58 protein-coding genes and 1 pseudogene (2 of these 59 running past the window's edge) are annotated in these 56,456 nt (G+C 54.4%); 38 read left to right on the top strand and 21 right to left on the bottom strand.

Features of this window, described 5'->3' with window-relative positions; all coding sequences use genetic code 11:
- On the bottom strand, window positions 1–748 hold the 5' portion of the coding sequence (mlc, locus tag C2U53_RS21845) for a sugar metabolism global transcriptional regulator Mlc (protein ID WP_043000757.1). The gene continues 473 nt to the left of window position 1, outside the view; only the first 748 of its 1,221 coding nucleotides appear in the window; it begins with the start codon at window positions 746–748; its stop codon lies off the left edge, out of view.
- 128 nt (window positions 749–876) lie between these two features.
- On the bottom strand, window positions 877–1,776 hold the full coding sequence (locus C2U53_RS21840) for a LysR family transcriptional regulator (RefSeq protein WP_044254605.1): 900 nt from the start codon (window positions 1,774–1,776) through the stop codon (window positions 877–879).
- A gap of 121 nt (window positions 1,777–1,897) precedes the next feature.
- On the opposite strand from C2U53_RS21840, the gene C2U53_RS21835 reads away from it, so the two are divergent.
- On the top strand, window positions 1,898–3,151 hold the full coding sequence (locus tag C2U53_RS21835) for an MFS transporter (RefSeq protein WP_043000759.1): 1,254 nt from the start codon (window positions 1,898–1,900) through the stop codon (window positions 3,149–3,151).
- 53 nt (window positions 3,152–3,204) lie between these two features.
- Here the strand turns inward: C2U53_RS21835 and C2U53_RS30780 are convergent, their stop codons facing one another.
- A complete protein-coding gene (locus tag C2U53_RS30780) occupies window positions 3,205–3,297 on the bottom strand; it encodes a KPN_01571 family protein (protein WP_224267594.1) in 93 nt (30 codons plus the stop codon).
- A 132-nt stretch (window positions 3,298–3,429) separates the two neighbouring features.
- Here C2U53_RS30780 and C2U53_RS21830 point away from each other — a divergent pair, with 132 nt between their 5' ends.
- From C2U53_RS21830 to C2U53_RS21815, 4 genes are all read left to right on the top strand, one after another.
- Window positions 3,430–4,914, top strand: coding sequence for a carboxypeptidase M32 (locus tag C2U53_RS21830; protein WP_104446434.1), 1,485 nt, complete (start codon window positions 3,430–3,432; stop codon window positions 4,912–4,914).
- Between the two features lie 149 nt (window positions 4,915–5,063).
- Window positions 5,064–5,390, top strand: a complete 327-nt coding sequence (gene asr / locus C2U53_RS21825) for an acid resistance repetitive basic protein Asr (RefSeq protein ID WP_172740615.1) — start codon at window positions 5,064–5,066, stop codon at window positions 5,388–5,390.
- A gap of 94 nt (window positions 5,391–5,484) precedes the next feature.
- Complete coding sequence (locus tag C2U53_RS21820; protein WP_099434124.1) at window positions 5,485–5,568, top strand: hypothetical protein; 84 nt, start codon at window positions 5,485–5,487, stop codon at window positions 5,566–5,568.
- A gap of 101 nt (window positions 5,569–5,669) precedes the next feature.
- Window positions 5,670–6,491, top strand: coding sequence for a serine protease (locus tag C2U53_RS21815; protein ID WP_044254610.1), 822 nt, complete (start codon window positions 5,670–5,672; stop codon window positions 6,489–6,491).
- A gap of 39 nt (window positions 6,492–6,530) precedes the next feature.
- Here the strand turns inward: C2U53_RS21815 and mdtI are convergent, their stop codons facing one another.
- A complete protein-coding gene (mdtI, locus tag C2U53_RS21810; protein ID WP_043000763.1) occupies window positions 6,531–6,860 on the bottom strand; it encodes a multidrug/spermidine efflux SMR transporter subunit MdtI in 330 nt (109 codons plus the stop codon).
- Window positions 6,847–7,209 carry a multidrug/spermidine efflux SMR transporter subunit MdtJ gene (mdtJ, locus tag C2U53_RS21805; RefSeq protein WP_044265333.1) on the bottom strand — a complete coding sequence of 121 codons (363 nt, stop codon included), beginning with the start codon at window positions 7,207–7,209 and terminating at the stop codon, window positions 6,847–6,849. The genes mdtI and mdtJ overlap by 14 nt, the downstream gene beginning before the upstream one ends.
- A 417-nt stretch (window positions 7,210–7,626) precedes the next feature.
- Here mdtJ and C2U53_RS21795 point away from each other — a divergent pair, with 417 nt between their 5' ends.
- The gene (locus C2U53_RS21795) at window positions 7,627–8,661 is read left to right on the top strand and encodes an AI-2E family transporter (protein WP_043000765.1); all 1,035 of its coding nucleotides are present in this window, start codon (window positions 7,627–7,629) and stop codon (window positions 8,659–8,661) included.
- 48 nt (window positions 8,662–8,709) lie between these two features.
- On the opposite strand, the gene pntB is transcribed toward C2U53_RS21795, so the two are convergent.
- Complete coding sequence (gene pntB / locus C2U53_RS21790; RefSeq protein ID WP_043000766.1) at window positions 8,710–10,098, bottom strand: Re/Si-specific NAD(P)(+) transhydrogenase subunit beta; 1,389 nt, start codon at window positions 10,096–10,098, stop codon at window positions 8,710–8,712.
- A 10-nt stretch (window positions 10,099–10,108) separates the two neighbouring features.
- Window positions 10,109–11,638, bottom strand: coding sequence for a Re/Si-specific NAD(P)(+) transhydrogenase subunit alpha (gene pntA, locus C2U53_RS21785; protein WP_090050073.1), 1,530 nt, complete (start codon window positions 11,636–11,638; stop codon window positions 10,109–10,111).
- A 526-nt stretch (window positions 11,639–12,164) separates the two neighbouring features.
- On the opposite strand from pntA, the gene ydgH reads away from it, so the two are divergent.
- The 3 genes from ydgH (at window position 12,165) to folM (ending at window position 15,459) form a co-directional block, all read left to right on the top strand.
- A complete protein-coding gene (gene ydgH, locus C2U53_RS21780; protein WP_043000768.1) occupies window positions 12,165–13,109 on the top strand; it encodes a DUF1471 family protein YdgH in 945 nt (314 codons plus the stop codon).
- Between the two features lie 186 nt (window positions 13,110–13,295).
- Window positions 13,296–14,678: an amino acid permease gene (locus tag C2U53_RS21775; protein ID WP_044265337.1), complete on the top strand. Its 1,383-nt coding sequence runs from the start codon at window positions 13,296–13,298 to the stop codon at window positions 14,676–14,678.
- Window positions 14,679–14,736: 58 nt separating this feature from the next.
- Window positions 14,737–15,459 (top strand): dihydromonapterin reductase, encoded by a 723-nt coding sequence (gene folM, locus C2U53_RS21770; protein WP_104446431.1) that lies wholly within the window; start codon window positions 14,737–14,739, stop codon window positions 15,457–15,459.
- Here the strand turns inward: folM and C2U53_RS21765 are convergent.
- Window positions 15,456–15,791 carry a GlpM family protein gene (locus C2U53_RS21765; protein WP_042319174.1) on the bottom strand — a complete coding sequence of 112 codons (336 nt, stop codon included), beginning with the start codon at window positions 15,789–15,791 and terminating at the stop codon, window positions 15,456–15,458. The genes folM and C2U53_RS21765 overlap by 4 nt on opposite strands.
- Before the next feature lie 126 nt (window positions 15,792–15,917).
- Here C2U53_RS21765 and rstA point away from each other — a divergent pair, with 126 nt between their 5' ends.
- The 3 genes from rstA to tus all read left to right on the top strand — a co-directional run bounded on the left by rstA (window position 15,918) and on the right by tus (window position 18,969).
- Window positions 15,918–16,664, top strand: a complete 747-nt coding sequence (rstA, locus tag C2U53_RS21760; RefSeq protein ID WP_044265342.1) for a two-component system response regulator RstA — start codon at window positions 15,918–15,920, stop codon at window positions 16,662–16,664.
- A complete protein-coding gene (rstB, locus tag C2U53_RS21755) occupies window positions 16,665–17,966 on the top strand; it encodes a two-component system sensor histidine kinase RstB (RefSeq protein WP_104010314.1) in 1,302 nt (433 codons plus the stop codon).
- A 73-nt stretch (window positions 17,967–18,039) separates the two neighbouring features.
- Entirely contained in the window at window positions 18,040–18,969 is a 930-nt protein-coding gene (gene tus / locus C2U53_RS21750) for a DNA replication terminus site-binding protein (RefSeq protein ID WP_090050070.1), read from the top strand.
- Here tus and fumC read toward each other — a convergent pair.
- Both fumC and fumB read right to left on the bottom strand, forming a co-directional pair.
- Complete coding sequence (gene fumC / locus C2U53_RS21745) at window positions 18,966–20,369, bottom strand: class II fumarate hydratase (protein ID WP_104446430.1); 1,404 nt, start codon at window positions 20,367–20,369, stop codon at window positions 18,966–18,968. The two genes, tus and fumC, sit on opposite strands and share 4 nt — an antisense overlap.
- Window positions 20,370–20,510: 141 nt before the next feature.
- The gene (fumB, locus tag C2U53_RS21740; protein ID WP_043000775.1) at window positions 20,511–22,157 is read right to left on the bottom strand and encodes a class I fumarate hydratase; all 1,647 of its coding nucleotides are present in this window, start codon (window positions 22,155–22,157) and stop codon (window positions 20,511–20,513) included.
- A gap of 217 nt (window positions 22,158–22,374) precedes the next feature.
- Between fumB and manA the strand changes: the two genes are divergently transcribed.
- Together manA and C2U53_RS21730 are read left to right on the top strand one after the other, a co-directional pair.
- Window positions 22,375–23,550 carry a mannose-6-phosphate isomerase gene (gene manA, locus C2U53_RS21735; protein WP_043000776.1) on the top strand — a complete coding sequence of 392 codons (1,176 nt, stop codon included), beginning with the start codon at window positions 22,375–22,377 and terminating at the stop codon, window positions 23,548–23,550.
- Between the two features lie 101 nt (window positions 23,551–23,651).
- Window positions 23,652–25,133, top strand: coding sequence for a YdgA family protein (locus C2U53_RS21730; RefSeq protein ID WP_044254638.1), 1,482 nt, complete (start codon window positions 23,652–23,654; stop codon window positions 25,131–25,133).
- Window positions 25,134–25,159: 26 nt separating this feature from the next.
- Here the strand turns inward: C2U53_RS21730 and C2U53_RS21725 are convergent, their stop codons facing one another.
- The gene (locus tag C2U53_RS21725) at window positions 25,160–26,188 is read right to left on the bottom strand and encodes a Mal regulon transcriptional regulator MalI (RefSeq protein ID WP_043000778.1); all 1,029 of its coding nucleotides are present in this window, start codon (window positions 26,186–26,188) and stop codon (window positions 25,160–25,162) included.
- Between the two features lie 176 nt (window positions 26,189–26,364).
- Here C2U53_RS21725 and malX point away from each other — a divergent pair, with 176 nt between their 5' ends.
- From malX to add, 3 genes are all read left to right on the top strand, one after another.
- Window positions 26,365–27,957: a PTS maltose transporter subunit IICB gene (gene malX, locus C2U53_RS21720; protein ID WP_044254641.1), complete on the top strand. Its 1,593-nt coding sequence runs from the start codon at window positions 26,365–26,367 to the stop codon at window positions 27,955–27,957.
- A gap of 10 nt (window positions 27,958–27,967) precedes the next feature.
- Window positions 27,968–29,140: a MalY/PatB family protein gene (locus C2U53_RS21715; protein WP_104446429.1), complete on the top strand. Its 1,173-nt coding sequence runs from the start codon at window positions 27,968–27,970 to the stop codon at window positions 29,138–29,140.
- Between the two features lie 102 nt (window positions 29,141–29,242).
- A complete protein-coding gene (gene add / locus C2U53_RS21710) occupies window positions 29,243–30,244 on the top strand; it encodes an adenosine deaminase (protein WP_043000781.1) in 1,002 nt (333 codons plus the stop codon).
- A gap of 40 nt (window positions 30,245–30,284) precedes the next feature.
- On the opposite strand, the gene C2U53_RS21705 is transcribed toward add, so the two are convergent.
- Window positions 30,285–31,325: an oxidoreductase gene (locus tag C2U53_RS21705; RefSeq protein WP_043000782.1), complete on the bottom strand. Its 1,041-nt coding sequence runs from the start codon at window positions 31,323–31,325 to the stop codon at window positions 30,285–30,287.
- A gap of 240 nt (window positions 31,326–31,565) precedes the next feature.
- On the opposite strand from C2U53_RS21705, the gene blr reads away from it, so the two are divergent.
- The 12 genes from blr to gstA all read left to right on the top strand — a co-directional run bounded on the left by blr (window position 31,566) and on the right by gstA (window position 42,022).
- On the top strand, window positions 31,566–31,691 hold the full coding sequence (blr, locus tag C2U53_RS21700; protein WP_043001937.1) for a division septum protein Blr: 126 nt from the start codon (window positions 31,566–31,568) through the stop codon (window positions 31,689–31,691).
- A 283-nt stretch (window positions 31,692–31,974) separates the two neighbouring features.
- Window positions 31,975–32,190: a transcription modulator YdgT gene (ydgT, locus tag C2U53_RS21695; RefSeq protein ID WP_043000783.1), complete on the top strand. Its 216-nt coding sequence runs from the start codon at window positions 31,975–31,977 to the stop codon at window positions 32,188–32,190.
- A gap of 78 nt (window positions 32,191–32,268) precedes the next feature.
- Window positions 32,269–32,709, top strand: a complete 441-nt coding sequence (locus C2U53_RS21690; protein WP_043000784.1) for a DUF2569 domain-containing protein — start codon at window positions 32,269–32,271, stop codon at window positions 32,707–32,709.
- Between the two features lie 76 nt (window positions 32,710–32,785).
- On the top strand, window positions 32,786–33,367 hold the full coding sequence (gene rsxA, locus C2U53_RS21685; protein ID WP_003029144.1) for an electron transport complex subunit RsxA: 582 nt from the start codon (window positions 32,786–32,788) through the stop codon (window positions 33,365–33,367).
- Window positions 33,367–33,945, top strand: a complete 579-nt coding sequence (gene rsxB, locus C2U53_RS21680; RefSeq protein WP_043000785.1) for an electron transport complex subunit RsxB — start codon at window positions 33,367–33,369, stop codon at window positions 33,943–33,945. Before rsxA ends, rsxB begins: the two co-directional genes overlap by 1 nt.
- On the top strand, window positions 33,938–36,181 hold the full coding sequence (gene rsxC, locus C2U53_RS21675; protein WP_104446428.1) for an electron transport complex subunit RsxC: 2,244 nt from the start codon (window positions 33,938–33,940) through the stop codon (window positions 36,179–36,181). Before rsxB ends, rsxC begins: the two co-directional genes overlap by 8 nt.
- The gene (rsxD, locus tag C2U53_RS21670) at window positions 36,182–37,240 is read left to right on the top strand and encodes an electron transport complex subunit RsxD (RefSeq protein ID WP_104446427.1); all 1,059 of its coding nucleotides are present in this window, start codon (window positions 36,182–36,184) and stop codon (window positions 37,238–37,240) included.
- Between the two features lie 3 nt (window positions 37,241–37,243).
- The gene (gene rsxG, locus C2U53_RS21665; protein WP_044254656.1) at window positions 37,244–37,864 is read left to right on the top strand and encodes an electron transport complex subunit RsxG; all 621 of its coding nucleotides are present in this window, start codon (window positions 37,244–37,246) and stop codon (window positions 37,862–37,864) included.
- Window positions 37,865–37,867: 3 nt separating this feature from the next.
- On the top strand, window positions 37,868–38,566 hold the full coding sequence (locus C2U53_RS21660) for an electron transport complex subunit E (protein WP_104446426.1): 699 nt from the start codon (window positions 37,868–37,870) through the stop codon (window positions 38,564–38,566).
- Window positions 38,563–39,198 carry an endonuclease III gene (gene nth / locus C2U53_RS21655; protein WP_044328194.1) on the top strand — a complete coding sequence of 212 codons (636 nt, stop codon included), beginning with the start codon at window positions 38,563–38,565 and terminating at the stop codon, window positions 39,196–39,198. Before C2U53_RS21660 ends, nth begins: the two co-directional genes overlap by 4 nt.
- Window positions 39,199–39,805: 607 nt before the next feature.
- On the top strand, window positions 39,806–41,311 hold the full coding sequence (gene dtpA / locus C2U53_RS21650; protein ID WP_043000792.1) for a dipeptide/tripeptide permease DtpA: 1,506 nt from the start codon (window positions 39,806–39,808) through the stop codon (window positions 41,309–41,311).
- Window positions 41,312–41,416: 105 nt separating this feature from the next.
- Window positions 41,417–42,022, top strand: a complete 606-nt coding sequence (gene gstA / locus C2U53_RS21645; protein ID WP_044254662.1) for a glutathione transferase GstA — start codon at window positions 41,417–41,419, stop codon at window positions 42,020–42,022.
- A 48-nt stretch (window positions 42,023–42,070) separates the two neighbouring features.
- On the opposite strand, the gene pdxY is transcribed toward gstA, so the two are convergent.
- The 5 genes from pdxY to anmK all read right to left on the bottom strand — a co-directional run bounded on the left by pdxY (window position 42,071) and on the right by anmK (window position 46,651).
- The gene (gene pdxY, locus C2U53_RS21640; RefSeq protein WP_043000794.1) at window positions 42,071–42,931 is read right to left on the bottom strand and encodes a pyridoxal kinase PdxY; all 861 of its coding nucleotides are present in this window, start codon (window positions 42,929–42,931) and stop codon (window positions 42,071–42,073) included.
- Between the two features lie 66 nt (window positions 42,932–42,997).
- Entirely contained in the window at window positions 42,998–44,272 is a 1,275-nt protein-coding gene (gene tyrS / locus C2U53_RS21635) for a tyrosine--tRNA ligase (protein WP_043000795.1), read from the bottom strand.
- A gap of 126 nt (window positions 44,273–44,398) precedes the next feature.
- Window positions 44,399–45,055, bottom strand: coding sequence for a pyridoxamine 5'-phosphate oxidase (pdxH, locus tag C2U53_RS21630; RefSeq protein ID WP_043000796.1), 657 nt, complete (start codon window positions 45,053–45,055; stop codon window positions 44,399–44,401).
- 58 nt (window positions 45,056–45,113) lie between these two features.
- Entirely contained in the window at window positions 45,114–45,437 is a 324-nt protein-coding gene (gene mliC / locus C2U53_RS21625) for a C-type lysozyme inhibitor (protein ID WP_044254665.1), read from the bottom strand.
- A 92-nt stretch (window positions 45,438–45,529) separates the two neighbouring features.
- A complete protein-coding gene (gene anmK, locus C2U53_RS21620) occupies window positions 45,530–46,651 on the bottom strand; it encodes an anhydro-N-acetylmuramic acid kinase (protein ID WP_090050050.1) in 1,122 nt (373 codons plus the stop codon).
- A 271-nt stretch (window positions 46,652–46,922) separates the two neighbouring features.
- Here anmK and slyB point away from each other — a divergent pair, with 271 nt between their 5' ends.
- On the top strand, window positions 46,923–47,390 hold the full coding sequence (gene slyB, locus C2U53_RS21615) for an outer membrane lipoprotein SlyB (RefSeq protein WP_043000799.1): 468 nt from the start codon (window positions 46,923–46,925) through the stop codon (window positions 47,388–47,390).
- 44 nt (window positions 47,391–47,434) lie between these two features.
- On the opposite strand, the gene slyA is transcribed toward slyB, so the two are convergent.
- The gene (slyA, locus tag C2U53_RS21610; protein ID WP_080343305.1) at window positions 47,435–47,875 is read right to left on the bottom strand and encodes a transcriptional regulator SlyA; all 441 of its coding nucleotides are present in this window, start codon (window positions 47,873–47,875) and stop codon (window positions 47,435–47,437) included.
- A 222-nt stretch (window positions 47,876–48,097) separates the two neighbouring features.
- Here slyA and C2U53_RS21605 point away from each other — a divergent pair, with 222 nt between their 5' ends.
- The 3 genes and pseudogenes from C2U53_RS21605 (at window position 48,098) to C2U53_RS21595 (ending at window position 51,241) form a co-directional block, all read left to right on the top strand.
- A complete protein-coding gene (locus tag C2U53_RS21605) occupies window positions 48,098–48,307 on the top strand; it encodes a DUF1656 domain-containing protein (RefSeq protein WP_043001939.1) in 210 nt (69 codons plus the stop codon).
- Between the two features lie 2 nt (window positions 48,308–48,309).
- On the top strand, window positions 48,310–49,167 hold the full coding sequence (locus tag C2U53_RS21600; protein WP_043000800.1) for an HlyD family secretion protein: 858 nt from the start codon (window positions 48,310–48,312) through the stop codon (window positions 49,165–49,167).
- A pseudogene (locus tag C2U53_RS21595) lies at window positions 49,168–51,241 on the top strand (FUSC family protein).
- Here the strand turns inward: C2U53_RS21595 and sodC are convergent.
- From sodC to C2U53_RS21580, 3 genes are all read right to left on the bottom strand, one after another.
- Window positions 51,184–51,705: a superoxide dismutase [Cu-Zn] SodC gene (gene sodC / locus C2U53_RS21590; protein WP_104446424.1), complete on the bottom strand. Its 522-nt coding sequence runs from the start codon at window positions 51,703–51,705 to the stop codon at window positions 51,184–51,186. The pseudogene C2U53_RS21595 and the gene sodC sit on opposite strands and share 58 nt — an antisense overlap.
- 78 nt (window positions 51,706–51,783) lie before the next feature.
- Window positions 51,784–52,680: an aldo/keto reductase family oxidoreductase gene (locus C2U53_RS21585; RefSeq protein ID WP_043000803.1), complete on the bottom strand. Its 897-nt coding sequence runs from the start codon at window positions 52,678–52,680 to the stop codon at window positions 51,784–51,786.
- A 49-nt stretch (window positions 52,681–52,729) separates the two neighbouring features.
- Entirely contained in the window at window positions 52,730–52,969 is a 240-nt protein-coding gene (locus tag C2U53_RS21580) for a DUF1289 domain-containing protein (RefSeq protein WP_043000804.1), read from the bottom strand.
- Window positions 52,970–53,070: 101 nt separating this feature from the next.
- Here C2U53_RS21580 and C2U53_RS21575 point away from each other — a divergent pair, with 101 nt between their 5' ends.
- From C2U53_RS21575 to C2U53_RS21555, 5 genes are all read left to right on the top strand, one after another.
- Entirely contained in the window at window positions 53,071–53,670 is a 600-nt protein-coding gene (locus C2U53_RS21575) for a TetR/AcrR family transcriptional regulator (protein ID WP_043000805.1), read from the top strand.
- 57 nt (window positions 53,671–53,727) lie between these two features.
- Entirely contained in the window at window positions 53,728–54,825 is a 1,098-nt protein-coding gene (locus tag C2U53_RS21570) for an alkene reductase (RefSeq protein ID WP_044265372.1), read from the top strand.
- 98 nt (window positions 54,826–54,923) lie between these two features.
- The gene (gene gloA / locus C2U53_RS21565) at window positions 54,924–55,331 is read left to right on the top strand and encodes a lactoylglutathione lyase (RefSeq protein ID WP_043000807.1); all 408 of its coding nucleotides are present in this window, start codon (window positions 54,924–54,926) and stop codon (window positions 55,329–55,331) included.
- Window positions 55,332–55,435: 104 nt separating this feature from the next.
- Window positions 55,436–56,083, top strand: a complete 648-nt coding sequence (rnt, locus tag C2U53_RS21560; RefSeq protein ID WP_104446423.1) for a ribonuclease T — start codon at window positions 55,436–55,438, stop codon at window positions 56,081–56,083.
- Between the two features lie 145 nt (window positions 56,084–56,228).
- On the top strand, window positions 56,229–56,456 hold the 5' end (the start) of the coding sequence (locus tag C2U53_RS21555) for an ATP-dependent helicase (protein ID WP_104446422.1). It continues 4,446 nt past the right edge of the window; the window shows 228 of its 4,674 coding nt (coding positions 1–228); it begins with the start codon at window positions 56,229–56,231; the stop codon falls past the right edge of the window.

Genomic DNA, 56,456 nt, shown 5'->3' with positions numbered 1-56,456 from the left:
CCTGGGTGTGGCCAATCTCCACCAGGCTGCTGCTACCCGCATGCAGTAAATGACCGTCGGTAATCACCCCGGCGCCAACGTTATGATCGATGACCACCTGAATGACATCGCGCGCACCGCGGGACGCGCCAAACAGCGCCTCTGCCATCGTCCAGGCGCTGATATCATGCTGAATGTAGACCGGCACGCCGGTGTGCTGTGCCAGCGTATCACCGAGCGGCATCTCTTTCACATCGGCATAAAACGGCATACGATGCACGATCCCATTCTCGGTATCGATAATGCCGGGTAAGGTAATGGCAATGGAAGTCAGACGTTCGAGCTTCTGCTGATGACGAATAAAAAACTGATCGACCAGCGTGACAATACGCGCCAGCAACGGCGTTTCATCGTTGAGCGGCAGTTCAAGACAGTCTTCTACGACCAGCTTGCTGCTGAGATCGCGCAGGGCGAGAAAGATTTCTCCACGACTGATGCGAAGGGACAGATAGTGCCAGGCTTCGGTTTCCACCACCAGCCCCACTGCCGGGCGTCCGCGACTCCCCGCTTCTTTAATTTCCAGTTCCTGGACCAGATGCGCTTCCAGCATTTCACGCACAATCTTCGTGATACTGGCGGGTGCCAGTTGCGCAAGACGCGAAAGATCAATACGCGATACCGGTCCCAGCTGATCAATCAGCCGATAAACGGCGCCCGCATTGGTCTGCTTTATTTGATCGATGTGCCCAGGCTGACTATCAGCAACCACCTCTGACTCCCTTTATTTTCGCGCTCCGAAATAATCTGTAGGCTATGGTGAAGCACTTCAATACACAACGTCAACTTTTTACTTAGCCGTGTGATTAACTGCACATTTTCAGCCGTTATTAAATGAATTTAAGCGTTCCTGACGGCCTGAATTAATTGCTGACGAAAGCGTAGCGCCGCCTGGCTTGGTTCATGATGCGCCGACCAGACCAGCCACATTTCCGAAACCGCATCGTCTTCCGCAATCGGTACCCAACACATCTCATTGAGCTGCACTTTTTTAAACGAGGCCGGAAGGATCGACACCCCTAATCCGGCAGCGACCAGCCCAATGATCGTCATCGCCTCACCGACCTCCTGGGTAATCACCGGCGTCAACTGGTAACGGCGCATCATGCCGAGAATATCGTCATAAAGACCCGTTCCGACGTGCGGGTCAAAGAAGACAAACGGCTCTTTCGCCAATTCGGCCAGCGTCACCACCGGCTTTTGCGAAAGCGGGAAAACCCTGGGGATCATCGCCATCAGCGGTTCATGCAAAATCACCTCATGATGCAAGCTCTCTGGCAACGGGGTATTGCGCATCAGCCCCAGATCCAACGCCCCTTCGCTCAACGGCGCCAGCTGTTCGCGGGTGTTCATCTCGCGGGTCTGCAAATGCATATCCGGGTATTTCTGGCGGAACAGCGACAGGGTATCCGACACCGCGCGGATAAACGGTGCCGACGAGGTAAAACCGATGCGCAACTCTCCGGCTTCCCCCTGATGCAGACGCTCCGCACGGGCGGCGGCATCATTGACCAACCCGAGGATCTGCCGACTGTCGGCGAGAAATTGCTTGCCAGCGGCGGTCAGGGCGACGCTACGGTTAGTTCGCGCGAGCAGGCGCGCGCCGACCTGCTGCTCAAGCATCTGTATTTGCTGGCTCAGCGGTGGCTGCGAAATGTTCAGTCGGGTTGCGGCGCGCCCAAAATGCAGTTCTTCCGCCACGGCAACAAAGTAACGAAGGTGACGCAGTTCAATATTCATATTTTAAACGTATTATTTGAGACTATTAATATATTAGACAGAATAATAAGATTTTCCTACTCTACTCAACAAGGTTATGCCCGTCCCCTCAAAACACGGGTTTGTTGCGCAAGGATTTCCAGTGAGTCGTACTACTACTGTCAATGACGCGACGGCGAGCGATATTGACGACCAACGCATTTCTCAGCCGGTTCAGTTTATTCAACGCGGTACTTCTGCCTTTATGCGCGTCACGCTGGCGCTCTTTTCTGCCGGACTGGCGACTTTCGCCCTGCTGTACTGCGTCCAGCCTATTCTGCCGGTGTTGTCCCATGAGTTTGGCGTATCTCCCGCCAGCAGCAGTATTTCACTGTCGATCTCCACCGGAATGTTAGCCGTTGGCCTGCTGTTTACCGGTCCGCTTTCGGATGCCATCGGGCGCAAGCCGGTGATGGTGACCGCGTTGCTGCTCGCCTCCTGCTGTACGTTGCTCTCGACAATGATGACCAGCTGGCATGGCATTCTGGTGATGCGCGCGCTGATCGGCCTTTCACTCAGCGGCGTGGCGGCGGTCGGGATGACCTATCTGAGTGAGGAGATTCACCCCAGTTTTGTCGCATTTTCAATGGGGTTGTACATCAGCGGCAACTCGATTGGCGGGATGAGCGGACGTCTGATTAGCGGCGTGTTTACCGATTTCTTTAGCTGGCGTATTGCGCTGGCTGCTATTGGCTGCTTTGCGCTGGCATCAGCCCTGATGTTCTGGAAAATACTGCCAGAATCACGCCACTTCCGGCCCACGTCGCTGCGCCCCAAAACGCTGTTTATTAATTTCCGGATCCACTGGCGCGACCAGGGACTGCCGCTGCTGTTTGCCGAAGGTTTTCTGTTGATGGGGTCGTTCGTCACCCTGTTTAACTACATCGGCTATCGTCTGATGCTTTCACCATGGGAACTCAGTCAGGCTGTGGTCGGTTTGCTTTCCGTCGCCTATCTGACCGGAACCTGGAGTTCACCGAAAGCTGGTTCGATGACGGTACGTTACGGGCGCGGTCCGGTGATGCTCTTTTCCACCGTCGTGATGCTGTTCGGTTTGTTAATGACGTTGTTCAGTTCGCTGTGGCTGATTTTCGCCGGAATGCTGCTCTTTTCAGCCGGATTCTTTGGCGCGCATTCGGTGGCCAGTAGCTGGATTGGGCCGCGTGCGCGTCGCGCCAAAGGCCAGGCCTCTTCGCTGTATCTGTTCAGCTATTATCTGGGGTCCAGTATCGCCGGTACGCTCGGCGGTGTGTTCTGGCATAACTATGGCTGGAACGGCGTTGGGGGATTTATCGCGATTATGCTGGTACTGGCTATTCTGGTCGGCACACGACTGCATCACCGTCTTCACGTCTAGTCTGAAAGAGAAGCCCGGGCTCACCGGGCTTCTCGCCTCTCAACCAACAGTGGTTACCACATTCCTAAGATTGATGAAAAGCCCATCAATTCTCTGACGGCATCCAGTGCCAGAAGAGCAAAGACAACCCAGTGGAGTGGATTCATTTTGCTGTGTGTGATTATTGTTATTGAACGGGTACGATGTTCCCGTTGGCTACTATAAAAAAGGCTATCGATAAACATAACTACCCATTATGGTGGGGGAACTCAACCCGCCTGTTACGTCGAAGAGGTTACATGGACAACAAAAACTATCAACAACTTACCCGCACCTTCCTGCGTCTCTCTCGCTTCTCGCACCTCTCCGCCATCGCCAGTTGGGATATGTTCGCCATGATGCCACCCGGCGGCAGTGCGGCGCGGGGTGAAGCGCTGGCGGAACTGAGCGTTCTGGAACATCAAATCCTGACCGAACCGAAAGTGGCGCAATGGCTTGCCACTGCCGCCCAAGAGGATCTCAATGATGTGGAACAGGCCAATCTGCGGGAAATGCCGCGTCTGCATACCCAGGCCGCGTTGTTACCGGAGTCGTTGGTGGAGGCCAAATCTCTCGCCGGCAGTCGCTGTGAACACGCCTGGCGCAGTCAGCGCCCCGCCAACGACTGGCAGGGATTCTCTGCGAATTTAAAAGAAGTCGTGAAACTGAGCCGCGAAGAGGCCAGACTGCGCGCCGACGTGAAAGGTTGTTCTCCCTATGACGCACTGCTGGACATTTACGAGCCGGACATGACCAGCGCACAGCTGGACGGCCTGTTTGCCGATCTCAAATCGTGGCTGCCGGATCTGCTCAACCGCGTGGTTGCCCGCCAGTCACAGCAGTCGCTGATTGCCCCTGTTGGCCCCTTCCCGACTGCCGTTCAGCGCGAACTGGGACTGGAGACAATGTCTGTACTCGGTTTCGATTTTAACGCCGGTCGCCTCGACATCAGCGCACATCCCTTCTGCGGCGGCGTGCCGGAAGATGTGCGCATCACGACGCGCTATGACGAAAACGAATTACTCAGCGCCCTGTTTGGCGTGATCCACGAAACCGGCCACGCCCGCTATGAGCAAAACCTGCCGCGTAACTGGCTGGGTCAGCCCGTCGCCCTTGCCCGCTCCACCGCGATCCACGAATCCCAGAGTCTGTTTTTTGAAATGCAGGTAGGACGCAGCAATGCATTTTTAAGGCGGCTGCTACCTGCCGTGAAGCGTCATTTTGGCGATCAGGCTGCCTTTGAAGAGCAAAATTTCATTGCCTGGAACCAGCGAGTGAAACCCGGTTTTATCCGCGTGGATGCGGATGAAGTCAGCTACCCGGCGCACGTCATCCTGCGCTATGAGATTGAGCGCGCATTGATCAATGGCGATATTGAGGTGGACGACATTCCGGCGCTATGGGACGAAAAAATGCAGACCTGGCTGGGCCTGTCAACAAAAGGGAACTATCGCGACGGCTGCATGCAGGACATTCACTGGACTGACGGCGGGTTTGGTTACTTCCCTTCTTACACGCTGGGCGCGATGTATGCCGCACAGTTGTTCAGCGCCGCAAATCGCGCGTTGCCGGGTCTCAGTCAGCAGATTGCGGGCGGCGATTTCAGCGCCTTGTTCGACTGGCTGCAACAGAACATCTGGCAGCACGGCAGTCGCTTTACCACGGCGCAGTTGATTACTCAGGCTACCGGAGAAGCATTGAGCAGCCGTCATTTCCGCGCCCATCTTGAATCTCGCTATCTGTAAATCCCCTCGCCGGGCCGCTGCGCCCGGCGTTGTACATATCGTTACACGCCGAAACCAATGACTCACGGAAGCGCACAGCATCCAGCGATATAGTGATTTCAACGGCCCCGCAGTGGGGTTGAATGAAAAACCAAATCGAGGGTATGAGAATGAAAAAAGTATTAGCTCTGGTTGTTGCCGCTGCTATGGGTCTGTCTTCTGCGGCGTTTGCGGCTGACACTACATCAACTGCACCGGCTGCAGCGCCTGCTGCAAAAGCGGCGCCGGCCAAAACCACACATCATAAAAAACATCACAAAGCGACTACCGAGAAAGCGCCAGAACAAAAAGCGCAGGCCGCGAAAAAACACGTGAAAAAAGCCAAAGCCACGACTGAGCAAAAGGCCCCTGAACAGAAAGCTCAAGCCGCTAAAAAGCACACCAAAAAACACAACCAGAAACCGGCCGCTAAGCCTGCCGCTCAACCGGCTGCTTAAATCCTGTCTGTGTAAACTGGCGCGAACCCTTGCGCCATTCTTCAACGGCGCTGAACGCTTTCCCGGTTTAGCGCCGTCCTTTTCGGAGGGTAACATGGTGCGCCGTTATCGCTTTGAGTTCATCCTTATCACGCTTATTTTATGTGCGCTCATAGCCGCCCGCTTTTATCTTTCCTGATCGTAGTACTCTGATTTTTCTCTCACTTTTACGCCGTTACGTCTATAGTAATTACTGAGGGTTCTCTTTTAATAATCATAATTACCCACACAGAGTGTGATATGCGTAAAACCGTTACTGTATTACTGGGTTCGTTGTGCTTTTCATCGGGTATTGCGCATGCGGATAAGCCTGACGCGGATACCGGGACCAGTGAAATCAAAACGTTATTTTTTGGTCAGGACGATCGCGCGCCGGTAAGCGATCCTACTCAATCGCCGTGGGATGCCATCGGACAACTGGAAACCGCCAGCGGTAACCTCTGCACCGCAACGCTCATCTCCCCACATCTGGCGCTCACTGCCGGACATTGCTTGTTAACGCCGCCAAAAGGGAAACCGGATAAAGCCGTCGTCCTGCGTTTTGTCTCGAAAAAAGGTCTCTGGCGTTATGAAATTCACGGTATTGAAGGCCGGGTGGATCCCGGTCTGGGAAAACGTCTGAAGCCCGATGGCGACGGCTGGATTGTGCCACCGGCAGCCGCGTCTTGGGACTTTGGCCTGATCGTTCTGCGCTATCCCCCTTCCGGCATCACGCCGTTACCGTTGTTTGAGGGCGATAAAGCGGCACTAACCGCCGCACTCAAAGAGGCCGGACGCAAGGTCACGCAGTCGGGGTATCCGGAAGATCATCTGGATACGCTCTATTCTCATCAGGATTGTATCGTCACCGGTTGGGCGCAAAGTTCGGTGTTATCTCACCAGTGCGACACGCTGCCGGGCGACAGCGGTTCACCGCTGATGCTGAAAACCGAGGCGGGCTGGCAGTTAATCGGCGTTCAGAGTTCCGCCCCGGCGGCGAAAGATCGCTGGCGCGCAGATAACCGGGCGATCTCGGTGACGGGATTTCGGGAAAAACTGGATGCGCTGGCCGGGGAACAATAAGGCGCATTGTACTGCCCGCGAATCGCGGGCAGCGATACATCAGGCCAGTTTAATCATCACCATGCCAGCCAGCAGCAACACAACGCCGATCCAGCCTTTATGATTCAGACGTTGCCCGAACAGTATCCATCCGGCAGCCAGCGTCGCGGCGATACCAAATCCCCCCCACAGCGCGTAGGCAACGGACAGGTCAATGCCCTTTACCGCCTGTGAAAGCGCACTGAAGGCGGCGAGTACCGCGACCAGCGAGAGAATGCCGTACAATTTCCGACGAAAGCCGTCAGAGAATTTTAAAAAGACGTTGGCGATAATTTCCAGCACGATCGCCATCCCTAACCAGGCGGCGTGAACCCATTCAAACTGTTGCATGGGTCACCTCTTTCGTTGACTGACGCGCCTTGCGGGTACCGGATTTGATCAACACGATCCCCACTACCAGCGTCGCCAGACCGGCAATTTTCATGATCGACAGCGGCTCATCAAATAACAACACGCTAAACAGCGTAATAAATAAAATACCGATCCCTTCCCACAATGCGTAAGCCACACCGAGGGCGATTTTTTTAACGGCAAAAGAGAGGAAAATATACGAGGCAGCGATCATCACCAGCATTAAAATAAACCCGCTGTTGTCATCGCTTACGCTTGCCCATTTCATCGACAATGTGCCGGTAATTTCAGCGGCAATCGCCAGACCTAATAAAATCCAGTAAAACATGGTGCTTCTCCTGCTTGAGAATATAATCCTGTGGGCTTGCACAACGCTGCAAACCAGAAAATAAAATCAGTTAGCCAGACGCGTAGCGTCAGCTCGAACAGAAGAAGGGACTAAAGCGCGTTGCGCCAGTGCTGCTCACCTGCAAGCAGGAAAGAGGAGGAAGTGCGAAGAAGAATTTGTGCAGAAAAAAACGTCCTGAACATATTGTCCATAATATTACAATTATCCGCAGTGTTGCTTCTCGTCATCGCGGATGATAATTGTCCTCGGTAGTTGAACACGCCTGATTTGTATCATAGGCCAGGAATTAACTCAAAACCTTTTCACTTCTTTACCCGAATCGTTTGATTTTTCACAGGACGATTCGATCACAATCACATTATTATACGCGGCAAGCAAAAAAATACAGGACGCTCCATGGCAAAACCAATCATCACGCTGAACGGTCTTAAGATCGTCATTATGCTGGGAATGCTGGTGATCATTCTTACCGGTATCCGCTTTGCGGCAGATATTATTGTGCCATTTATTCTGGCGTTATTTATTGCCGTCGTCCTTAGCCCGCTGGTACAGCGGATGGTGAAACTGCGCGTTCCGCGCGTGCTGGCGATATCCTTGCTGGTGATCATCATCGTCATGGCGATGGTGTTACTGCTGGCTTACCTCGGAACGTCCCTCAACGAACTGGCGCGCACCCTGCCCCAGTATCGTTCCTCACTGGTCATTCCGCTGAAAAACCTCGAGCCCTGGCTGGTCCGCTTAGGCATCGGCGTCTCCGTGGATGAGATGGTGAAGTATATTGACCCCAACGCGGCGATGACCCTGATCACCAATTTGCTGGCGCAATTAACCAATGCCATGTCATCGATATTTTTACTCCTGCTGACAGTGGTCTTTATGCTGCTGGAAGTGCCGCAACTCCCCACTAAATTCCAGCAGATTATGGTCCGTCCGGTCGAGGGGATGGCCGCCATTCAGCGCGCCATTGATAGCGTATCGCACTATCTGGTGCTGAAAACGGCAATCAGTCTGGTCACCGGGCTGGTGGTCTGGGGCATGTTGTCGGCACTGGACGTTCGATTCGCCTTTATCTGGGGGCTGTTGGCCTTTGCACTCAACTACATCCCAAACATTGGTTCAGTGCTGGCGGCGATCCCGCCCATCATTCAGGTGTTGGCGTTTGGCGGCCTGTACGATGCGCTGGTGGTGCTGGCGGGCTATCTGATCATCAACCTGGTGTTCGGCAACATCCTTGAACCACGCATCATGGGACGCGGTCTGGGGCTCTCTACGCTGGTGGTGTTTCTGTCGTTGATCTTCTGGGGTTGGCTGCTGGGTCCGGTGGGGATGCTGCTTTCGGTACCGCTGACCATTATCGTCAAGATTGCGCTGGAACAATCCGTTGGTGGGCAAAGTATTGCCATTCTGTTAGGCGATGCAAATAAAAAGTGACCGACGTAAAAACGGCCTCCGCAGAGGCCGTTTCAACAGAACAACGGATTACAGCGCTTTCAGAATCGCATCCACGCTGGCTTTGGCATCGCCAAACAGCATATGGGTGTTCTCTTTGAAGAACAGCGGGTTCTGCACACCGGCGTAGCCGGTATTCATCGAACGTTTGAAGACAATTACGTTCTGCGCTTTCCACACTTCCAGCACCGGCATCCCAGCGATAGGACTGTTTGGATCGTCCTGCGCCGCCGGGTTCACGGTATCATTCGCGCCAATAACCAACACGGTGTCGGTATCGGCGAAATCATCGTTGATCTCGTCCATTTCCAGCACGATGTCGTAAGGCACTTTCGCTTCCGCCAACAGTACGTTCATGTGACCAGGCAGACGACCTGCCACCGGATGGATGCCGAAACGTACCTTGATACCGCGCGCGCGCAGCTTCTCGGTAATTTCCGCGACCGGATACTGTGCCTGCGCCACCGCCATGCCGTAGCCCGGGGTGATGATCACCGTATGCGAGTTTTTCAGCATATCCGCAGTCTCTTCTGCGCTGATCTCACGGTGTTCGCCCACTTCTTCATCACCACTGGACGCCGTACCATCGGTACCAAAGCCCCCTGCAATCACGCTGATGAACGAGCGGTTCATCGCCTTACACATGATGTAAGACAGAATCGCACCGGAAGAACCCACCAGCGCACCGGTCACGATCAGCAGGTCGTTGCTCAGCATGAAGCCCGCCGCCGCTGCCGCCCAACCCGAATAGGAGTTCAGCATGGAGACCACGACCGGCATATCCGCCCCGCCAATGGACGCCACCAGGTGCCAGCCAAACGCCAGCGCAATAATGGTCATCACCAGCAGTGCCAGGACCTGCAAGCCAACGCTTTCGGTACGGACAAAAACCACCAGCAGCAGGAAAGAGACCACCAGCGCCGCGAGGTTCATTTTGTGACGGTTCGGCAGCATCAGCGGTTTAGAAGAGATCTTGCCGCGCAGCTTACCAAATGCCACCACTGAACCGGTAAAGGTCACCGCACCGATAAAGATGCCAAGGAACACTTCGGTCAGGTGAATATTAACCAGAATCGGCTCAAGGCCCGCTTCGTGATACAGATAGCTGTTGAAGCCGACCAGTACCGCAGCCAGGCCGACGAAGCTGTGCAGAATCGCCACCAGTTCCGGCATTTCGGTCATTTCAACTTTCTTCGCCAGACGAATACCAATCGCGCCGCCGATGATCATTGCCACCAGGATCCAGGCAACGTTGCCGGTGTCCGGGCCAAAAATCGTGGCAATCAGCGCAATCGCCATCCCGGCGATACCGAAGTTGTTACCCTGCTGAGACGTTTCATGTTTTGAAAGTCCCGCCAGACTGAAAATAAACAGGATCGCGGCAACAATGTATGCAGCTGTAACTAATCCTCCAGACATGTGTTACCCCTTAGTTTTTCCGGAACATTTTCAGCATGCGCTGAGTCACGGTGAAGCCACCGAAAATATTGATGCTGGCAATCAGGACCGCGATGAAGCTCAGGAAGCTAACCCAGCCGCCCTGGCCAATCTGCAATAGCGCGCCAACCACGATGATCCCCGAGATGGCGTTGGTCACGGACATCAGCGGCGTATGCAGAGCATGAGAGACGTTCCAGACCACGTAGTAGCCCACCACGCAAGACAGTGCGAACACCGTAAAGTGACCGAGGAACTCTTTCGGCGCGACGTCTGCCAGCCAGCCGAACAGAATGATCACCAGCGCCATCAGCGCGTATTTACGCCACGGCGATGCCGGTTTTTCCGGCTCTTTTGCAACCGGTGCGGCTTTCGCAGCGGCCTGCGGTTGAGCAGATACCTGAATCGGCGGTGCCGGCCAGGTAATTTCGCCGTCACGCACGACCGTGACGCCACGCACGACCACGTCGTCGAAATCAACGGTGATATTGCCGTCTTTCTCTTTGCACAGCAGTTTAAGCAGATTAACAAGGTTGGTGCCGTATAGCTGTGAAGACTGTGTCGGCAGACGCCCTGGCAAGTCGGTATAACCGATCACCTTAACGCCGTTGGCCGTGGTTGTGACCTGATTGGCGACGGTGTATTCGCAGTTCCCGCCGTTTTGCGCCGCCAGATCGACAATCACGCTGCCCGCTTTCATGGAATCAACCATTTCGCGGGTGATCAGTTTCGGTGCTGGTTTACCCGGAATCAGCGCGGTGGTGACAATAATGTCGACCTCTTTTGCCTGCGCAGCAAACAGCGCCATTTCCGCTTTGATAAACGCTTCAGACATCACTTTGGCGTAACCGTCACCGCTTCCCGCTTCCTCTTTGAAATCCAGTTCGAGGAATTCAGCGCCCATACTCTGGACCTGTTCTTTCACTTCCGGACGGGTGTCAAAGGCACGCACAATCGCGCCCAGGCTGTTCGCAGCGCCTATGGCGGCCAGACCAGCAACACCGGCCCCGATCACCATCACTTTGGCTGGAGGGACTTTACCCGCAGCGGTGATCTGCCCGGTAAAGAAGCGGCCAAACTCGTGCGCGGCTTCCACAATCGCCCGATAACCGGCAATGTTTGCCATCGAGCTTAATGCATCCAGCGACTGCGCACGTGAAATACGCGGTACAGAATCCATTGCCATCACCGTCACATTACGCTCGGCGAGCTTTTGCATTAACTCTGGATTCTGCGCAGGCCAGATAAAGCTGACCAGCGTGGTGCCCGGATTGAGTAACGGAATTTCTGCATCTTCCGGTGCGTTAACCTTCAGAATGATCTCTGATTGCCAGACAGCGCTGCTATCGACAATTTCCGCGCCCGCTTCTACAAAAGCTTTATCGTCAAAACTCGCCAGTCCACCCGCGCCGCTCTCAACCGCGACGGTGAAACCCAACTTCAGCAGTTGCTCAACCGTTTTCGGCGTCGCTGCTACGCGGGTTTCATTGGTAAACCGTTCTTTTGGTATGCCAATTCGCATAATGTTCCCTTCCATCGGTATTTTTGATGATGGTTTGTCAGTTAACGTGGAATTGCGCAGGCAATTTCACGCAGGAGGTATAGGTTACCCCGGAAAAATAAAACAGTAACAAACTCTCTATAACGTACTGAAAATAGCGCTTGTGATCTAGCGCCAAAAAACAGTATTTGTCGGGTTATCAGCAAAACAGGAACGATTCAGCCTTCTGACCGGGATAATGACCTTCAATTCGTGGTGAAAGGCCCATAAATCGCTCATACGATGCGGCAAAACATGATTAAGCGCCACGGCAGATCAACTAATTAACATTAAATTAACTTATAAAATTCAGTACGTTCATCAGTTTTTACTGTGAAATGACCATTTTTTCGACATATCATAATTTGTTATCGACCTTGTGACCTCATCTGCTGTGTCGATTGAAAAATCACGCAGACAGTCACCGGGTTTAAATGCAATAATCAGCCACGTTTCTAGTCAATAACAATACCAGTACCTGGTTTGCGCAAGGCGAAGGATTATTTTTATGAAGCTTAAGAACACACTCCTGGCGTCCGCACTTCTTTCTGCGACGGCTTTTTCCGTAAACGCAGCAACAGAATTGACGCCGGAGCAAGCGGCAGCACTGAAACCTTACGACCGTGTCACGGTCACAGGCCGTTTTAATGCGATTGGCGATGCGGTGAAGGCCGTTAACCGCCGCGCAGATAAAGAAGGCGCCGCCTCATTTTATGTTGTCGATACATCTGATTTTGGTAACAGCGGTAACTGGCGTGTTGTTGCAGACTTCTACAAAGCCGACGCCGAGAAAGCGGAAGCCAGCAAGAACCGCGTGATCAATGGCGTGGTTGAATTGCCAAAATCAGAAGCCGTCATGCTGGAACCGTATGATACCGTTACGGTACAGGGTTTCTACCGCAGCCAGCCGGAAGTGAATGATGCCATCACCAAAGCGGCAAAAGAAAAAGACGCTTACGCCTTCTACATCGTGCGTCAAATCGATGCGAACCAGGGCGGTAACCAGCGCATTACAGCTTTTATCTATAAAAAAGATGCGAAGAAACGCGTGGTGCAGAGCCCTGACGCGATCCCGGCGGATTCCGATGCCGGTCGCGCAGCGTTAGCTGCCGGTGGCGAAGCGGCGAAAAACGTCGAAATTCCTGGTGTTGCAACTACCGCGTCGCCGAGTTCTGAAGTTGGACGTTTCTTCGAAACGCAATCCACGAAAGGTGGGCGTTACACTGTCACTCTTCCGGATGGCACCAAAGTTGAAGAGCTGAACAAAGCCACGGCGGCCATGATGGTGCCGTTCGACAGCATCAAGTTCACCGGCAACTACAGCAGCATGACTGAAGTCTCTTACCAGGTTGCCAAGCGTGCAGCGAAGCAAGGGGCTAAGTATTACCACATTACCCGCCAGTGGCAGGAACGTGGTAACAACATGACCATCAGCGCCGATCTGTATAAATAAGGCTCTCCGGTCATAAAATAAGGCGGCTTTATGCCGCCTTTCGCTTTATCAGGCACAAATTTTCCTCTGATCATTGCATGCAGTCTCTTCTCTCCGTAAAATCCCGCGCCTTAGTGGCTTTCACCATTTTTATGCGCTTTGCCACAATAATTATTCTCCATCGATCGTTTGTACCACGGGATAACCATGGAAAAGAAACTGGGACTGAGCGCTCTCACCGCGCTGGTTTTAAGCTCAATGCTTGGCGCAGGTGTTTTCAGTCTGCCGCAGAATATGGCCGCTGTCGCCAGCCCGTCGGCGTTACTTATTGGCTGGGCGATTACCGGGGCCGGGATATTGCTGCTGGCGTTTGCCATGCTAATCCTGACCCGTATCCGTCCCGAACTGGATGGCGGCATCTTCACCTATGCCCGCGAAGGTTTCGGTGAGCTGATCGGGTTCTGCTCGGCCTGGGGCTACTGGCTGTGCGCGGTGATTGCCAACGTCTCCTATCTGGTCATTGTCTTCTCTGCTCTCAGTTTCTTCACCGATACGCCGGAGTGGCGTCTGTTTGGCGACGGCAATACCTGGCAGGCGATCGTCGGTGCGTCGATTCTGCTGTGGGTGGTGCATTTTCTGGTGCTGCGCGGCGTACAAACGGCGGCCAGCATCAACCTGGTGGCAACGCTGGCGAAATTGCTGCCGCTCGGTCTGTTTATCCTGCTGGCCTTTATGGCGTTTAAGCTTGAGGTTTTCAGCCTCGACTTTACCGGCCTCGCGCTGGGTGTCCCGGTCTGGGAACAGGTTAAGAACACGATGCTCATCACGCTGTGGGTATTCATCGGTGTGGAAGGCGCGGTCGTCGTCTCGGCGCGGGCGCGTAACAAACATGATGTCGGTCGCGCCACGCTGTTAGCGGTGCTCTCTGCGCTTGCCGTTTATCTGCTGGTCACTCTGCTCTCGCTTGGCGTAGTTGCCCGCCCGGAACTGGCGGAGATCCGTAACCCGTCAATGGCAGGTCTGATGGTCAAAATGATGGGGCCGTGGGGTGAGATTATCATTGCGGCGGGTCTGATTGTCTCCGTTTGTGGAGCCTATCTGAGCTGGACGATTATGGCGGCGGAAGTCCCGTTCCTTGCCTCAACGCATAAAGCCTTCCCGCGGATTTTCGCCCGTCAAAATGCGCAAGGCGCGCCATCGGCTTCACTGTGGCTCACCAACCTCTGCGTTCAGGTCTGTCTGGTGCTGATCTGGCTAACCGGTTCGGATTACAACACGCTGCTGACCATCGCCTCAGAGATGATTCTGGTCCCCTATTTCCTCGTCGGCGCCTTCCTGCTGAAAATCGCCACCCGTCCGCTTCATCAGGCGGTAGGTGTCGGTGCATGCATTTATGGCTTATGGTTATTGTATGCTTCCGGGCCGATGCACCTGCTGCTCTCCGTGGTGCTTTATGCTCCGGGTCTGCTGGTGTTCCTGTATGCTCGTAAGACGCATACGCATGATAACGTTTTGAACCGACAGGAAATGGTTCTGATTGGTCTGTTGCTGGTTGCCGCCGTACCGGCGACCTGGCTGCTGGTGGGGTAAACGCATCCCATCGTTTGACGCTAATAGCCTGATTCGCAGGCGCATAAGGAGTTTTTCGATGAGAACCCAACACCCTCTGCCCATTTTAGTGACCGGTGGTGGCCGCCGTATCGGCCTCGCCATTGCCTGGCACTTTATCAACCAGAAACAGCCGGTGATCGTCAGTTACCGTACGCATTATCCGGCGATTGACGGGCTGACCAAAGCGGGCGCCCTGTGCATTCAGGCTGATTTCTCCACCAATGAAGGCATTCTTACCTTCGCCGATACGGTAAAAGAACGCGCCAGCGGTCTGCGCGCCATCGTCCACAATGCCAGCGCATGGATGGCAGAGAAGCCGGGAATACCGCTCTCTGATGTCCTGGCCTGTATGATGCAAATCCACGTCAATGCCCCCTATCTGCTTAACCATGCGCTCGAAGGCATGCTACGCGGGCATGGTCACGCCGCCGCTGACATCATTCACTTTACCGACTACGTTGTGGAGAAAGGCAGTGACAAGCATATCGCTTATGCCGCCAGTAAAGCGGCGCTGGATAATATGACCCGTTCATTTGCCCGCAAGCTCGCGCCAGAGGTGAAGGTCAACGCCATTGCCCCTTCGCTGATCCTGTTTAACGAGGGGGATGACGCCGAGTACCGCCAGCAGGCGCTAAACAAATCGCTGATGAAAACGGCTCCGGGGGAAAAGGAGGTGATCGATTTAATCGATTATCTTCTAACCAGTTGTTTTGTGACGGGTCGTAGCTTCGCCGTAGACGGTGGCCGTCATCTGCGTTAGTGCAGTTTGACCCAGCAAAAGATCAGCAGCCAGGCGCTCAGGCACCAGCAGATCACTGCCCCGCCCAGCGCCACTGGCAGCTTCAGAAAACCGGTGAAATACCACAGCGAAACGAGATAGACAAAATAGGGAATAATCGACCACATGCTGAAGACAATGGTCGTTCTTAGCGCGTCAATGCCCCGCTCGCTGGCCACGATATAATGGGCAATCAGCGCGAATGTCGGGAACAGCGGGATGAGTCCTGCGATGTAGTAATTCTTCGTTTTTGCCAGCAACCCAATCAACACCACAACCAGCGCACCCAGCGCGGCTTTAATCACGAGTCCCATTACCTTGCCTTTACACATCAATAACATCAGCAACCAGCATAACGGAAGCATCACCGTTTAGGAAAGATTAATGGAAGGTAACGCCCCGGCGGTGTATGTTGACGTTTTTGATCGGCAATCAAGACGATGAACACGATTGTATTTGTTGAAGACGATCCTGAGGTCGGCTCGCTCATTGCGGCCTATCTGGCTAAACACGATTTCGATGTGATTGTCGAGCCGCGTGGCGATCTGGCTGAAGCGCGGATCCTCCAGGTTCAGCCGGACCTGGTATTGCTGGATATTATGCTCCCCGGTAAAGACGGCATGACCCTCTGTCGTGACCTGCAAGGGCAATGGCAGGGCCCGATCGTCCTCCTCACTTCGCTGGACAGCGACATGAACCACATCCTGGCGCTGGAAATGGGCGCCTGCGATTACATCCTGAAGACCACGCCACCAGCGGTCTTGCTGGCCCGTCTGCGGCTGCATCTGCGACAGAGCGATCAGTCAGGCCATAGCAAAGGGATTCAGCCTGCCGCCGTCACGCCGCATAAAACGCTGCGCTTTGGTTCCCTGACTATCGACCCCATCAACCGTGTCGTTTTGCTCAGTGGTGAACAGGTTATACTTTCCACCGCGGATTTCGAGCTGCTATGGGAACTCGCCACGCACGCCGGTCAGATTATGGACCGCGATGCGCTGCTGAAAAATCTGCGCGGTGTAAGCTACGACGGCATGGATCGCAGCGTCGATGTCGCCATTTCGCGTCTGCGTAAGAAACTGCTCGATAATGCGGCTGAACCCTATCGTATTAAAACGGTACGCAATAAAGGCTATCTGTTTGCCCCGCACGCCTGGGATGATGTGCCATCACGGCATTCGGGGATGTAAATGAAGAAACTGTTCGTGCAGTTTTATCTCCTGCTGTTTGTCTGCTTTCTGGTGATGACCCTGCTGGTCGGGCTGGTGTATAAATTCACCGCAGAGCGGGCTGGCAGGCAGTCGCTCGATGACCTGATGAAAAGCTCGCTGTATCTGATGCGCAGCGAGTTACGCGAGATCCCGCCGCGCGACTGGGGTAAAACGCTCAAAGAGATGGACCTCAATCTCTCTTTTGACCTGCGCGTTGAGCCACTGACAAAATTCACGCTGGATGATCAGAGTATGCAGCGTCTGCGTGAAGGCGACATCATTGCACTCGACGATCAGTACACCTTCATTCAGCGCATTCCGCGCAGTCATTACGTGCTGGCCGTGGGTCCCGTACCCTATCTCTATTTTCTCCATCAGATGCGCCTGCTGGATATCGCGCTGATGGCGTTTATCGCCATCTCACTGGCCTTTCCGGTGTTTATCTGGATGCGTCCACACTGGCAGGAAATGCTGCGACTGGAAGCCGCCGCCCAGCGGTTCGGTAAAGGTCATCTCAGTGAACGACTGCATTTTGACAGCGGCTCCAGTTTTGAACGGCTGGGCATTGCTTTTAATCAGATGGCGGACAATATCAATGCGTTGATTGCCAGTAAAAAACAGCTGATCGACGGGATTGCCCATGAATTGCGCACCCCGCTGGTTCGCCTGCGCTACCGACTGGAGATGAGTGAAAATCTCACGGAACAAGAATCTCTGGCGCTCAATCGCGATATCGGACAGCTCGAAGCCTTAATTGAGGAGCTGTTAACTTACGCCCGCCTCGACAGGCCGCAGAATGAACTGCATCTTAGCGAGCCGGACCTCCCGGCCTGGCTCACAGCGCATATTGATGATGTGCAAAGCGTGAATCCTGATCGGACATTGCAGGTTCCGCATCTCGCCCGGGGCAACTACGGTGCGCTGGATATGCGACTGATGGAGCGCGTGCTGGATAATCTGCTGAACAACGCGCTGCGCTACTGCCAGTCCACGGTGCAGATAAGCCTGCAGCTCAGCGATCGTTTCGCCACGCTGACCGTCGACGATGACGGGCCGGGCATTGCCCCGGAAGCCAGGGAGACTGTTTTTGAGCCTTTTGTCCGTCTGGATCCGAGTCGGGACCGCGCCACCGGCGGGTGCGGTCTGGGTCTGGCGATTGTCTATTCCATCGCCCAGGCGATGGGTGGCACGGTGAGCTGCGGGGAAAGTGAACTGGGTGGCGCTCGCTTCAGCTTTTGTTGGCCGATCTGGCACACAATTCCTGAATTAACCGCTGGCTGACGCTATTCGCACGGTAGTCGCAGGCGATATAACGTGCTATACATTGAGTATGTTGTAACTAATGAGGTGCGCAATGGCCCGTTACGATCTTGTCGACAGACTGAACACCACATTTCGCCAGATGGAGCAGACGCTGGCTGAACTAACGCAAGCGCTCGGAGAACATCATCTGATGATTGCCCGTGTCTTTTCGCTGCCGGAGGTAACCAAAGAGGCCGAGCACGCCCCGCTGGATACCATTGCGGTGAAGCAGCATCTGGGTAAAGAGGCCGAAGCGTTGGCGCTGGCGCACTATCGCCACCTGTTTATTCAGCAGCAGTCCGAAACCCGTAGCAGTAAAGCGGCGGTGCGTCTGCCGGGCGTGCTGTGCTATCAGGTGGGCAGTGCCAGCCAGGCGGCGCTGGAAAATCAGGTACAGCGCATCAATCAGTTGAAAACCACTTTTGAGCATATTGTCACCGTGGAGTCCGGTTTGCCGTCTGCGGCGCGCTTTGAATGGGTCCATCGCCATCTGCCGGGGCTGATTACGCTCAATGCCTATCGGACGCTGACGGTGATAAACGATCCGGCGACGTTGCGTTTTGGCTGGGCGAATAAACATATCATCAAGAATTTGCAACGTGATGAGGTACTGGCGCAACTGGAAAAGAGTCTGAATACGCCGCGCAGCGTACATCCCTGGACCCGCGAGGAGTGGCAGGCAAAACTGGAGCGTGAATATCAGGATATCGCCGCCCTGCCACAACAGGCAAAACTCAAAATTAAGCGTCCGGTCAAAGTCCAGCCCATCGCCAGGGTCTGGTACAAAGGCGAGCAAAAGCAGGTACAGCATGCCTGCCCGACGCCGCTTATCGCGTTGATCAATACGGAAAACGGCGCAGGTATGCCGGATATTGGCGAGCTACTGAACTACGATGCCGAAAACATACAGCATCGCTTTAAACCGCAGGCACAGCCGCTGCGTCTGATAATTCCGCGGCTGCACCTGTATGTGGCGGATTAACGACCTGGTTTCATACTGCCGACCATCTGCTCTGGCCGCACCCAGCTGTCAAACTCCACTTCGGTGAGATAGCCCAGCGCCAGAGCCGCAGCTTTCAGCGTCAGCCCCTCTTTATGTGCTTTCTTGGCGATTTCCGCCGCGTTGTCGTAGCCGATATGGGTATTCAACGCGGTGACAAGCATCAGTGATTCATTGAGCAACTGATTAATCCGCTCACGATTGGGTTCGATACCGACCGCACAATGCTCGTTGAAACTTTCCATACCGTCCGCCAGCAGACGCACCGATTGCAGGAAGTTGTGGATCACCATCGGACGGAAGACGTTCAGTTCGAAGTTACCTGATGCGCCGCCGATGTTAATCGCCACATCGTTCCCCATCACCTGACAACACAGCATCGTCAGCGCCTCACTCTGGGTCGGGTTAACCTTGCCCGGCATGATCGAGCTGCCCGGTTCATTTTCCGGGATGGCGATTTCGCCAATGCCACAGCGTGGCCCCGACGCCAGCCAACGAACATCGTTGGCGATTTTCATTAGCGACGCCGCCAGCCCTTTCAGCGCGCCGTGAGCATGAACCAGCGCATCACAGGTCGCCAGCGCTTCGAACTTGTTCGGCGCGGTGACAAAGGGAGCCTGGGTGATGGCCGCCAGTTCATCGGCGACGCGACGGGCATATTCCGGATGCGTATTCAGCCCGGTGCCGACCGCTGTTCCGCCTAACGCCAGTTCCGCCACGTGCGGCAGACTGTTTTCAATGTGCCGCAGGTTATGTTCTAACATCGCCACCCAGCCAGAAATCTCCTGTCCCAGCGTCAGCGGCGTGGCGTCCTGGAGATGAGTACGGCCAATTTTGACAATATCGGCGAAAGCGTCTGATTTCTCGTTCAGCGTCTTCAACAACACCTGCAACTGCGGAATCAAATGATTGCGCAACGCCAGCAGCGCAGCCACATGCATTGCCGTCGGGAAGACGTCGTTCGAACTCTGGCTCTTGTTGACGTCATCATTTGGATGGACTTTGCGCTCCATGCCGCGAACGCCGCCCAACAACTCACTGGCCCGGTTTGCCAGCACTTCGTTCATATTCATGTTGCTTTGCGTACCCGACCCGGTTTGCCAGATAGCCAGAGGGAATTCTTCCGCGTGTTTATCTGCCAGCACCTCATCCGCGGCCTGCATAATGGCGGCAGCTTTGTCGGCGGCCAGCAACCCTAAATCGTCGTTAACCTTTGCCGCTGCGCGCTTGGTGAGCGCCAGCGCGTGGATCAGCGAGACGGGCATTTTCTCGGTGGAGATCCGAAAATGCTCAAGTGAACGTTGGGTTTGTGCCCCCCACAGTTTATCTGCCGGGACATCAATCGCGCCCATCGAATCTTTCTCGCTGCGTACCGTTACCATGACCTGCTCCTTAGATAATGAATTGATTAGGTTATGTTCGACATTGCCCACATGCTTGCGGTCTTATGAGTATCAACGATGACAGCACCACCGTTTGGTGGTTTGTGCGATAAAAAAAACCGCCCCGAAGGGCGGCTGACGTTACTTAACGCAGCGTGCGCACTGCGACGTCTGAATCTGCTGGAAGAAGTCGTTTCCTTTATCGTCAACGAGAATAAAGGCCGGGAAATCTTCGACTTCGATTTTCCAGATCGCTTCCATTCCCAGTTCCGGATACTCCACACACTCCAGGCTCTTGATGCTGCCCTGCGCCAGTACGGCCGCCGGACCACCAATGCTGCCGAGGTAGAATCCGCCGTGTTTTTGACAGGCGTCAGTCACCTGCTGACTGCGGTTACCCTTCGCCAGCATGATCATACTCCCGCCCTGCGACTGAAGCTGATCAACATACGAATCCATACGCCCGGCGGTGGTCGGACCGAGTGAACCGGAGGCATAGCCTTCTGGCGTCTTCGCCGGACCGGCGTAGTAAATCGGGTGATCTTTTACATACTGCGGCAGCCCTTCGCCATTATCCATCCGCTCTTTTAATTTAGCGTGCGCGATATCACGAGCAACAATGATCGTGCCGTTCAGGGAAAGACGGGTCGACACCGGGTATTGCGACAGCTGTTCGAGGATCGCTTTCATTGGACGATTCAGGTCAACGCGAACCGCTTCCCCTTCGCCCGCTTTACGCAGTTCTTCAGGAATGTATTTACCCGGATTGTGCTCCAGCTTCTCGATCCAGATGCCTTTACGGTTGATCTTCGCTTTGATGTTACGATCTGCCGAGCAGGAGACGCCCATCCCGACCGGACAGGATGCGCCGTGGCGCGGCAGACGGATCACGCGAATATCGTGGGCAAAGTATTTGCCGCCAAACTGCGCGCCTAAACCAAGGTTTTGCGCCTCCGTCAGCAGTTCATTTTCCAGCTCGACGTCACGGAACGCCTGACCATGTTCATTCCCTTCGGTCGGCAGTTCGTCATAGTATTTCGCCGACGCCAGCTTCACGGTTTTCAGGTTCGCCTCTGCCGACGTCCCACCGATCACAAAGGCGATGTGGTATGGCGGACATGCTGCAGTTCCCAGCGTCCGCATCTTCTCAACCAGGTAGTCTTTCAGTTTGCCCGGCGTGAGCAACGCTTTGGTTTCCTGATAGAGATAAGTCTTGTTCGCGGAGCCGCCGCCCTTCGCGATGCAAAGGAATTTGTATTCATCGCCATCGACGCTGTAGAGGTCAATCTGCGCTGGCAGGTTGGTGCCGGTGTTCACCTCTTTATACATATCCAGCGCGGCGTTTTGCGAGTAGCGCAGGTTATCTTCGATGTAGGTGTTGTATACCCCACGCGCCAGCGCCGCCTCATCACCACCACCGGTCCAGACGCGCTGGCCTTTTTTGCCGACAATAATCGCCGTGCCGGTATCCTGGCAGGTTGGCAAAATACCCTTCGCTGCGATGTCAGAGTTGCGCAGGAACTGCAGCGCCACATATTTGTCGTTTTCGCTGGCGTCCGGGTCGCGCAGAATATCAGCAACCTGTTGTTGGTGTGCGGGGCGCAGCATAAATGAGGCGTCATGGAAGGCCTGGCGCGCGAGCAGTGTTAACGCTTCCGGATCGACTTTAAGGATCTCTTGTCCTTCAAATTCGGCGACGGAGACGTATTCACTGGTCAGCAGGGTGTATTCGGTATCATCCTTTTTAAGGGGAAAAGGATCCTGATAATGAAAGGGTTTGTTTGACATTGTTCTCTCACTTACTGCTCGGTCTGATTTTCTTAGGCTTCAGGGCAGATGATCCATTGCCCTCGTTAAAAGCGAGTTACACTATCCTACACATTTTTTTAACAAAAACTGAGACAAGTACGACTTTTTGCGCCCACAGGTTACTTCCCACAGGTTTCTTGCTTTAATAGTCGAATTAAGTTCCCACTGATTTCCAACTTGCAACAGGGCATTGAACATGCAAAAACTCATCAACTCCGTGCAGAACTACGCCTGGGGAAGTAAAACGGCGCTGACGGAACTCTATGGTCTGGCGAATCCGCAGCAGTTACCTATGGCAGAGCTGTGGATGGGCGCCCACCCTAAAAGCAGTTCGAAAATTGAAGATGCCAGCGGTCAGGTCGTCTCGCTGCGCGATGTGATTGACGGCAATCAATCCGCGCTGCTGGGTGATGCCGTGGCAAAGCGATTCGGCGAATTGCCGTTCCTGTTCAAAGTGCTGTGCGCCGCGCAGCCGCTGTCCATCCAGGTGCATCCGAACAAGCGCAATTCTGAAATTGGCTTCGCTAAAGAGAACGGCGCCGGTATCCCGATGGATGCCGCAGAGCGCAACTACAAAGATCCCAATCACAAGCCGGAGCTGGTCTTCGCGCTGACCCCGTTCCTTGCCATGAACGCGTTTCGCGAGTTCTCTGAAATCGTTTCGCTGCTGCAACCGGTGGCTGGTGCACACACTGCCATCGCTCATTTTCTCGAACAGCCCAACGCCGAGCGGCTGAGCCAGTTGTTTGCCGCTCTGTTAAGTATGCAGGGTGAGGAGAAATCCCGTGCGCTGGCGATTCTGAAAGCGGCGCTGGAAACCCAGCAAGGCGAGCCGTGGCAGACCATCCGTCTTATCGCGGAGTTTTACCCGGACGACAGCGGCCTCTTCTCACCTCTGCTACTGAACGTGGTGAAGCTCAATCCAGGTGAAGCGATGTTCCTGTTCGCCGAAACGCCACATGCCTATCTGCAAGGTGTGGCGCTGGAAGTGATGGCCAACTCCGATAACGTGCTGCGTGCGGGTCTGACGCCGAAATACATCGACATTCCGGAACTGGTTGCCAATGTGAAGTTTGAAGCAAAACCGGCGAACCAGTTGTTGACCACGCCGGTGAAACATGGCGCGGAACTTGATTTCCCGATCCCGGTTGATGATTTCGCGTTCTCCCTGCACGACCTGTCTGCGCAAGAAACCGCGATTGACCAGCAAAGCGCCGCGATACTCTTCTGCGTTGAGGGTGAAGCTCTCCTGCGCAAAGGCGAGCAGCGCCTGGTGCTGAAACCGGGAGAATCGGCATTTATCAGCGCCGAAGAGTCGCCGGTGAGCGTCAGCGGCGTGGGCCGTGTGGCGCGGGTTTACAACAAACTCTAGCAACTTACTGAATTTTGTAGTTACTCTTGCTAAGCTTGTAATCGGCTTATGACTTTGCCAGGCGGTCTCTACCGCCTGGTTTCATTTTATGGATAAACAATATGAAAAAATCGCTGGTAGCTGCAGGTGTGATTGTCGCACTCGGCGTCGTCTGGACGGGCGGTGCGTGGTACACAGGTAAAAAGCTGGAAACCCATCTTGCTGAGATGGTCGACCAGGCCAATGCTCAGATTAAACTCACCGCGCCGGAAGCAAACGTGGAACTCGCTTATCAGAACTATCAGCGTGGCATCTTCAGCAGCCAGTTACAGTTGGTGCTCAAGCCGGTGGCCGGAAAAGAAAATCCCTGGCTGAAAGCTGGCCAAAGCGTGGTGCTTGACGAATCCGTCGATCACGGCCCCTTCCCGTTCGCGCAACTGAAAACCTTTAATCTTCTGCCGTCGATGGCCTCGGTGAAGACGACCCTGGTCAACAATGACGTCAGCAAACCGCTCTTTGAGATGGCGAAAGGTGAAACGCCTTTTGAGATCAATTCGCGAATCAGCTACAGCGGCGATACCCGTTCCGCAATGTCGCTGAAACCGCTGAACTACGAAAAAGGGGCGGAGAAAGTCGCCTTCAGCGGCGGCGAATTTATTTTCAATGCCGATAAAGAAGGCAACGTGGTTTCCCTTTCCGGTGAAGCGAAGAGCGGTCTGGTCGATGCGGTGAACGAGTACGATCAAAAGGTCCAGCTCTCCTTTAACGACCTGAAAACAGAAGGTTCCAGCACGCTTGCCAGCTTTGGTGAGCGCGTCGGCGATCAGAAAGTCACGATTGGGAAAATGGCCCTCGCCGTTGAAGGCAAAGAGATGGCGCTGCTGGAAGGCATGGAGATCAGTGGGAAGACCGATCTCGTGGATGACGGTAAAACCATCAACAGCCAACTGGATTACACCCTGAACAGCCTCAAGGTTCAGAATCAGGATCTGGGAAGCGGCAAGCTGACGCTGAAAGTCGGTCAGATTGACGGCGCGGCATGGCATCAGTTTAGCCAGCAGTATAATGCCCAGACCCAGGCGCTGTTATCGCAGCCGGACGTGGCGGACAACCCGGAACTGTATCAGCAGAAAGTGACCGAAGCTTTCTTTGGCGCCCTGCCGCTGTTGATGAAAGGCGAACCGGTCATTACCATTGCGCCGTTGAGCTGGAAAAATGCCAAAGGCGAAACGGCGCTGAATTTGTCCCTGTTCCTGAAGGATCCGGCCACCGCGCAAGGTGAACCGCAAACGCTGGCCGACGAAGTCGACCGCTCGGTGAAATCGCTCGACGGTAAGCTGTCGATTCCGGTGGATATGGCCGTTGAGTTTATGACTCAGGTCGCCCGTCTGGAAGGTTATCAGCAGGATGAAGCCGCTAAACTTGCCAACCAGCAGGTGAAAGGCCTGGCCGCGATGGGACAGATGTTCCGCATTACCACCCTTGAAGACAACACCATTGGCACCAGCCTGCAGTACGCGAATGGTCAGGTGACCTTAAACGGGAAGAAGATGCCGCTGGAGGAGTTTGTCGGAATGTTCGGCATGGTGCTGCCCCAGCCGTAATCACCAGAACCCCTCTGCGGAGGGGTTTATTCTTGCACCACCAGTCGCGCAGATAGCGTCTGACTGCGGGTGTGACTTTCCTCACGCGCAATGCGTTGCAGGATGCGTTCCGCCAGACTGTAGCCCATTTCCCGCGCCGGCATTGTCGCCCAGACAATTGGCAGATCGTCCAGCGCGTTTTCCGCCACATCGGCAAAGGCGCCTAATGAAACCTGCTGCTCAAAGTAGCGATCAACCCCCACTTCACCGCTCTGCCGTCCCGCCCGCATCAGGCCAAACCATGCGCCCATCGCAATCGTTTCGTTGTAGCACACCACGGCGCTGATGGTCGGATTGCGTCGTAGTAACGCGCCGATGGCCTCGGCGGCCTGCTTCTGGCTGGATGCGCATTCCATGACCCAGTCGCTGTGAAACGGTAAACCGTATTTCAGCAGTGTCGCACAGTAGCCGCCGACGCGTTCCGCACGCGTTAATGATGAACTCTGCCCACCCAACCATGCGATGCGCTGATGACCGTGACGAATCAGATGCTCCGTCAACAGTTGCGCGGCCTGCATATTGTCCGGACGCACGGTATCTACGTCGTCCAGATAACTGGCTCGCGAGGCGAAAACCACCGGAATGCCCTTTTCTTCCGCCATCAGGCGCAGGTCATCGCTGCTGCCCGCCGCCCCGGCGATCACCACGCCGTCAACGCCCTGATTCAGGAGCATGGCAAAACGCTGCGCCAGTTGTTCACCATCCTGACCACCATGCAACAAAAACGCCATCCGGCCCTGTGCTTCCAGTGCTTCCGTTAATCCCGCCGTCAGTTCAGCATAAAACGGAGCCGACAGATCGCGGACAATCAATCCAATCACTCCGCTCTGGCCCCCCCGTAACACCGAAGCCTGACGGTTACGCACAAAACCGAGTTGTTCTATCGCCGCATTCACCCGTTCGCCGGTGGCGGTTGAAATACGACCTTTGCCGCTGAGTACCAGTGAAACCGTGCTGACGGAGACGCCCGCCGCCAGTGCAACATCGTGGATAGTGATTTTTTTGGCTATGGCCATAAAAACGCCAGACTCCCTGATAATGTGACAGATAAAACGTTTTATCTATTACCTCTATTTATACGCGTTAATATCGTCTGATAATGTGATTTTCACCGCACTAAAAAGTGATAAAACGTTTTATCTTCTTGATCAAATTTTCTCATTACCGATGGATTTGCACAAGGAGTCGTTAGATGACGGCGAAAACAACACCAAAAATTACGCTGTGGGAATTTTTCCAGCAGTTAGGGAAAACGTTTATGCTGCCCGTGGCGCTGCTTTCGTTTTGCGGGATTATGCTGGGGATTGGCAGTTCGCTAAGCAGCCACGATGTGATCACCCTGCTTCCGGCACTGGGTAATCCGGTGCTACAGGCCATCTTTACCTGGATGAGCAAAGTTGGCTCCTTTGCCTTCAGTTTCCTGCCGGTGATGTTCTGTATTGCGATTCCGCTCGGGCTGGCGCGCGAAAACAAAGGCGTGGCGGCGTTTGCCGGTTTTGTCGGTTACGCGGTAATGAACCTCGCCGTTAACTTCTGGCTGACAGCAAAGGGTATTCTGCCGACCACCGATGCGGCGGTCCTGAAAGCCAACAACATCCAGAATATCCTCGGCATTCAGTCAATTGACACCGGGATCCTCGGTGCGGTAATCGCCGGTATTATCGTGTGGATGCTGCACGAGCGTTTTCATAACATCCGTTTGCCGGATGCGCTGGCCTTCTTCGGCGGCACCCGCTTTGTCCCAATCGTCTCCTCAGTGGTGATGGGACTGGTTGGTCTGGTGATCCCGTTAGTGTGGCCGGTTTTCGCGATGGGGATCAGCGGTCTGGGTCATATGATTAACAGTGCGGGCGACTTTGGTCCGATGCTGTTTGGTACGGGCGAACGCCTGCTGTTGCCGTTTGGTTTGCATCACATTCTGGTGGCGTTAATTCGTTTTACCGACGCCGGGGGCACCCAGGAAGTGTGCGGTCATACGGTGAGCGGCGCGCTGACCATTTTCCAGGCGCAACTGAGTTGCCCGACCACGCAGGGCTTCTCAGAAAGCGCCACCCGCTTCCTGTCACAGGGTAAAATGCCGGCATTTCTCGGCGGCTTGCCAGGTGCGGCGTTAGCGATGTACCACTGCGCGCGTCCGGAGAATCGTCACAAGATCAAAGGGCTGCTGATCTCGGGTCTGATTGCCTGCGTCGTTGGCGGCACCACGGAACCACTGGAATTCCTGTTCCTGTTTGTCGCTCCGGTACTGTATGTTATTCACGCATTGCTGACCGGTCTGGGCTTTACCATGATGTCGGTTCTGGGTGTGACTATCGGTAATACTGACGGCAATATCATTGACTTTGTGGTGTTTGGGATCCTCCACGGACTGTCCACCAAATGGTATCTGGTACCGGTCGTCGCGGCAGTCTGGTTCGTGGTGTACTATGCTATCTTCCGCTTCGCGATCACTCGCTTTAACCTCAAAACACCGGGTCGTGACAGTGAGATTGCCAGCTCGATCGAAAAAGCCGTTGCCGGTACGCCGGGAAAATCAGGTTATAACGTACCTGCTATTCTGGCTGCGCTGGGCGGTGCGGATAACATCGTTAGTCTGGATAACTGCATTACCCGACTGCGTCTTTCTGTTAAGGATATGTCGCAGGTTGATGTGCAGGCGCTGAAGGACAATCGTGCCATTGGTGTCGTGCAGTTGAATCAACATAACCTGCAGGTGGTGATTGGCCCGCAGGTCCAGTCGGTTAAAGATGAAATGGCCGGTCTGATGAACACCGTTCAGGCATAAGGACACGCACATGTTTGATTTTTCACAGGTTGTTGACCGTCACGGTACATGGTGCACGCAATGGGATTACGTAGCCGATCGCTTCGGCACTGCCGACCTGCTGCCGTTTACTATCTCTGATATGGATTTCGCGACGGCTCCCTGCATCCTGGAGGCGCTGAATCAGCGCCTCGCTCACGGTGTGCTGGGCTACAGTCGCTGGAAGAATGAGGCGTTTCTCGGCGCGATTGCCCACTGGTTTGCCCGGCGCCACAATACGCGTATCGATACCGGATCGCTGGTGTATGGCCCTTCCGTGATCTATATGGTGTCACAGCTCATCCGCCAGTGGTCTTCTGTCGGTGACGGCGTGGTGCTCCATACCCCAGCCTATGACGCGTTCTATAAGGCTATCGAAGGCAATCAGCGCCATGTTGTTCCGGTGGCACTGGAACAGCGCAATGGCCACTGGCATTGCGATATAGAGAAACTGGATGCGGCGCTGGCGCGTCCGGAAAGTAAAATTTTGCTGCTGTGCAGTCCGCATAACCCGACCGGTAAAGTCTGGACGCGCGAGGAACTGGAAGCGATGGCGGAACGCTGCCAGCGTCACGGCGTGCGGGTCATATCTGATGAAATTCATATGGATATGGTCTGGGGCGAACAGCCGCACATCCCCTGGAGCAATGTGGCGCGTGACAATTGGGCGCTGTTTACCTCTGGCTCCAAAAGCTTCAATATTCCGGCGTTGACCGGCGCTTACGGGATGATTGAAGACGCTGACAGTCGTGATACGTATCTCAACGCGTTGAAAGGTCGCGACGGTCTGTCCTCTCCCGCCGTGCTGGCACTGACTGCTCATATCGCGGCCTATGAACAGGGTGAGCCGTGGCTGGACGCGCTACGGGCGTATCTCCGGGACAATCTACACTACATTGCAGATACGCTGAACGACGCTTTTCCTGAACTTAACTGGCCGGTGCCGCAGTCGACCTATCTCGCGTGGATCGATCTGCGGATATTAAACGTTGATGATAATGCATTGCAGAATGCGCTGATTCAGAAGGAAAAAATCGCCATCATGCCCGGCTTTACTTACGGTGATGAAGGACGCGGTTTTGTACGACTGAATGCCGGTTGTCCACGTTCAAAACTCGAAAAAGGCGTGAACGGATTAATTAACGCGATCCGATCGGTACGCTGACCCCGGTTGCGCAATGGAATTAATCATTGCGCAACATAGCTTTTCTCCTGCTTTTGTTTTTATAATAGCGCGCACTTTTATATACGAATAATGAGTGCGACCATGATTGATAATTCCCTGCCGTTAACTGACATTCATCGCCACCTTGATGGTAACATCCGGGCACAAACCATTCTGGATCTTGGCCGCCAGTTCAATTTGCCCCTCCCCGCGCAAACCCTTGAAACGCTGATCCCTCATGTACAGGTCACGGCCACTGAACCGGATCTGGTTAGCTTTCTGTCGAAACTGGACTGGGGCGTGAAAGTCTTAGCGTCCCTCGACGCCTGTCGCCGCGTCGCGTTTGAAAATATCGAAGACGCCGCCCGCAATGGCCTGCACTATGTAGAACTGCGTTTTTCTCCGGGCTACATGGCAATGACACATCAGCTGCCGGTTGCTGGCGTGGTGGAAGCGGTCATCGCTGGCGTACATGAAGGCTGTAAAACCTTTGGCGTGCAGGCGCAACTGATCGGCATCATGAGCCGGACCTTCGGCGAGGCCGCGTGTCTACAGGAGCTGGAAGCACTGCTGGCGCACCGCGATCGGATCACCGCGCTTGACCTTGCCGGTGATGAACTGGGCTTCCCCGGCAGCCTGTTCCTGTCCCATTTCAACCGCGCGCGTGACGCAGGCTGGCACATTACGGTGCACGCCGGAGAAGCTGCCGGTCCGGAAAGCATCTGGCAGGCCATTCGCGAACTGGGTGCGGAACGCATCGGCCACGGCGTGAAAGCGGTTGAGGATCCGGCGCTGATGGATTTCCTCGCGGAACAACGGATTGGCATCGAATCCTGTCTGACGTCGAATATTCAGACCAGCACCGTGGCATCATTGTCCGCGCATCCGCTGAAAACGTTCCTCGAGCATGGCGTCCTCGCCAGCCTGAATACTGACGATCCGGCGGTTCAGGGAGTGGATATCATTCACGAATATACCGTTGCGGCACCGGCAGCAGGACTGAGCCGTGAGCAGATTCGTCAGGCACAGATTAACGGACTGGAAATCGCCTTCCTGAACGCGGCGGAAAAACAGGCGCTGCGAGAAAAAGTGGCGGCGGCATAGCGAAAAGAGGCCCGATGTGATTCATCGGGCCTTTCAGACATCAGGCAAGGCATAACGTCGAACGATGTTTCGCCGACTCAATTCCCAGCTCAATCAGTTCCATAATCTGGATAGCCTGGCTCGCCGGTACCGGGTTCTCTCCGTGACCATTCAACGCATCGCGGATCCCGGCATAGTACGCCGGATAATTCCCCGGCACGGTCAGCCAGGTCTCTTCCACCCGTGTTTCGCCTTCAACGCGTGTGACGATGCCATCACGCATATCGTAGCCCCAGTCTTCTTGCGGCAGGCGCTCGCCATTTTTCAGACGCTCTTCCTGCGGATCCAGACCGTACTTCACATAGCTGCCTCGCGAACCATGCACGATGTAACGCGCCGATTCCGCTGCCGCCAGCATCGTACCGTGTAAGATCACCCGACGCTGCGGGTAGGAAAGCGTGGCATGGAAGTAGTCCGTTGACTGTGCCCCCGGGCGCAACTGGGCCAAATCTACCGTCATGCTGACAGGCAGACCGAACAGATTGATCGCCTGATCAAGCAGATGCGGTGCCAGATCGTACCAGATACCGCTTCCCGGTCCCCCTTGCTCACGCCAGCGATCCCGTACCTGCGGACGAAAGCGGTCGAAATGCGATTCAAAATAGGCGACCTCACCCAAAACGCCTTCCGCCAGCATCGCTTTCAGGGTCAAAAAGTCACTGTCCCAACGACGGTTGTGGAAAACAGAGAGCACCCGTCCCAGACTGCGTGCCAGCGCATCCAGTTCGCGCGCTTGTGACAGTGTCACGGTGAAAGGTTTATCAACCACCACATGTTTACCCGCTTCCAGCGCCGCTTTGGCCAGCGGGAAATGGGTATCGTTTGGTGTGGGTATGACGATCAGATCAATATTAGGGTCGTTAAACAGATGCTTCGGCTCAGAGACAACGGCCACGGAAGGCCAGTCCGCCTTCACTTTCGCTGCATCGCTACTGGAAACGACGGCCAGTTCCAGTCCCGGCGTGCCATCAATCAGGGGGGCATGGAACGTTTTACTGGCGTATCCGTAGCCAATCAGTCCTACACGGATGTTGTCACTCATATATATGCCTCTCGTTTCAGTCTGTGACTATTTCACACTATCCATGAACCACTCACAATAGTTTAATAACCCTGAGGCTATAAAGGTCGTTATTTAACTTAAGTCAAATTAATGTCACTTTCGGGCAGTTTGTCGGTATAAAGTCGCTGAAATCGTTCCCGAAACACTTGCCGGGATAATTATTGCTAAGTAACATCTGCTGCCGGTATTTAAGGATAAATCAAGCAAATGTCGTCAGTCATCAATCGTCTTATTGAATTAACAGGTTGGGTGGTTCTTGCGGTGTCCGTGGTCCTCCTTGGCGTTGCCAATCATATCGATAATTATCAGCCTCCCGAACCGACTGCCGCTGTTCAGCAGAAATAGCGCACCAGGCGGCGTATGTCGCCTGGAAAGTCGGTTTTCCCGAATTATTTGCAGAAAAAGCCGAAAAATTATCTGAAAAAGCGAATTGTGCGGCCTCCCATGCCGGCGCTTATTGCCAGTGATGGCGAAGCGCGTTACCCTTCGCTCTGGTGTCGTCTGGCACTGCAAACACCATTTAAGAAAATACTTTTTCGGCCTTTACCTGCCGGTTCCTTTCACCGGGACAGGTTTATTTTACCTTCACCACTCGTGGCTTTATTTTTATATATAGGGATCCCTGTTTATGACTGTTCAGGATTATTTATTAAAATTTCGCAAAATTAGCTCGCTCGAAAGCCTGGAAAAGCTGTTTGACCACCTGCACTACACCCTGACCGACGATCATGACATTATCAATATGTATCGCGCGGCCGATCATCGCCGCGCAGAACTGGTCTCCGGCGGTCGCCTTTTTGATGTTGGTCAGGTACCGAAATCCGTCTGGCACTACGTGCAATAAGAAAGTAGCGCTTGCCGGTAAAAGCTTTATAATAATTGCCCCAAAAACAACGGTACGTCTGGCAATTCCGGAGATTTTATGACCACAACACCGGCACAGCGCATTGGCGGTTGGTTACTGGGCCCGCTGGCCTGGCTTTTAGTCGCCTTGCTGAGTGCGTCGCTGGCCTTGTTCCTGTATGCTACGGCGCTCGCCTCGCCTAAAACGTTGGCGATGCTGGCGGAGCAAAGTACCGGCAACCTGCTGTTGTGGGGCGTCTCTTTTCTCACCGCGATTGCCATGTGGTATTACACCCTGTGGTTGACGATTGCGTTCTTTAAGCGCAGACGCAGTGTGCCGAAGCACTATATTATCTGGCTGCTGGTCTCCGTCTTACTGGCGGTCAAGGCTTTTGCCTTTTCACCGGTGCCCGACGCCTTAGCTGTGCGTCAGTTACTCTTCCCGTTGCTGGCGGCAGCACTGTTAGTGCCCTATTTCAAGCGTTCCTCGCGTGTGAAAACGACCTTTGTGAACCCGTAATAACCTTACAGTTAACCTGTTGTCGCCTGCTGTAGATTGTCAGATAATAGGCGGCTTTTTTATTTCAGGCCGAAAAATGACTGATTACCTGCTGCTGTTTGTCGGAACTGTACTGGTCAATAACTTTGTACTGGTTAAGTTTCTGGGGCTTTGTCCTTTTATGGGCGTTTCCAAAAAGCTGGAAACCGCGATGGGGATGGGGCTTGCGACCACGTTTGTGATGACGCTGGCCTCAATCTGCGCCTGGCTGATTGACACCTGGATCCTGATCCCGCTCAATCTCATTTATCTGCGCACGCTGGCCTTTATTCTGGTTATCGCGGTCGTGGTGCAATTTACTGAAATGGTGGTGCGCAAAACCAGCCCGGCGCTCTATCGCCTGCTGGGGATTTTCTTACCGCTGATCACCACCAACTGCGCGGTTCTCGGTGTCGCGCTGCTGAATATCAATCTCGGCCATAACTTTTTACAGTCGGCGCTGTACGGTTTTTCCGCCGCCGTCGGCTTCTCGCTGGTGATGGTGCTGTTTGCGGCGATTCGCGAGCGTCTCGCCGTTGCAGATGTCCCGGCACCGTTTCGCGGTAACGCCATTGCGCTGATTACTGCCGGGTTAATGTCTCTGGCCTTTATGGGCTTTAGTGGTTTGGTGAAGTTGTAATGAATGCTATCTGGATTGCCGTTGCCGCCGTGAGCCTGCTGGGCCTGGTGTTCGGCGCTATCCTGGGTTACGCCTCCCGTCGTTATGCGGTGGAGGATGATCCTGTCGTTGAAAAAATCGATGAGATTCTGCCGCAGAGCCAGTGTGGGCAATGCGGCTATCCCGGCTGTCGCCCCTATGCGGAAGCGATTGGCAGTCAGGGTGAAAAAATTAACCGCTGTGCGCCTGGCGGCGAAGCGGTGATGTTAAAAATCGCTGAACTGCTGAACGTGGATCCCCAGCCGATTGATGGCGATGAACAGGATGTGGCGCCGGTCCGCATGCTGGCGATGATTGATGAAGCCAACTGTATCGGCTGCACCAAGTGTATTCAGGCCTGCCCGGTGGACGCCATTATTGGCGCAACGCGTGCCATGCACACGGTGATGAGTGATTTGTGCACGGGCTGCAATCTGTGCGTGGATCCCTGCCCGACTCACTGCATTGAACTGCGTCCGGTCGCCGAAACACCTGACAGCTGGAAGTGGGATTTAAACACGATCCCCGTGCGTAATATCCCCGTGGAACAACATGCTTAAGTTATTCTCTGCTTTCAGAAAAGATAAGATCTGGGATTTCAACGGCGGTATCCATCCGCCGGAAATGAAAACCCAGTCAAACGGCACGCCGCTGCGTCAGGTTCCCCTCGCGCAGCGCTTTGTTATGCCGCTCAAACAACATATCGGTGCCGAAGGTGAACTGTGCGTCGCCGAAGGGCAACACGTATTGCGCGGACAAGCGCTGACCCGTGGATGGGGAAGAATGCTCCCGGTTCATGCGCCCACTTCCGGGACGGTGGTCGCCATTGCGCCCCACTCAACGGCGCATCCTTCGGCATTAGCTGAACTTAGCGTGATCATCGACGCCGACGGCGAAGACCGCTGGATTGAACGCGAAGGTTGGCAGGATTACCGTTCGCAGAGCCGCGAAGCCCTAATCGAACGTATTCACCAGTTCGGCGTCGCTGGACTGGGCGGTGCCGGCTTTCCAACCGGCAATAAATTAAAGGGTGGCGGCGACAAAATTGAAACGCTGATCATCAACGCGGCGGAATGTGAACCCTATATCACTGCCGACGATCGGCTGATGCAGGATTGTGCGGCGCAGGTTGTCGAGGGTATCCGCATCCTGGCGCATATTCTGCAACCTCGTGAAGTCCTCATCGGTATCGAAGATAACAAACCGCAGGCCATCTCAATGCTGCGTGCGGTGCTGGCCGACGCGCGGGATATCTCACTGCGTGTCATCCCGACGAAATATCCGTCGGGCGGCGCAAAACAGCTGACCCAAATCCTGACCGGGAAGCAGGTTCCGCACGGCGGTCGTTCTTCCGACATCGGCGTACTGATGCAAAACGTCGGTACGGCGTATGCGGTAAAACGCGCGATCGTCGATGGAGAACCGATTACTGAACGGGTTGTGACCCTCACCGGTGAAGCGGTCAGTCGTCCAGGCAACATCTGGGCGAGGCTGGGCACACCAGTGAAACATCTGTTAAATGATGCCGGTTTCTGCCCTTCTGCCGATCAGATGGTGATTATGGGCGGCCCGCTGATGGGCTTCACCCTACCGTGGCTCGATGTGCCGGTCGTAAAGATCACCAACTGTTTGCTGGCACCGTCAGCGACAGAGATGGGTGAACCACAGGAAGAGAAAGGCTGCATTCGCTGTAGCGCCTGCGCCGACGCCTGCCCGGCAGATCTTCTGCCCCAGCAGCTTTACTGGTTCAGTAAAGGGCAACAGCATGACAAAGCCACGGCGCATAACATTGCCGACTGCATTGAATGCGGTGCCTGTGCCTGGGTTTGCCCGAGCAATATTCCGTTGGTGCAATATTTCCGTCAGGAGAAAGCCGAGCTTTACGCAATAAGCCAGGAAGAGAAACGCGCGGCAGAGGCTAAAGCGCGCTTTGAAGCGCGTCAGGCTCGCCTGGAGCGAGAGAAAGCGGCGCGTCTGGAACGTCACAAGAAAGCCGCCGTGCAGCCTGCGGCAAAAGATCAGGATGCCATTGCCGCCGCCCTGGCTCGCGTCAAAGAGAAACAGGCGCAAGCGACTCAACCGGTGATGATCAAAGCCGGTGAAAAACCGGACAATAGTGCGGTGATAGCCGCTCGCGAAGCGCGCAAAGCGCTGGCACGAGCAAAACAGGCCGGGAACGTCACCGCAGTGGATGCCGATCCGCGCAAAGCCGCCGTCGAGGCCGCTATCGCCCGTGCGAAGGCGCGCAAGCAGGAACAGCAGACCAACGGCGAATCTGCTGCACCAACTGAACCGATGGATCCGCGCAAAGCCGCCGTTGAGGCCGCTATTGCCCGCGCGAAAGCGCGCAAGCAAGAACAACAGGCCAGCGGCGAACCTGCTGCGCCAACTGAACCGGTGGATCCGCGCAAAGCCGCCGTTGAGGCTGCTATCGCCCGTGCGAAGGCACGCAAACAAGAACAACAGGCCAGCAGCGAACCTGCCGCACCGGCTGAACCGGTGGATCCGCGCAAAGCCGCCGTTGAGGCTGCTATCGCCCGTGCGAAGGCGCGTAAACAAGAACAACAGGCCAGCAGCGAACCTGCCGCACCGGCTGAACCGGTGGATCCGCGCAAAGCCGCCGTCGAGGCCGCTATTGCCCGTGCGAAGGCGCGTAAACAGGAACAGCAGGCCAGCGACGAACCAGTTGCCCCTTCCCTGGAACCGGTCGACCCACGCAAAGTGGCCATTGCCGCTGCAATAGCGCGCGCAAAAGCTAAAAAAGACGCTCAGCAGCAGGTTGTTAACGAGGAATAAATGGTATTCAGAATCGCAAGTTCTCCCTACACGCATAATCAGCGTCAAACCTCGCGCATTATGCTGCTGGTCTTACTGGCTGCGGTGCCAGGCATCGCCGTGCAATGGTGGTTTTTCGGCTGGGGGACGCTGTTCCAGATCGTACTCGCCTGCGCCAGTGCGCTGCTGGCGGAGGCCGCCGTACTCAGATTGCGTAAACAGCCGGTAGTGGCGATTTTAAAAGATAACTCCGCGCTGCTGACCGGTCTGCTGCTGGCCATCAGTATTCCTCCCCTCGCCCCCTGGTGGATGGTGATCCTCGGTACGGTATTCGCGGTGATCATTGCCAAGCAATTGTATGGTGGTCTGGGACAAAACCCGTTCAACCCGGCGATGATTGGTTATGTGGTGCTGCTAATCTCCTTCCCGGTGCAGATGACCAGTTGGTTGCCCCCGCAGGATATTGCCGCCAGCGCGCCGGGACTGGTCGATGCGCTGCAGGTCATCTTTACCGGGCATACCGCCAGCGGCGGTGATATGAATACGTTGCGTATGGGGATTGACGGGGTAAGCCAGGCCACGCCGCTGGATACGTTCAAAACCTCTCTGCATGCAGGTCATTCTGTTGAGCAGATCATGCAGTACCCCATTTACAACGGTATGTTTGCCGGTGCGGGCTGGCAGTGGGTCAACCTGGCCTGGCTGGCTGGCGGTGTTTTTCTGCTACAGCAAAAAGCTATTCGCTGGCATATTCCGGTAAGCTTCCTGCTCTCATTGGGCGTCTGTGCGACGCTGGGCTGGCTGTTTGCCCCCGAGTCGCTGGCTTCCCCGCAAATTCATCTGCTCAGTGGGGCAACGATGCTTGGCGCATTCTTCATTCTGACGGACCCGGTGACGGCCTCGACGACCAATCGCGGTCGTCTGGTGTTTGGCGCACTGGCGGGCCTGCTGGTGTGGTTAATCCGTAGCTTCGGCGGCTATCCGGATGGCGTGGCCTTTGCCGTACTGTTAGCCAATATTACGGTGCCGCTGATTGACTACTACACGCGCCCGCGCGTGTACGGACACCGCAAAGGATAATCCATGCTGAAAACGATTCGTAAACATGGCATCACCCTGGCGCTGTTTGCCGCTGGCTCGACCGGACTCACCGCCGCCATCAACCAGTTGACCAAAACCACCATTGATGAACAGGCAGCCATTCAGCAAAAGGCGCTGTTTGATCAGGTCTTGCCTGCCGATCGCTATAATAACCGTTTGCAGGATCGCTGCGTCGTGGTCAGCGCCCCTGAGCTGGGCAAAGGCGAGCATCGCGTTTATATCGCTGAGCAGGACGGGACTCCCGTGGCGGCGGTACTTGAGGCGACGGCACCGGATGGTTATTCCGGTGCCATCCAGTTGTTGGTCGGCGCCGATTTCAGCGGTACGATTTTAGGCACTCGCGTGACGGAACACCATGAAACGCCGGGTCTGGGCGATAAAATAGAACGGCGTCTGTCTGACTGGATCACCGGTTTCAGCGGAAAAAAAATCCAGAGTGATAACGACAGCCACTGGGCCGTGAAAAAAGACGGCGGGGATTTTGACCAGTTTACCGGGGCGACGATTACGCCACGTGCGGTGGTCAATGCCGTCAAGCGTGCCGGACTGTATGCCCGGACACTGCCGGCACAACTTCCTCAACTTCCGGCCTGCGGAGAATAAATCATGAGCGAAATTAAAGACGTCATCGTTCAGGGATTGTGGAAAAACAACTCGGCGCTAGTACAACTGTTGGGACTGTGCCCTCTGCTGGCGGTAACCTCTACGGCGACCAATGCGTTGGGGCTGGGCCTTGCCACTACGCTGGTATTGACCCTGACTAATCTGGCGGTCTCGACATTACGTCGCTGGACGCCGGCAGAAATTCGTATCCCAGTTTATGTGATGATTATCGCGTCGGTCGTCAGTGTGGTACAGATGCTGATCAACGCCTATGCCTTTGGCCTCTACCAGTCGCTGGGGATTTTTATCCCGCTGATCGTGACCAACTGTATTGTGGTGGGACGTGCTGAAGCCTTCGCCGCCAAAAAGGGTCCGGCGCTCTCTGCGCTCGACGGGTTTTCCATCGGGATGGGCGCAACCGGCGCTATGTTTGTGCTGGGCTCTCTGCGTGAGATTATCGGCAACGGAACCTTGTTTGATGGTGCGGATGGGCTGCTCGGTAGCTGGGCAAAGGTACTGCGCGTGGAAATTTTCCACACCGACTCTCCTTTCCTGCTGGCAATGCTGCCCCCCGGCGCCTTTATTGGCCTGGGACTCATGCTGGCGGTGAAATATCTCATTGATGAGAAGATGAAAAAACGTCGCGCCAGTGCGTCTGTCGCAACGGAGTTGCCTTCCGGTGAACCAGGGAATGTCTCATGAATAAAGCAAAGCGGTTAGAAATTTTAACCCGATTACGCGCGAATAATCCGCATCCGACGACCGAACTGAATTTCAACTCGCCCTTTGAACTGTTGATCGCCGTGCTGTTATCGGCCCAGGCGACAGATGTCAGCGTGAACAAGGCCACGGCGAAACTCTATCCGGTTGCTAATACCCCCGCCGCCATGCTGGAACTCGGCGTTGAGGGCGTGAAGTCCTATATCAAAACGATCGGCCTGTTTAACAGCAAAGCCGAAAACGTGATTAAGACCTGCCGCATCCTGCTTGAGCAACATCATGGCGAGGTGCCTGAGGATCGTGCGGCGCTTGAAGCCCTGCCGGGCGTGGGTCGCAAGACGGCAAACGTCGTGCTGAACACCGCCTTCGGCTGGCCCACCATCGCCGTCGACACGCATATCTTTCGCGTCTGTAACCGTACCCACTTTGCGCCCGGCAAGAACGTTGAGCAGGTGGAAGAGAAATTGCTGAAAGTGGTTCCCGCAGAGTTTAAGGTCGACTGCCACCACTGGCTGATCCTGCACGGTCGTTACACCTGTATTGCCCGCAAGCCGCGCTGTGGCTCCTGCATCATCGAAGATCTTTGTGAATACAAAGAGAAGGTCGATATCTGACTCGTCGGGGCAACCCCATCCGCCCCGCCATAACTTTTTGTTATCCTCTACTTCTTCCTCTTCATTCCGTCAATGATTCCACGTCATCAGGTTTAGACAAATGAATAATCCTGGTGATTAGTGCTTATTCAGGTTAATCCTTTTTTTAATAACGAAAATTTCTATCCAACTGTGATCCCGATCATAGTGATAACCCTATGTAAATTATTTTGTTGAATTTGGTTAATTATACAATCAGATGACAAGGAGTCAGTTTTTATACACAAAACATTACACTGGCTATTTTTTAGATACTGGCCTTTATCACTACGTTAAACGGCATATAGCAGAACATATCGCCATACAGCGATTTTCAGGGCCCGTTGACAGCGTAAAAAACTGCCATTACGCAATTAAAAAAATTTAACGCTAGATAACATTTATCTACCCCGATGAATTCACCAGATGAGATATATGTAACAGGTTATTACAAAAGACTTGTCTGAAAGTGCAAGATAGTGAACATTACTTGCCGTTTCCCCTCCCACTATAACAATTTCACGGCTACCCAGTGGTATCACGTGACAGAACACCCCCGTTAATATGGGATGTAAAAAAAGAGGCTAAAGTGTCTACTGCAAACAAGAAACCAACGGAAAGCGTCAGTCTTAACGCTTTCAAACAACCGAAGGCGTTCTATCTCATCTTCTCGATTGAGCTCTGGGAGCGTTTCGGTTATTACGGCTTACAAGGAATTATGGCCGTTTACCTGGTTAAACAACTGGGTATGTCTGAAGCGGATTCAATCACTCTTTTCTCGTCTTTTAGCGCCCTGGTTTACGGTCTGGTCGCGATTGGTGGCTGGTTAGGCGATAAAATTCTGGGTACCAAGCGCGTCATTATGCTTGGTGCGGTAGTCCTGGCTATTGGTTATGCCCTGGTGGCATGGTCCGGACACGACGCTGGCATCGTTTATATGGGGATGGCCGCCATTGCCGTGGGTAATGGTCTGTTTAAAGCTAACCCGTCCTCGCTGCTCTCAACCTGCTATGCAAAAGATGACCCGCGTCTTGATGGTGCATTTACGATGTACTACATGTCCGTCAATATCGGTTCATTCTTCTCAATGCTGGCAACGCCGTGGCTGGCCGCGCATTACGGCTGGAGCACCGCGTTCGCGTTGAGCGTTGTCGGTATGCTGATCACCGTGGTGAACTTCGCGTTCTGCCAGCGTTGGGTGAAGAACTACGGTTCTAAACCTGACTTTGAGCCGATTAACTTCCGCAACCTGCTGCTGACCATCGTCGGTGTTATCGCGCTCATCGCGATCGCCACCTGGCTGCTGCATAACCAGCAAATCGCCCGCATGGTTCTGGGTGTGATCGCGCTTGGTATCGTGATTATCTTCGGTAAAGAAGCCTTCTCTATGCAGGGTGCGGCTCGTCGTAAAATGATTGTGGCGTTCATTCTGATGCTGGAAGCGATCATCTTCTTCGTGCTGTACAGCCAGATGCCGACATCGCTGAACTTCTTCGCTATCCGTAACGTTGAGCACTCCATTCTTGGCATCGCGTTCGAACCTGAACAGTATCAGGCGCTGAACCCGTTCTGGATCATCATTGGTAGTCCTATCCTCGCGGCTATCTATAACAAGATGGGCGACACTCTGCCGATGCCGACGAAGTTTGCCATTGGTATGGTGCTGTGTTCAGGCGCGTTCCTGATCCTGCCGCTGGGTGCCAAATTCGCCTCCGATGCGGGCATCGTTTCCGTTAACTGGCTGATCATCTGCTACGGCCTGCAAAGTATCGGTGAGCTGATGATTTCCGGTCTGGGCCTGGCCATGGTGGCACAGCTGGTTCCACAGCGTCTGATGGGCTTCATCATGGGTAGCTGGTTCCTCACCACTGCCGGCGCCAACATCATTGGCGGTTATGTCGCCAGCATGATGGCGGTTCCGGAAAACGTAACGGACCCGCTGATGTCTCTGGAAGTGTATGGTCGCGTGTTCCTGCAGATTGGCGTGGCGACCGCAGTGATCGCTGTTCTGATGTTGCTGACGGCACCGAAACTGAACCGCATGACTCAGGACGACGAACCTCGCGAGAAAGCGTCTAAAACCGCTACCGCGTAAATTTCTGGGAAACGCATAATGAAGCTGCTAACGTTGCGTTAGCGGCTTTTTTTTTGCCTGAACCCGAACCAGGATACGTTAAACCTCAGTTGAAAGGAGTTATCGATGAAACTGTTCTACAAGCCAGGCGCCTGCTCTCTTGCCTCCCATATTACCCTTCGCGAGAGTGGGAAAGATTTCACGCTGGATGGCGTGGATTTGATGAAAAAGCGTCTGGAAAACGGCGATGATTTTTTCGCGGTCAACCCGAAAGGACAGGTTCCCGCTTTGCTGCTCGATGATGGTACGCTGCTGACCGAAGGCGTGGCGATAATGCAATATCTCGCCGACAGCGTTCCTGATCGCCAGTTGCTGGCTCCCGTAAGCAGCATTTCACGCTACAAGACGCTGGAATGGCTTAACTACATTGCGACTGAACTGCATAAAGGCTTCACGCCGCTGTTTCGCCCTGACACTCCAGAAGAGTATAAACCGACCGTTCGCGCGCTTCTTGAGAAGAAAATGCAGTACGTTGATGCCGCTCTCAAAGAGGGACAATGGATTTGTGGCTCGCGTTTCACTATCGCGGATGCCTACCTTTTCACCGTACTGCGCTGGGCGTATGCGGTAAAACTCAATATGGACGGGTTAGAGAATATTGCGGCATATATGAAACGAATGGCTGAGCGTCCGGGCGTTGCGGCAGCGCTGAAGGCGGAAGGAATACAGTAAGCGAATCAGGCCGGATGGCGGCGGTCAACGCCGCATCCGGCAGGCAAGTCAAAGCTGTGTGGCGCTAAAGTAGTGGTCTGGTTGAGCGATACGATCCTGCGCCGCCACCACCTGCAGTTCATATTCCTGCATTGCTTTGGTAGCAATCATAATCTCATACACCGCCGCCGTCACATGTTCCAGCGCCTGCTGGATTGTCGCCCCCTGCAGCAATTTCACTAACAGTAAACCACTGGTCACATCGCCCACGCCGACCGGCTGACGGACACCGAAATCCACCAGCGGACGACTGATGTGCCAGGCGTCATCGGCAGTAACCAGCAGCATTTCAAAACGATCCTGACTGTAACCCGCACGCGCCAGGTGTTTGACCAGCACAATCTCCGGCCCCTGTGCAATGAGCTCGCGGGCGGCGGTAACCGCTTCGTCCACGGTGTTCACCGCGTGTTCACAGAGAATTTCCAGCTCAATCAGATTCGGGGCGATGATGTCGCTGGCAGGTAACGCGTGGCGAACATGAAATTCGGCGACGCCAGGCGCGACAATACACCCCTTTTCCGGATGTCCCATCACCGGGTCACAAAAATATTTCGCCGCCGGATTCGCCGCTTTCACCTGACGCACAATCCCCAGAATATGCTCGCCCTGCTCGGCAGAACCCAGATAACCGCTCAGCACCGCATCACAGCGCTTCAGCTGATCGATATCGGCAATGCCCTGCACAATCTCCGTCAGATGCGAGGGCGGCATGACGCAGCCAGTCCATTTGCCGTATTGCGTGTGATTAGAGAATTGAACCGTATTGAGGGGCCAGACGTTGGCACCGAGGCGGCGCATCGGAAACTCCGCGGCGCTATTGCCAGCATGTCCAAAAACAACGTGGGACTGAATGGCGAGGATATTCTTCATTTTTTGCTTACCACAACCCTGAAAAAATAAAGGGGCGTGGTTTCCCACGCCCCTGCTAACTTTCGATTACTTCCAGCACACCAGACAGTAATTCTTCTTACCGCGACGCAGCAGCGTGTAGCGGCCGTACAGACGATCGCCTTCGGTGAAGGTGTACTCCGGATCCGACTGCTTCTCGCCGTTAATGGTGATCGCGTTTGACGCAATGGTCTTACGCGCCTGACCACGAGACGGCTGCAGTTCGGAATCCACCAGCGCCTGCATCAGATCTGCGCCTTTTTCCATCTCGACCATTGGCACACCGTCCTGCGCCAGTTGTTCGAAGTCCGCTTCGCTCAAATCGCTCAGCGTACCGTTGAACAGGCTCTCGGTGATGCGTTTCGCCGCGATAAGGCCCTCTTCGCCATGCACCAGACGCGTGACCTGCTCGGCCAGCACGTACTGCGCACGCGGCGCTTTCCCGCTGTTCTTGTCTTCTTCTTCCAGCGCATTGATCTCTTCAATGTCCATGAAGGTAAAGAACTTCAGGAAGCGATACACGTCGGCGTCCGCCGTGTTGATCCAGAACTGATAGAATTTGTACGGACTGGTTTTCTTCGGATCCAGCCATACTGCGCCGCCTTCGGTTTTGCCGAACTTGGTACCGTCCGCTTTGGTGATCAGCGGAACGGTCAGACCGAAGACCTGATTCTGATGCAGACGACGCGTCAGGTCTATCCCGGAGGTGATGTTACCCCACTGATCGGAACCACCGATTTGCAGCGCCACACCATGCAGTTTATTCAGACAGGCAAAGTCATAACCCTGTAACAGGTTGTAGGAGAACTCAGTGAAGGAGATCCCTTGATCGTCACGGTTCAGACGCTGCTTCACCGCTTCTTTGTTGATCATCTGGTTGACAGAGAAATGCTTACCGATATCGCGCAGGAAGGTCAGCACGTTCATGTTGCCGAACCAGTCATAGTTATTCGCCGCGATAGCGGAGTTGTCGCCGCAGTCGAAATCCAGGAACGGAGCAACCTGTTTACGGATTTTGTCTACCCACTCCTGAACGGTGTCTTCGGTGTTCAGTTTACGCTCGGCGGCTTTAAAGCTCGGGTCGCCAATCAGACCGGTCGCGCCACCGACCAGCGCCACAGGTTTATGACCTGCCTGCTGGAAGCGTTTCAGGCATAACAAGGGAACCAGATGCCCCAAATGCAAGCTGTCAGCGGTAGGATCGAAGCCGCAATAGAGCGCGATCGGGCCTTGCGCCAGTCGCTCTGCTAACGCTTCCTCGTCCGTCACCTGGGCAACCAGCCCCCGCTCTTGCAATTGTTTAATCAAGTTACTGCTTGCCATCAAAATCTCCATGTATAAAACGACTGCACCTTTGCCGGTACACGACTTTTCGCCAGACGCGAAAGATCTATAGAATAAAGCGCTGGCGCACACAGCGCTAGCGCTTAACGCAACAATTTTCCGGGTTTATGGTGCGAGACGGTCTATTTTCCATGCATCATTTTCACGCTGGTATAAAAAGCGGTCATGCAGTCGGTGCTCACCGCCCTGCCAGAACTCCATCTGTTCTATGCTGACGCGGAATCCGCCCCAGAAACTGGGCAGCGGCACTTCTCCTTGCTGGAATTTCTGTTTTAATTCGAGGAATTTACTTTCGAGGATCCCGCGCGCGGAAATGCGGCTGGACTGTTTCGAGACCCAGGCGCCAATCTGGCTGTCACGCGGACGGCTGTGGAAATACTTCACCACTTCCAGGGTCGATAAGCGTTCGGCTTTACCCGTCACCATCACCTGACGTTCCAGCATATGCCAGGGAAACAGCAGGCTGATGCGGGGATTTTTTTCGATTTGATGCGCTTTACGGCTGCCGAGGTTGGTATAGAACACCAGCCCTCTTTCATCGTAGTGTTTCAGCAACACAATACGCTGATACGGTTGGCCATTTTCGTCAACGGTCGCTACAACCATGGCGGTGGGATCCGCCAGTCTGGCGTCACATGCCTGAGCCAGCCAGCGTTCGAAAAGCGTTAACGGCTCAGCGGGAAGATCGCGGCGGCGCAGACCGCCTTTGGTGTATTCACGGCGCAGATGCGCGATTTGCTGCAATTCGTCGTTATCAGACATGGGGTTCGCTACGGATTGTCAGTGGGTGGCGCTATTGTGCGCCGCCCTGCTGGAAATCTCAACGCTTCGGGTTTTGTAACTGGCAGTTATTCAGCACGATACGGTCACGTTTGTAGACGGTCGCGCCGTCGCCTTTCGACCAGAACACATAGATTCCGTCGGTATAGCGCGCGCCTGACGCCGAAATACCCTGCTTCAGATTAAGCAGTTTGTTGTCATAAACAAAATTCACCTCCTGACGGGTATTATTCAATTTTACCGTCAGCGGTTTTTCATCACACTGGTATTCCAGCGTATCCGTTTGCATACGTTCAACAAACTGGTTGTAGACGCTACAACCAGAGAGCATAAGCGGAAAACAGATGAGTAGCAGTTTTTTCATAGACGTATCCTGTAGACTTTCCTGGTCCAGAAGGGTGAATTCACCCTCCTAATCTCCACAGTGTAACGGCAGAAGACGAAAGAAAAATTCAGTTAACTCTGAGTTCGTGGGTTGGCGGGAAACACCGCGCCCAGAATGCTTGCTTCAGAGGCACCGGTCACCGAGGGCAAATTGCCCGGAAGACCAGCCAGCGTGCGCCACGCCAGCCAGGCAAATGCCAACGCTTCCATATCATCGCCGCTGATCCCGGCCTCATCGGTGGTCGTCACTTCCGTTCCCGGCAGCAGTCCCGCCAGTCGGGTCATTAACAAAGGATTACGACTACCGCCGCCGCAGACCATCAGACGTTCACAGCCCCCACTCAGCAACACCTGTTCAGAGATGGTGACCGCCGTCAGCTCCGTCAACGTCGCCTGAACATCGCGCGGCGCAATCCCCGGGAACGCCGTCAGTTGCCGTTCAATCCAGCCGTAGTTGAAGTATTCACGCCCGGTACTTTTCGGTGCCGGTAGCGAGAACCAGGGATCGCTGAGCATCGTTTGTAGCAACGGAATAATCACCGTCCCACCGCAGGCCCATTGCGCATCTTTATCATAGGGTTTGCCGCACTGCCGCCAGATCCAGGCATCCATCAGCATATTGCCGGGTCCGGTGTCGTATCCACGCACGGGCTGCCCTGGAATCAGCAGCGACAGATTCGCGATGCCGCCAATATTGAGCACCATTCTCCGCTCGGTCGGATGCGCGAGCAGCGCCTGATGAAATGCAGGTACCAGTGGCGCGCCCTGTCCGCCCAGCGCGATATCACGACGACGGAAATCGCCGACTACCGTGATTCCGGTATGCGCCACAATTTGATTGTTATCGCCGATCTGCAGCGTATGCGGCGCCGCGCCGGTGGGTTCATGCCACACCGTTTGCCCGTGGCAACCGATAGCGATAATGTCTTGCGGACGCAGTTTTTCCTGCGCCAATAGCGCGTTGACCGCCTCGGCAAACAGTTTGCCCAACCGAACATCCAACTGCCCCAACTGGGAAAGCGTCAGAGATTGCCCCTGGCAAATATCGAGAATCGCCTGTTTAAGGGAAACAGGCATCGGCCAGGTGAGACTCCCCTGTTGGGCCACCATCGTGTCATCTATCGTCGCCAGTACGACATCAACACCATCAAGGCTGGTGCCTGACATCACGCCAATGTAACGGCCCGATTTCATACATGTTCCTTTTTAAGCATGACTTTTTGCCAACACTCCATCATAAACGCGCAGTCAATGCTACGCTTCATTCACGTTTTTCCCGAAAGCACCCTCGCCGCGTTGATTTAATAAATTCACTGAATAGTTCGTTTAAAGTTGGTTAAGCTGCCTGTTATTATGATTTCTGCATCATTCAGACAGAACATGTGACCTTAAACGCGCAAATGCCATATAATTTGACCATGAGGGATGCTTGGGTAGCGTTTCATGGTGAACAGGAGATTTTTAAATGATTAAACGTGTACTGATCGTTTCACTGGCTGGCTTATCTTTAGTGGGTTGTGCCAACACGGATAGCCTTTCAGGCGATGTCTATACCGCTTCTGAAGCGAAGCAGGTTCAGAACGTTACCTACGGGACGATTGTAAACGTGCGTCCGGTAAAAATTCAGGCTGGTGATAATGATAACGTGATCGGCGCCATTGGTGGTGCTGTGCTCGGTGGCTTCCTGGGTAACACTGTGGGTGGTGGTACGGGTCGTTCTCTGGCAACGGCGGCGGGTGCTGTCGCCGGTGGTGTCGCCGGACAAGGCGTGCAGGGTGCGATGAATAAAACGCAGGGTGTTGAACTGGAAATCCGTAAGGATGATGGCAACACCATCATGGTTGTTCAGAAACAAGGTGATACGCGTTTCTCTGCCGGACAGCGTGTCGTACTGGCCAGCAACGGTCGTCAGGTAACCGTTTCTCCGCGCTAAGTGAATTAACGTGTGGTCAGGTCCTGACCACACGTTTCATGACATTAATCGTGCGACTGTAGCTCAATAATATTGTGTTCAAGTCGGGTGATCAGTTTAATCAGCAGGTCAATTTCCTGCGCAGAAATCCCTTCCAGAATTTCACCACGCGTTTTGTTGATAACCGCTTCCATATCAGCAATCAGCGGCTCTGCCTTTTCTGTCAGTTTAATCCGTTTGGCCCGGCGATCGCTGACACAGGTCTGACGCGAAATAAGCCCTTTCTCTTCGAGCTGATCCAGCGTACGTACCAGTGACGGCTGTTCGATACCAATCGCTTTTGCCAGTTGTATCTGTGATTGATCCGGTGGCAGTTGATGAATATTATGCAGCGTAACCCAGTGCGTCTGCGTCAATTCCAGAGGCTTAAGACGGTGGTCTATCAAAGCACGCCAAATGCGCACCAACCGTGCCAGATCAGAACCTAGTGGCGATTCCAATTTCATCTCCTTATAATTAGCTTGCTAAGATATTATACTGATTTTAGAATAGTGTGCAGCAATTGTATTGCTAAAACAAATGTATTGCTGCATTTGGTTACCGACAGACATATTTTTCAGACATTACGCGAAAAAAGCACGCTTCGTACCAGTTTTTGCTAAACCTGGATAAACGTAGCCTGACGCAAAGGACTATTGCTTGTGACCTCCGCACACAATACAACAGGGATGCCCTTACAGGATTTAGTGATTGGCGCATCTGTTTACTTCCCGCCGCTGTTCAAGGCCTTTGCGCTGGGATTTCTCCTCTGGCTTTTCATCCATCGCCTGCTGCGCGAACGGATTTACTCGGGTGAAATCTGGCATCCTTTATTGATGGATCTGTCAATTTTTGCCCTCTGCGTCTGTTTGGGTCTTCTTTTATTGGTTGCATGGTAATTATGACGCTGAAAACACTGAAATATTTCTCCACCATTGTGGTTGCTACCCTCGCCGTTCTGGCGGGATGGTTTATGTGGAATTATTACATGCAATCCCCGTGGACGCGTGACGGAAAGGTGCGAGCCGAACAGGTCAGCGTTACGCCGCAGGTGTCCGGTGCCATCGTCGATCTCCCGATAAAAGATAACCAGTTCGTCAACGCCGGCGATCTGCTTTTTCGTATCGATAAGACCCCTTTTCATATCGCCGAGCTCAACGCGCAGGCGCAACTGGCTAAAGCACAATCGGAACTGGCGAAAGCCAATAACGAAGCCACTCGCCGTCGTCACTTATCGCAGAATTTTATCTCCGCTGAAGAACTGGACACCGCCAATCTGAACGTCAAAGCGATGCAGGCAAGCGTAGACGTCGCTCAGGCGACGCTCAGACAGGCGCAGTGGCAACTGGCGCAGACGGATGTCCACGCCCCGGTCTCCGGGTGGATAACCAATCTGTCGACGCGTACCGGTGACTTCGCCACCTCCGGTCAACCGTTGTTTGCCCTGGTGGACAGCCACTCCTTCTATGTGATGGGTTATTTTGAAGAAACCAAGCTGCGTCATATCCGCGAAGGCGCACCTGCCCAGATTACACTTTACAGCGGCAACATTAAGTTACAGGGTCACGTATCCAGTATTGGCCGCGCGATTTACGACCAAAGCGTGGAGAGCGATTCCGGTCTGGTGCCGGATATTAAACCCAACGTGCCCTGGGTGCGTCTGGCGCAGCGCGTTCCGGTGCGTATCGAATTTGACCAGCTTCCACGTGACGTAACGCTCGTTTCCGGCACGACCTGTAGCGTAGCGATCGGCAACTAAATGAAGCGACTGCGCGTGTCTCTGGGCAATACGCCGTGGCTGAAAGCGACGGCCGGGCAGTGGCGCTATGCCCTGCGTAATACCCTCGCGATGTGCCTGGCGCTGACGTTTGCCTACTATCTCAATCTGGATGAACCCTATTGGGCGATGACCTCCGCCGCCGTGGTCAGTTTTCCCACCGTCGGCGGCGTAATCAGTAAAAGTCTCGGGCGCATTGCCGGCAGTCTGCTGGGGGCGACCGCAGCGTTAATTCTTGCCGGGCATACGCTCAACGAACCGTGGCTGTTTTTGTTGAGCATGTCCGCCTGGATTGGTTTCTGTACGTGGGCCTGCGCGCAGTTTACCAACAATGTGGCTTATGCCTTCCAGCTCGCGGGATACACCGCCGCCATTATTGCCTTCCCGATGGTGAACATTGTCGACATCACTCAACTCTGGGATATCGCCCAGGCGCGTGTTTGCGAAGTGATTGTCGGGATCCTCTGCGGCGGCACGATGATGATGATTTTGCCCAGCACCTCCGATGGCACCGCGCTACTGACCGCGCTGAAGAACATGCACGCGCGCCTGTTGGAACACGCCAGCCTGCTGTGGCAACCTGAGTCTACTGACGCCATCCGCTCGGCCCACGAAGGGGTGATCGGGCAGATTTTGACAATGAATTTACTGCGTATTCAGGCATTCTGGAGCCATTACCGCTTCCGGCGTCAGAATGCGCTGCTGAACGTCCTGCTGCACCATCAACTGCGCCTGACCAGCGTCATCTCGAGCCTGCGCAGAATGTTACTGAACTGGCCGACTCCTCCGGCCCACACACGTGATGTTATTGACCAACTGTTGACAGCACTGGCCCGTTCACAAACTGACAGTTATGCCGTAGCGCGGATTATTGCGCCACTCGCCCCCACCGACGTAAGCGACTATCGTCACGTCGCCTTCTGGCAGCGGTTACGTTATTTCTGCCGTCTCTATCTGCGTACCAGCCGTCAGCTACGCGTGATTGAAAATGGCGGGCCGCTTACTACCGTTAACATTCCGCGCGCGCCGGCGCTGGCACGGCATACCGACCACGCAGAAGCCCTCTGGAGCGGCCTGCGCACCTTCGTCACGCTAATGGTGATTGGCACATGGAGCATTGTTTCACAGTGGGAATCGGGATCGGCGGCGCTGACCCTGGCGGCCATCAGCAGCGTGCTTTACTCCGTCGTCGCCACACCGTTTAAATCACTCTCACTGCTGATGCGCACGCTGGTATTGCTCTCGCTGTTCAGTTTCGTGGTCAAGTTCGGGCTGATGGTGCAGATTAGTGACCTGTGGGAGTTCCTGCTGTTTTTGTTCCCCTTGCTGACCACCATGCAATTATTGAAATTGCAGATGGCAAAACTGGCGGGGCTTTGGGGGCAACTGATTGTCTTTATGGGTTCGTTTATCGCCGTGACCAACCCGCCGGTCTATGACTTTGCCGATTTTCTGAATGACAATACGGCGAAGATTGTCGGCGTGGCGTTGTCATGGCTGGCGTTCGCGATTTTGCGTCCCGGTTCGGATGCACGCAAAAGCCGGCGTCATATTCGGGCGCTGCGCCGGAGCTTTGTCGATCAGTTGAGCCGTTATCCGACGTACAGTGAAAATGAGTACGAGTCGCTGACCTATCACCATATCAGTCAGTTAAGCAACAGTCAGGATGCGCTGGCACGGCGTTGGCTGCTACGCTGGGGCGTGGTGTTGCTCAACTGTTCGCACGTCGTCTGGCAACTGCGCAGCTGGGAATCGCGTTCTGACCCGCTGTCGCAGGTCAGGGACATCTGTATTGCTTTACTGCATGATGTGATGAGCGAACGCGGCGTCCAGCAACGACCGCTTGCCGCGACGCTGGCTGAACTCCTGCGGATTTGCCAGACGCTGTCTCACCATCATCAACCCGCCGCGCAAGAACTGGCGGCGATCGTCTGGCGACTGTATTGTTCGCTTTCCCAACTGGAACAAGCGCCGCCAGAAGGGTCGCTGACGTCCTGATTATTTGATCACGCCACAAGCGAAACGCGCCCCACCACCGCCCAGGGGTTTGGGCTGATCGGACATATTATCGCCACCGACGTGGATCATCAGCGCTTTGTCTTTGATGTCGTTAAGAGATTTCAGGCGCGTTGCCGTGACAGGAACAATGGCTTTACCTTCGTCATTCACCACCAGCACGGGCAAATCGCCCAGGTGCCCTTCGCCATCCGGTCCGGCGTGTTTACCGGTTTTGTGCGGGTCAAAATGTCCCCCCGCAGACTCAGCAGCAGACGCTTTACCGTCTTTAATGGCAGGCTGACAGCTGCCGTTGGCATGGATATGAAAACCATGTTCTCCCGGCGGCAACGCTTTCAGATCCGGTGTAAACTCCAGTCCGTTCTCGGTTTCCGCAATGGTGACTTCCCCGATGGACTGCCCGACACCTTGCGGGGTAGCCAGATTCATCTCCACTGTTTCACTGGCGGCTTGCGCCCCCGCACAGGCTAACAGGGTTAACACAGCCAGACTCAATCGCTTCATAGGACCTCCGTTCTGTATGTATGTCGGTTAAGTGTAAACCAGTGACGCGATTTTGAACGGAGATCCGCGATTTTACGTTTACGGGACGTCGTAACCCAGCGCGGCTTTACGGATACGGAACCACTGCTGACGACTCATTTTCAGAGACTCGGCTTTCACTGCCGCACGTACACGCTCGATTTTTCCGGAGCCTATGATCGGCAGCGGCTGCGACGGCAGACGCAGTATCCAGGCGTAAACCACCTGCTCAATGGAAGAGGCATTCAGTTCTTGCGCAATGACCGCCAGTTCGTTACGCAGCGGCTGGAACGCATCGTCATTAAACAGACGTCCGCCACCAAGGCAGGACCAGGCCATTGGGCGAATACGCAGTTGCTGAAGCTGATCGAGGGTGCCGTCTAACAGCAGCGGTTGGTGAACCGGAGAGATCTCCACCTGGTTGGTCGCCAGCGTGAACGGAAGGCGCGATTGCAGCAGCGTAAACTGCGCCGGGGTGAAGTTGGAGACGCCGAAGTGACGCACTTTTCCACTCTGATGCAGGTGTTTGAAGGCTTCGGCGACCTCATCGGCATCCATCAGCGGGTCCGGGCGGTGGATCAGCAGCAGATCCAGATGGTCGGTCGCCAGATTGATCAACGACTGTTCCGCACTTTTCACAATATGATCGCGGTCGGTGATGTAGTGGCCGAGCGCGTTTTCCGCACGGGCGGTGGTGGCGATCCCGCATTTGGTGACAATCTGCATCCGCTCACGCAGATGAGGAGCCAGTTTCAGCGCTTCGCCAAAGGCGGCCTCGCACAGATAACCCCCGTAAATATCCGCATGGTCCACGGTCGTGACACCTAAATCCAGGTGCTCTTCAATAAAGCTCACCAGCTCCCGGGGGGACATATTCCAGTCCATCAGTCGCCAGTATCCCATGACAAAGCGGGAGAATTCCGGGCCTTGTGGCGCAAGAGTAATACGCTGAACCATAACTGCTTCCTCGTGAAGTAAATTACAGCGAGTATATACAATTAGTGGCTTAAAAGAGTGAAGGCTGTTGAGGTTCTTCTGGCGCGGCGGGTTTATTTGCGCGTAATTTACGCAGCAGACGCTGGCGGCATAACCGCAGCACATCTTGTTTTTGTGCGTCGCTCATTTTTTGCCAGTTGAACCGCTCATCCCGACTGCGCAGGCACCCCCGGCAAAAACCGCGTTCATCTGACTGGCAAATTCCCCGACATGGGCTCTGAACGGGGAAAAACTCTAACTGCTCTGCCACGCCCTTTCCTCTTCATTAGGTCTTCACTCTATTGAAGACGTAAACACGATTTCTGGCAACCTGTCTTGCATTAGACCGACTGGTCTATTACACTCCCTGCCATGAACAAGCAAACTGAGTACGATACCCGCGAACACTTACTGGCTACCGGTGAGCATCTTTGCATGCAGCGAGGCTTTACCGGTATGGGACTGAGCGAGTTGCTCAAAACCGCCGGGGTGCCGAAAGGATCGTTTTATCACTACTTTCGCTCTAAAGAAGCCTTTGGCGTCGCAATGCTGGAACGGCATTTTGCCGGTTATCATCAGCGGCTGACGGTGCATTTTGACACGGGTCCAGGCAATTACCGCGATCGCATTCTGGCTTATTATCAGGAAACCCTGAATCAGTTTTGCCAGCAAGGAATCATCAGCGGCTGCCTGACGGTTAAACTCTCCGCCGAAGTGTGCGACCTGTCGGAAGATATGCGCACCGCAATGGACCAAGGGGCCGGGAAAATTATGGTCATCCTGGCGCTGGCGCTGGAAAAAGGACGTGATAGTCATTGTTTGACGTTTGCAGGAGAACCACTGCAGCAGGCGCAAATCCTTTATGCGCTGTGGCTGGGAGCGAATCTGCAGGCCAAAATTTCTCGCAGTGCCACCCCGCTGGAAAACGCGTTGGCGCACGTGAAAAATATTATCGCAACGCCTGGTGCTTAACAGGCGTTTTATTTAACTGCTTACTAGACGACCGGTCTATTCATAACGGAAAACATTATGTCATCAGATAAACTGTTTACCCCACTGAAAGTGGGCGCGATCACCGCACCAAACCGTATTTTCATGGCCCCGCTGACGCGTCTGCGCAGCATTGAGCCTGGCGACATCCCGACTCCGTTAATGGCCGAGTATTATCGCCAACGCGCCAGCGCGGGTCTGATCATCAGCGAAGCGACGCAGATTTCCGCACAGGCGAAGGGTTATGCCGGCGCGCCGGGCCTGCACAGTGATGAGCAGATCGCCGCATGGAAGAAAATCACCGCCGGTGTTCATGCTGAAAACGGCCACATCGCCGTTCAGTTATGGCACACAGGCCGTATTTCTCACGCCAGCCTACAACCGGGTGGACAGCCGCCGGTATCCGCATCCGCTATCAGCGCCGGGACCCGAACTTCCCTGCGTGATGAAAATGGTCAGGCTATCCGAGTGGATACCTCTATGCCACGCGCGCTGGAAACCGATGAAATCCCGGGAATTGTCAATGATTTCCGCCAGGCTATCGCCAATGCGCGTGAAGCCGGTTTCGATCTGGTTGAACTGCACTCCGCTCACGGTTATCTGCTGCATCAGTTCCTTTCCCCTTCTTCTAACCATCGTACCGATCAGTACGGCGGTAGCGTGGAGAATCGCGCGCGCCTGGTGCTGGAAGTGGTCGATGCCGGTATTAAGGAATGGGGTGCGGACCGTATCGGGATTCGCGTTTCGCCTGTTGGCACCTTCCAGAATGTCGACAATGGTCCGAACGAAGAAGCCGATGCGCTGTATCTGATTGAAGAACTGGGTAAACGCGGCATCGCCTATCTGCACATGTCTGAACCAGACTGGGCTGGCGGCAAGCCGTATACCGACGCGTTCCGCGAAAAAGTACGCGCTCGTTTCCACGGTCCGATTATCGGTGCCGGCGCCTATACGCGTGAAAAAGCAGAGACCTTAATTGAGAAGGGTCTGATCGATGCCGTCGCGTTTGGTCGTGATTACATCGCTAACCCGGATCTGGTGGCGCGTCTGCAACGTAAAGCTGAACTCAACCCGCAACGCAGTGAAAGTTTCTACGGCGGCGGTGCGGAAGGCTACACCGATTACCCGACGCTCTAATTCCCTCCATCGCATTCCTTCATTGATAGCGGCGTAAAAACGCCGCTATACTAAAACAACATTTTGAATGTATTGACCATTTTTTAAGGGGACAAAACATGCGTTTACTTCATACGATGCTGCGCGTTGGCGATCTGCAACGTTCTATTGATTTTTACACTAAAGTGCTCGGCATGAAGCTGCTGCGCACCAGTGAAAATACCGAATACAAGTACTCACTGGCATTTGTCGGTTACGGCGAAGAAAGTGACGAAGCGGTGATTGAACTGACCTATAACTGGGGCGTTGACAAATACGAGCTGGGTACGGCTTATGGTCATATCGCCCTGAGCGTCGATAACGCGGCTGAAGCCTGTGAGCGCATTCGTCAGAATGGCGGTAACGTCACTCGTGAAGCTGGTCCGGTTAAAGGCGGCACGACCGTGATCGCTTTTGTTGAAGATCCGGACGGTTACAAAATCGAGCTGATCGAAGAGAAGGACGCCGGGAAAGGACTCGGTAACTGATTCCTGCCGGGCGCAGTGGCTTTCTGCGCCCGTTGTTTTACTGCATCACTCCGCTTTTTTTGGCATAATGCGCGCTGCAATTTTTTCCGTACTAAGAGACCCTGATGTCCGATAACGCTCAACTTACCGGTCTGTGCGGCCGTTTTCGTGGTTTCTATCCTGTCGTCATTGATGTTGAAACGGCCGGATTTAACGCCAGAACCGATGCGCTGCTTGAAATAGCTGCCATCACGCTGAAAATGGATGAACAAGGCTGGCTGATGCCGGACAGCACGCTGCAATTCCACGTAGAACCGTTTGAAGGCGCAAATTTACAGCCTGAAGCACTGGCGTTTAACGGTATTGATCCATCCAACCCGCTGCGTGGCGCGGTGAGTGAATATGACGCCCTGCACGCCATTTTCAAAATGGTCCGCAAAGGCATTAAAGACAGCGGTTGCAGCCGCGCCATTATGGTCGCCCATAATGCAACGTTCGATCATAGCTTTATGATGGCTGCCGCTGAGCGTGCGTCGCTCAAACGCAACCCGTTCCATCCGTTCGTGACGTTTGATACTGCCGCCCTGAGCGGACTGGCTCTGGGACAAACGGTGCTCTCCAAAGCGTGTCTGGCGGCTGGCATGGAGTTTGACGGTACCCAGGCGCACTCAGCGCTGTACGATACCGAGCGCACCGCCGTGCTGTTTTGTGAAATTGTTAACCGCTGGAAGCGTCTCGGCGGCTGGCCGTTACCTCTGCCCGAAGAAGCCTGATTTGGTGACCTGATAACGTCGGTTATCAGGTCGCTCCCCCTTTCACTTATACTGTATATTTGACCAGTATCAATACACCCTGCGCATTTCCCGCTATTCTGTAAAAAGGTCTTGATTCGCCAACATCGCAAAAGGGACAGGGAACATGTCAGCAAAAAATGCGCCGCCTCCGCTGCCGGATATTTTCTCACCGGCAACCCGCGACTGGTTTACCTCGGCATTTCAGCATCCCACGCCGGTGCAGTCGCAAACGTGGGCCGTGACCGCCGCGAATCAGCACGCGCTAGTGATAGCCCCGACCGGTTCGGGGAAAACCCTTGCCGCGTTTCTCTATGCCCTGGATAGCCTGTTTCGTGAAGGCGAGGCAGCGCAC

Origin of the sequence: Citrobacter sp. CFNIH10 (genome assembly GCF_002934585.1) — a bacterium.
Taxonomy (GTDB): domain Bacteria; phylum Pseudomonadota; class Gammaproteobacteria; order Enterobacterales; family Enterobacteriaceae; genus Citrobacter_A; species Citrobacter_A amalonaticus.
Note: the sequence above shows the minus strand (reverse complement) of the source record. Positions and strands in the feature narration are given on the sequence as shown.

Excerpts from the sequence above, each read along its gene's own strand:
- C2U53_RS21840 (WP_044254605.1), bottom strand. The coding sequence starts at position 1,776 with ATGAATATTGAACTGCGTCACCTTCGTTACTTTGTTGCCGTGGCGGAA.
- C2U53_RS30780 (WP_224267594.1), bottom strand. The coding sequence starts at position 3,297 with ATGAATCCACTCCACTGGGTTGTCTTTGCTCTTCTGGCACTGGATGCC.
- C2U53_RS21830 (WP_104446434.1), top strand. The coding sequence starts at position 3,430 with ATGGACAACAAAAACTATCAACAACTTACCCGCACCTTCCTGCGTCTC.
- asr (WP_172740615.1), top strand. The coding sequence starts at position 5,064 with ATGAAAAAAGTATTAGCTCTGGTTGTTGCCGCTGCTATGGGTCTGTCT.
- C2U53_RS21820 (WP_099434124.1), top strand. The coding sequence starts at position 5,485 with ATGGTGCGCCGTTATCGCTTTGAGTTCATCCTTATCACGCTTATTTTA.
- C2U53_RS21815 (WP_044254610.1), top strand. The coding sequence starts at position 5,670 with ATGCGTAAAACCGTTACTGTATTACTGGGTTCGTTGTGCTTTTCATCG.
- mdtI (WP_043000763.1), bottom strand. The coding sequence starts at position 6,860 with ATGCAACAGTTTGAATGGGTTCACGCCGCCTGGTTAGGGATGGCGATC.
- mdtJ (WP_044265333.1), bottom strand. The coding sequence starts at position 7,209 with ATGTTTTACTGGATTTTATTAGGTCTGGCGATTGCCGCTGAAATTACC.
- C2U53_RS21795 (WP_043000765.1), top strand. The coding sequence starts at position 7,627 with ATGGCAAAACCAATCATCACGCTGAACGGTCTTAAGATCGTCATTATG.
- pntB (WP_043000766.1), bottom strand. The coding sequence starts at position 10,098 with ATGTCTGGAGGATTAGTTACAGCTGCATACATTGTTGCCGCGATCCTG.
- pntA (WP_090050073.1), bottom strand. The coding sequence starts at position 11,638 with ATGCGAATTGGCATACCAAAAGAACGGTTTACCAATGAAACCCGCGTA.
- ydgH (WP_043000768.1), top strand. The coding sequence starts at position 12,165 with ATGAAGCTTAAGAACACACTCCTGGCGTCCGCACTTCTTTCTGCGACG.
- C2U53_RS21775 (WP_044265337.1), top strand. The coding sequence starts at position 13,296 with ATGGAAAAGAAACTGGGACTGAGCGCTCTCACCGCGCTGGTTTTAAGC.
- folM (WP_104446431.1), top strand. The coding sequence starts at position 14,737 with ATGAGAACCCAACACCCTCTGCCCATTTTAGTGACCGGTGGTGGCCGC.
- C2U53_RS21765 (WP_042319174.1), bottom strand. The coding sequence starts at position 15,791 with ATGGGACTCGTGATTAAAGCCGCGCTGGGTGCGCTGGTTGTGGTGTTG.
- rstA (WP_044265342.1), top strand. The coding sequence starts at position 15,918 with ATGAACACGATTGTATTTGTTGAAGACGATCCTGAGGTCGGCTCGCTC.
- rstB (WP_104010314.1), top strand. The coding sequence starts at position 16,665 with ATGAAGAAACTGTTCGTGCAGTTTTATCTCCTGCTGTTTGTCTGCTTT.
- tus (WP_090050070.1), top strand. The coding sequence starts at position 18,040 with ATGGCCCGTTACGATCTTGTCGACAGACTGAACACCACATTTCGCCAG.
- fumC (WP_104446430.1), bottom strand. The coding sequence starts at position 20,369 with ATGGTAACGGTACGCAGCGAGAAAGATTCGATGGGCGCGATTGATGTC.
- fumB (WP_043000775.1), bottom strand. The coding sequence starts at position 22,157 with ATGTCAAACAAACCCTTTCATTATCAGGATCCTTTTCCCCTTAAAAAG.
- manA (WP_043000776.1), top strand. The coding sequence starts at position 22,375 with ATGCAAAAACTCATCAACTCCGTGCAGAACTACGCCTGGGGAAGTAAA.
- C2U53_RS21730 (WP_044254638.1), top strand. The coding sequence starts at position 23,652 with ATGAAAAAATCGCTGGTAGCTGCAGGTGTGATTGTCGCACTCGGCGTC.
- C2U53_RS21725 (WP_043000778.1), bottom strand. The coding sequence starts at position 26,188 with ATGGCCATAGCCAAAAAAATCACTATCCACGATGTTGCACTGGCGGCG.
- malX (WP_044254641.1), top strand. The coding sequence starts at position 26,365 with ATGACGGCGAAAACAACACCAAAAATTACGCTGTGGGAATTTTTCCAG.
- C2U53_RS21715 (WP_104446429.1), top strand. The coding sequence starts at position 27,968 with ATGTTTGATTTTTCACAGGTTGTTGACCGTCACGGTACATGGTGCACG.
- add (WP_043000781.1), top strand. The coding sequence starts at position 29,243 with ATGATTGATAATTCCCTGCCGTTAACTGACATTCATCGCCACCTTGAT.
- C2U53_RS21705 (WP_043000782.1), bottom strand. The coding sequence starts at position 31,325 with ATGAGTGACAACATCCGTGTAGGACTGATTGGCTACGGATACGCCAGT.
- ydgT (WP_043000783.1), top strand. The coding sequence starts at position 31,975 with ATGACTGTTCAGGATTATTTATTAAAATTTCGCAAAATTAGCTCGCTC.
- C2U53_RS21690 (WP_043000784.1), top strand. The coding sequence starts at position 32,269 with ATGACCACAACACCGGCACAGCGCATTGGCGGTTGGTTACTGGGCCCG.
- rsxA (WP_003029144.1), top strand. The coding sequence starts at position 32,786 with ATGACTGATTACCTGCTGCTGTTTGTCGGAACTGTACTGGTCAATAAC.
- rsxB (WP_043000785.1), top strand. The coding sequence starts at position 33,367 with ATGAATGCTATCTGGATTGCCGTTGCCGCCGTGAGCCTGCTGGGCCTG.
- rsxC (WP_104446428.1), top strand. The coding sequence starts at position 33,938 with ATGCTTAAGTTATTCTCTGCTTTCAGAAAAGATAAGATCTGGGATTTC.
- rsxD (WP_104446427.1), top strand. The coding sequence starts at position 36,182 with ATGGTATTCAGAATCGCAAGTTCTCCCTACACGCATAATCAGCGTCAA.
- rsxG (WP_044254656.1), top strand. The coding sequence starts at position 37,244 with ATGCTGAAAACGATTCGTAAACATGGCATCACCCTGGCGCTGTTTGCC.
- C2U53_RS21660 (WP_104446426.1), top strand. The coding sequence starts at position 37,868 with ATGAGCGAAATTAAAGACGTCATCGTTCAGGGATTGTGGAAAAACAAC.
- nth (WP_044328194.1), top strand. The coding sequence starts at position 38,563 with ATGAATAAAGCAAAGCGGTTAGAAATTTTAACCCGATTACGCGCGAAT.
- gstA (WP_044254662.1), top strand. The coding sequence starts at position 41,417 with ATGAAACTGTTCTACAAGCCAGGCGCCTGCTCTCTTGCCTCCCATATT.
- pdxY (WP_043000794.1), bottom strand. The coding sequence starts at position 42,931 with ATGAAGAATATCCTCGCCATTCAGTCCCACGTTGTTTTTGGACATGCT.
- tyrS (WP_043000795.1), bottom strand. The coding sequence starts at position 44,272 with ATGGCAAGCAGTAACTTGATTAAACAATTGCAAGAGCGGGGGCTGGTT.
- pdxH (WP_043000796.1), bottom strand. The coding sequence starts at position 45,055 with ATGTCTGATAACGACGAATTGCAGCAAATCGCGCATCTGCGCCGTGAA.
- mliC (WP_044254665.1), bottom strand. The coding sequence starts at position 45,437 with ATGAAAAAACTGCTACTCATCTGTTTTCCGCTTATGCTCTCTGGTTGT.
- anmK (WP_090050050.1), bottom strand. The coding sequence starts at position 46,651 with ATGAAATCGGGCCGTTACATTGGCGTGATGTCAGGCACCAGCCTTGAT.
- slyB (WP_043000799.1), top strand. The coding sequence starts at position 46,923 with ATGATTAAACGTGTACTGATCGTTTCACTGGCTGGCTTATCTTTAGTG.
- slyA (WP_080343305.1), bottom strand. The coding sequence starts at position 47,875 with ATGAAATTGGAATCGCCACTAGGTTCTGATCTGGCACGGTTGGTGCGC.
- C2U53_RS21605 (WP_043001939.1), top strand. The coding sequence starts at position 48,098 with ATGCCCTTACAGGATTTAGTGATTGGCGCATCTGTTTACTTCCCGCCG.
- C2U53_RS21600 (WP_043000800.1), top strand. The coding sequence starts at position 48,310 with ATGACGCTGAAAACACTGAAATATTTCTCCACCATTGTGGTTGCTACC.
- sodC (WP_104446424.1), bottom strand. The coding sequence starts at position 51,705 with ATGAAGCGATTGAGTCTGGCTGTGTTAACCCTGTTAGCCTGTGCGGGG.
- C2U53_RS21585 (WP_043000803.1), bottom strand. The coding sequence starts at position 52,680 with ATGGTTCAGCGTATTACTCTTGCGCCACAAGGCCCGGAATTCTCCCGC.
- C2U53_RS21575 (WP_043000805.1), top strand. The coding sequence starts at position 53,071 with ATGAACAAGCAAACTGAGTACGATACCCGCGAACACTTACTGGCTACC.
- C2U53_RS21570 (WP_044265372.1), top strand. The coding sequence starts at position 53,728 with ATGTCATCAGATAAACTGTTTACCCCACTGAAAGTGGGCGCGATCACC.
- gloA (WP_043000807.1), top strand. The coding sequence starts at position 54,924 with ATGCGTTTACTTCATACGATGCTGCGCGTTGGCGATCTGCAACGTTCT.
- rnt (WP_104446423.1), top strand. The coding sequence starts at position 55,436 with ATGTCCGATAACGCTCAACTTACCGGTCTGTGCGGCCGTTTTCGTGGT.